We start from the raw sequence: 47,850 nt of genomic DNA on the forward strand, positions 1-47,850 counted from the left end.
TGAACCGTCGTCAACAATGCTTACCTATGCCAGCCCCAATGAAATTTAAGATTTACGTGCGGCGATCAGAAACTCTTTATTTCCTTCCGGGCCAGTAATCGGACTGGGTTCTATTCCCATTACTGTCCAGCCGGGCAGATTGCTCCACCATTCCTGAATGGTGGCACAGACGCTTTCATGCACAGCAGGGTCGCGCACGACACCTTTTGCACCAATCTGGTCTCGCCCCGCTTCAAACTGCGGTTTGATCAACGCAACGGCCCATGCACCCTCTGCAGCAAGAGATAGTGCGGCGGGAAGCACCGTGCGGAGGCCGATAAAACTGGCATCGCACACAACAACAGATGGCGCGATGGGAATAATGGTGCTGTCCAGATACCGTGCGTTACATTTTTCGAGCACAGTTACGCGCGGATCTGAGCGGAGTTTCCAGGCAATCTGCCCATGTCCCACATCCACAGCGTAAACAGATTTTGCACCGTGCGTCAGCAGAACGTCCGTAAACCCGCCGGTTGACGCGCCAACATCAAGGCAGACGCAATCTTGCGGAGAAAGCCTGAAATGGTCCAAAGCATGCGCCAGCTTGCAGCCCCCGCGTGAGACCCAGGGGTGTTGTTGCCCGCGGACTTCAAGAGGTGCTTCTTCCTGTAGCTGGTCTCCGGCTTTGGCGACCCGCTTCTCACCAGTGAACACAAGCCCGGCCATAATAAGGGCCTGAGCTTTTGTTCTGCTTTCAACCAGCCCTCGGTCAACAAGCATCTGGTCAACGCGACGGCGTGCCATCTGATTAGGCCGTTTGCTCCGTCAGAGAGACGCCCAATGCGCTGAGAGCGGTTTTTGTGATGTGTGGTGCTGTGAGGCCAGCCTGCTCGTATTGAGCATCCTGCGAATTATGATCGATGAAGATATCGGGCAGGGTGAGGGGACGGAAGCGGACGTTATCAAGCAGACCGGTGCGGGCCAGATGATGGCCGACCTGCGTGCCGAATCCGCCAATCGAGCCTTCTTCCAGCGTGATCAGCACGGCATGGTTGCGGGCCAGATTTTCCACCAGTTCCACATCAATCGGCTTGGCAAAGCGCGCATCGGCCACCGTGGGCGGCAGGCCATGGGCGGCCAGCATGTCCGCAGCCTTCAGGGCTTCAGCCAGACGCGGGCCCAGCGAGAGAATGGCAATGCCGCCTTTCTCGCCGCCGGCCTGACGGCCCATCTCCCGGATGATCCGGCCCTTGCCGATCTCCAGAACCTGCCCTTCGGCGGGTAGATCAAGGCCCAGCCCGCCGCCACGCGGGTAGCGCAGACCAATCGGGCCTTCATCGAATTCGGTGGCGGTGGCCGTCATGTGCAGCAGTTCCACCTCATCCGATGGAGCCATCAGCGTCATGCCCGGCAGGCAGCCCAGATAGGCGAGGTCAAACGCGCCAGCATGGGTGGCGCCATCCGCGCCCACCAGACCGGCACGGTCAATGGCGAAGCGCACAGGCAGCTTCTGCAGCACCACGTCATGCATCACCTGATCATAGGCGCGCTGCAGGAAGGTGGAGTAGATGGCGCAGAATGGCCGCAGCCCTTCCGTGGCCATTCCGGCGGCAAAGGTCACGGCATGCTGTTCGGCAATGCCTACGTCAAAAAAGCGGTCAGGGTAGGATTTGGCGAACGCATCCAGCCCCGTGCCGGAGGGCATGGCGGCGGTGACAGCGGTGATCCGGTCATCCGTGGCGGCGCGGCGCACCAGTTCACGGGCGAAGACGGAGGTGTAGGAGGGCGGGCCGGAGGGGCCTTTCTTCTGCTCGCCGGTGACCACGTTGAACTTGGCCACGGCGTGATACTTGTCTCCCGCTTTTTCAGCCGGGCGGTAGCCGTGGCCTTTTTCGGTGATGACATGCAGCAGGATGGGGCCGTTATCCGTATCGCGCAGGTTGCGCAGGATGGCCACCAGCTGCGGCAGGTCATGCCCGTCCACGGGGCCGACGTAATAGAAGCCCAGTTCCTCGAACAGGGTGCCGCCGGTGATCATGCCGCGGGCATATTCATCGGCTTTGCGGGCCGTGCGTTCCACCGGGGCGGGCAGCTTCTTCACCACTTTCCCGGCCAGTTCGCGCAGGCCCATGAACTTGCGCGAGGACATCAGGCGGGAGAGGTAGTTGGACATCGCGCCCACAGGTGGGGCGATGGACATCTCGTTATCGTTGAGGATGACGATCAGCCGTTCCGCACCGGGGCCCGCTACGGCGGCGTTGTTCATGGCCTCGTAGGCCATGCCGGCGGAGATGGAACCATCGCCGATCACGGCGATCACGCTGCGTTCACGGTAGGACGGGTCTTCCTCGGCGCGCAGGTGATGGGCCACGGCCATACCCAGCCCGGCGGAGATGGACGTGGAGGAGTGGGCCGCGCCAAACGGGTCGTAGGTGCTTTCAGACCGGCGGGTGAAGCCGGAGAGGCCACCGGGCTGGCGCAGGGTGCGGATGCGGTCACGCCGGCCGGTGAGGATCTTGTGCGGGTAGGCCTGATGGCCCACATCCCAGATCACCTTGTCCTCAGGCGTGTCGAACACGGCATGCAGGGCCACGGTCAGTTCCACAACTCCCAGAGACGCCCCCAGATGCCCACCGGTGGTGGAGACGGCATCAATCGTCTCGGCCCGCAGTTCATCAGCAACCTGCTTGAGCTGCTCAACCGAGAAGTTCCGCATGTCAGACGGATACGTCACACGGTCCAGCGCAGGAAAACGGCCCAGCGTCGGAATGGTCGCACCGCCAGTGGCAGTGGTGGGGGGTGTCTGATCTGCCATCGGCTTAGTTCCTGCGTTCAATCACGTAATAGGCCAGCGCCTTCAGGCGGTCGGCTTTTGCTCCAAACGGAGCAAGATCTTCAATGGCCAGCTTGGTCAGCCGTTCGGCTTCCGCGCGGGCACCATCAATGCCCAGAAGGGCAACAAATGTGGATTTGCCTGAGGCTTCATCTTTCCCGGCGGTCTTGCCCAGTTCTTCAGCCGTTGCTGTAGCGTCCAGAACATCATCCGCAATCTGGAAGGCAGCACCAATGTTGGTGCCGTAGGACCGCAGGCGACGCTGAAGATCAGCATCAGCCTGACCCAGAATGGCTCCAGATTCAGCGGAATAGCGGATAAGGCAGCCGGTTTTCAGGGCGTGCAGATGGCGTACTTCGTCCAGCGGCAGGGCGCGTCCTTCGCCTTCCATGTCAATCATCTGGCCGCCGACCATGCCAGCTGCGCCTGATGCGGCAGCGAAAGCAGCAATCAGGGCGATGCGGACGTTGGCACTTTCATGCGTTTGTGCATCGGCCAGAATTTCGAAGGCTTTGGTTTGAAGGGCGTCTCCTGCCAGAATGGCGGTGGCTTCATCAAACTTGCGATGGGTGGAGGGCTGGCCGCGGCGCAGGTCATCATCGTCCATAGCGGGTAGGTCATCATGCACCAGAGAATAGGCATGCAGCATTTCGACTGATGCGCCTACGCGGGCAGACTGCGCTTCGGGCATGCCAAACAGGCTGGCGGTTTCAACAGCCAGATAGCCCCGCAGGCGCTTGCCACCGCCAAGGGTTGCATACCGCATGGCTTCAATCAGACGGGCATCGCCCCCGGTGGTGGGGGGCAGAAGCGCATCAATGGCGCTTTCCACCAGCTTGGCGCGGGCAGACATGTCCTTGCGCAGCAGATCGGCATTGGCAGAAGGCTGCGTCTGGGAAGGGGAGATGGTTGTCGGGTCAGTCATCGACATCTCAATCCAAAGGTTTCATGTCCAGGGCCCCGTTGGCTTTCTGGACGATCGCCTGAACGCGGGCCTCGGCCTCGCTCAGCTTGGTTTCACAATGCTGGCGTAAAGCTGCCCCGCGCTCATAGGACGCAATGGCCTCTTCCAGCTTCATTTGTCCGCCTTCAAGGCCGCGCACGATCTTCTCCAGTTCGGAGAGCGCTTCCTCAAAGGACAAAGCCTCGATGTTATCCGCCATGGCGCAGGTCTTCCTATCCGTCATGAGGCGCAGGCATTACTCCGATAAGTAGGGGTCTGCCAAGTCTTGCTTGGGCAGATCGCCCCAGAAAACATATCGCCCTTACGCCTGCGGTATGTCTGTCCGACGTCTGATTGTGAAGGAAAGGGTGCCATTTTCATCCGTGAAGGCGACCAAAGCGTGGCCTGTTTCACGGCAAAAGACCTGAAAATCCACAATGGAGGCACGGTCCGTGGTCAAAACGCGCAATTTTTCGCCACTTTCCATGGAACGGAGACGTTTGTTGGCTTTTAGAACCGGAATAGGGCAACTCAGGCCCCGCGCATCGAGAAGAGCCTCATTCATGACACATAGCCTTGTATAGAGAGACAGAGATGTGTGATTGCATATTTTCCTGAATTATCACATGCCGCATGGTGTTTGAGTACTGCCGGAATAAAGACGTTAGGTTCTGTATGTCAGATTATCGCCTTGGAATCGATCTTGGAGGAACCAAGATCGAGATTGCTGCCCTCGACCCCGATGGGAAAATTCTTCTCCGTCGCAGGGAGGCGAACCCCGGTTCTTATGAACAGCTTCTGGCAAAAATTCGGCAGATGGTGGAAGCCGCCAAGGCGGAGACCAGTCCGGCTGCTACGGTGGGGATTGGTATTCCGGGCGCGATTGACGCCAGAACCCGGTGTGTCAAGAACGCCAATGCGACATGGCTGAATGGTCGTCCTTTTGGGGATGATCTGGAACTGGCGCTTGGCTGCCCTGTGCGTGTGGAGAATGATGCCAACTGCTTTGCCCTCTCTGAAGCCATTGATGGGGCAGCCGCAGGGCGCAAGGTGGTGTTCGGCGTTATTCTGGGGTCAGGCGTAGGCGGTGGTATCATTGTTAACGGTCACCCGCTGACAGGGCTGCACCATATTGCGGGCGAATGGGGGCATATTCCGCTACCGTGGGTGAAGGAAGACGAATTTCCGATGCCGCGCTGTTTCTGCGGTAATAGCGGGTGTCTGGAACGTTTTCTCTGTGGTTCCGCGCTGGCTGAATCGTGGAAAGGTAAGGGGGAACGCAGCACTCAGGGGATTGAAGAGGCTGCCGCTGCTGGCGATGAGGCTGCCATCCGGGCGCTGGACCTATATGTGGACCGTCTGGGGCGTGCCTGTGCGCTGGTGATCAACCTGATTGATCCAGATGCGATTGTGCTGGGAGGGGGCGTTTCAAACCTTCAGACAATTTACGACCGCGTGCCTGACGTGATGAAGCAGTATGCCATTACACCGACCTGTGACACACAGTTGCTGAAAAATCAGCATGGCGACAGCTCCGGCGTGCGCGGTGCCGCGTGGCTATGGGGAGAATAGTTTTTTGATGAGGCTGTGACCATTCTCAGGGGGGATAGTCGTTTAAGCAGACTACCTAAATATAGGCGTCTTATCGAAGCCTGATACCGGAACAGGAAAAAGCGCCCTTAAGGTAAAGGGCGCTTTTTTTGTATCAGAACGGAGCGTCAATATCGACGACGTCGATCAGTTTGTGGTTAACAAATTCCTTGATGCCCAGACCAATCAGTTCGCGGCCATAACCGGAGCGGGCAACCCCACCGAACGGCAGATCCGCTTTCACCATGGTTGGGTGGTTCACATACACCATGCCGGTGTAGATCTGTTCTGCCACCTTCACACCGCGTTTTGTGTCCTTTGTGAAGACGGAGCCACCAAGGCCGAACGGAGAATCGTTGGCAATGCGGATGGCGTCAGCTTCGTCCTTGGCACGATAAAGCTGGGTGACGGGACCAAAGAATTCCCAATGGCGGGCTTCATTGTTCTCGTGCAGGTTGGTCATCAGCAGCGGCTGGAAGAAGGCTCCTTTTTCCGGAACTGGCGCGCCAATCACTTCAACAATGGCACCGTGCTTCTTGGCTTCTTCAACCTGAGCTTTCAGATCGTCAGCAGCTTTTTGTGAAGACAGGGGTGCAAGTGTGGTGGACGGATCCATCGGATCACCCGCCTTCAGTTTTGCCACTTCCGCTTTGTAGATTTCCAGGAACTGATCATACACGGCATCGGCCACAATCAGGCGCTTTGAAGAGACGCAGACCTGTCCAGCATTCCAATGGCGACCAAAAGCGGCCCATTTCGCTGCTTTTTCAATGTCAGCATCTTCCAGAACAATGAAGGCGTCCGCACCACCGAGTTCCATGGTGGCTTTCTTCAGAGCCTTGCCTGCAATGCTGGCAACAATGGCCCCAGCACCCTCAGAGCCGGTAAGGGCGACCCCACAAACGCGCGGGTCTTTCAGAATGACTTCGGTGTGGTGACGTCCTGCGTAGAGATTGCGGAAGGCACCTTTTGGCAGGCCTGCTTCAATCATCAGAGCATCAAAGATGGCAGCGCACTGCGGCACGTTGGAGGCGTGCTTCAGCAGCACCGTGTTCCCGGCGGAAAGCTGCGGCGCGATGATGCGTGCGATCTGGTAGTAGGGGAAGTTCCATGGCTCAATGGCGAAGACGATCCCCTGAGGCTGATGCACCAGAACGGCTTCCCCCTCCTTGGGGTCAGCAACCGGGAGCTTTTCAGGCTTCAGCAGGTTTTCTGCATTTTTAGCATAATATTCGAAAATTTCAGCCGAAAGAATGGTTTCCAGCTTCGCCTCTTCATAAAGTTTACCCATTTCGAGAGTGAGAAGCTTGGCGTATTTATCGATATCACGACGCAGAATGGTTGCGGCTGCTGTCATAACCTTGGCACGGTCGGCAAAGGACACGTTGCGCCAGGACTTGAAGGCCTCATAAGCATCATTCAGAGCGGTCTGAATTTCCTGATCCGTTGCATCCGGAAAAGTCTTGAGTGTTTCACCAGTATAAGGGTTGGTCGTCGCGTAAGCCATAATTCCGTAAATTCCGGGTTAAGGGTTTAACGATAAAGAAGAGGGGGAGGGATGGTATAGTGTCAAGTCCCTTCAGGTCTAGGGCGTGACACACAAAGAGACAAATTGGGGAAGATGTGAAAAACAGCGCCGCTATTGTCCTGCCAGCTATTCAATTGCGCTATAATTTCACACCTTTTTCGTCTGCATTGGGCCTCGGTGTCATTCTAAACATACAACCATGATAATGGTTGCTGGAGAGCAAGACCAATAGTGTAACCCATTGTTGCTGGGTCACAAAATGGAGCCTGATGCGTCAGTCTGAAATGCTTGCTCCATGAGAAGGTCAATATGGGGCGTGGGGCGGTTGGCATGTCGCCAATACGGAATGAAAGATCATTTTGGTCACGTGGAGGTTCTCTCAACGCAACGAGAGTGTGTCAAGAGTGGTTTGTTCGGTAATAAAATTTCGCCCGGCAGTGTGGAGGTTGGGTTAATAAAAATACAGGAACTCTTTTGTGTAGCCTTATACGAAGTCCCATTTTATTTCTGCATACATGCACACAGGAGAAATATTCATCTTGTTGAAGATAGGTGTGAATTTCAACTAATAAATAAACGCCTACAGGCTAAAAATATTCATATGATAATTCTGAATTTATAAATAAAATGGAATATTTACTATGTATCCTCTAAAAAATTTTTATTTATATTTGGATTATAAATAGGATCTATCGGAAATGTAATAAAGTGAACGGATGCGTGCCTTGCACTCTAAAATTGAGAACGCGAAAGTGCAATTTTTTTTTTTGCCGTTTTTCACGTGTTCGAGAGAATACAAGTCTATTGCAAAATCGAACCGAATAAGTCGGATTGGGATTGGAGGCAAACCAGCTCACGGGTTGGGGTGTGCAAGTTAGCAACGGTTATCACGAAAAGTTGTTAATTGTTACCGAGACGCTTTCCTTTCTGCGGCTTTTCCCTCAAGCAGCCACCAAAACGGTTTCTTACCAAGGGCAGCACACTATGGCTTCTATGAAAACACACCACGGTCGGTTCGTCGCTGCCATTCTGAGCAGTACTTTTATGCTCTGTGAGTATGGCTATGCGGCTCCCGCTCTTCATTCGGCGCCAAAGGGGCATACAACGGCTGCGCACCCTAAGGCAGGGCAGGCGCGGGCTGCACATTCTCCCCGCCGGGCATCGGGTCCGATAAAGAGTCAGGTTGGCGAAGAGGTCGATGTGGCTGTCAACCGTGCTGGTGGCGGTGGCATGATGCGGCGTGAAACGGCCCCACGTGCGGTCCAGACCGTGACCAAGCGCTTCATTGCCATGCAAAGCCCGACCAACACGGCGCTGGACCTTGTGAAGAACCTGCCGAGTGTGAGTGTCTCCACAAATGATTCATCCGGCATCTTGGGTGGTGCCATTAATATCCGCAGTCTGACCGATTCAGACATGGGCATTCTTCTGAATGGTGTGCCTGTGGCAACGGCGTATTATCTGAACCAGAATGTGGATTCAGAAAATCTGGACCATGTCAGCATTACTCCCGGATCTGCTGAAATCAATCTGCCCGTGACCTCTGCCGCTGCGGGTGTCATGGACGCCGGAACCATTACGCCGGACCACAAATTTGGCGGCATGATGGATTTCTCCTATGGCACCAATAATATGTCCCGCGAGTTTTTGCGCGTGAACAGTGGTGACATTGGAAAGAGTGGCGTGCGAGGCTATTTCTCTTTCTCGCATGAACATGCGCGGAACTGGATTGGGCCAGGTACGAACCAGAGACGCCATCTGGATTTTGGTGCCCGCAAAGATTTCGATAACGGGTCCTTTATTGATCTGTTCGCCAGCTGGAATCACCAGTTCACATCCATGCCGCTGTATCCGACATCACAGCAGTTCTTTGACAAGAAGAACGGACGCGGGACGTTTTCCTACTCTTCCGAATACAATCCGGCTAATCCGTCCCGCTATGTTGGGTTGGTGGGGAATATGTGGGATCAGTTCTTTATCACGGCTCCCGTGCATGTTGTCTTGCCCAAGAAGTTTACGTTCGATTTCAAGCCCTATTATGTCTATAATGGTGGTTATTCTTACAACGGCTCTCTCTTCAATGCGGAAAGAACGTCTGTAACGGCTGGGCCCGATGGTGCGGCGCTCAGCGGAAGTGTGCCGACAACATCAAACTACAGTGTTTATCGTCCCCATGCCGGTGCCGTGGCCGAGTTGAGCTACAAGATTGACCGACACAACACGTTCTCTCTGGGCTACTGGTTTGATTATCAGGATAATCAGGTCAATAACCTGTATTCCATTGCCACAGAAAACGGGAACAAGAATTTCCCTTATGCTGCAGGTACGGGCCTGTATCAGAACGGCTCTCGTTATATGCCGTATCAGGGCAATTCAGGGTGGTATAACCATTCTCTCTTTGTGCGTGATGTGGCCCGTTATCTGGATAACCGGCTGGAAGTGAACGCCGGGTTCAAGGTTTCCATGATCAACCGGTGGAGCCAGAACCACGCCAGTGCAGCCCCGCGCACAGCAGAAAATACAGTTGTGCCGCTGCCGCAGTTGGGGATTGGCTACAAAATTGATGATCACAACCAGATCTATATCAATGCGGAAGGGGATTACCGCATGCCAGATCCGGGCTCTCTGTCCTCCGTGTTTGATGCGCAGACAGGCAGTTATGTAGGCAACCCCTACAACGCGAAGCCGCAGTATCTGATCAAGGAAGAACTCGGCTGGCGGTTTAACAATAAATACCTGATGGCTGATCTGAGCTTCTTCAACTACTCCATTACAAACCGTCTGGTTGCAACCAGCGTGTATGTGAACAATCAGGCCATCAGCACAACCATCAATGCGGGCAACCAGACGGCGCGCGGGTTTGACGCCATGATTGCGGCGCATCCCATTCATCACTTCAGTCCATATGCTTCTATTGAGTATCTGAATGCATCAATGGATTCCAACCTGCCCAGTACGGGGCTGTTGAATGGAAGCACTGTTGCAGACTATCTTCCCACAAAAGGGAAAAGAGCGGTTATGGCCCCGCATGTTCTGGCCAATATTGGCCTGACGTATGATGATGGAAAGTTCTTTGGTAACTTTGCGGTCCATTATACGTCCGCCCAGTATACCACCTTCATGAATGATGAGAAAATTCCGGGATATTTCACGGATTCCATTACTGTTGGATATCATTTTCCAAGCTTTGGGTTTGTTAAATCTCCAACGTTCCGGCTGAACTTCAACAATATTACGGGAAGCTTTGTGCGCACCGGTGCATATGGCTTGACCAACAATGCTCATGCGGCAACAGGGATTTACGGTAGCGCAATATCTGCAAGCGGTTCTCCGACATATTACCTGTATCCCCGGTTCAATATGACCGGCACTGTCTCCATGGCCTTCTGATAATCATAAGTACGGTGGTGTTTCCTGAGCGTGTGAAACACCACCGTACTATGAAGGGCAGGATTTATGAAAACCTCTTTCAAAAAAAGAGAAATATGTGGTTTTTCCAGATGTTTTTCTAATCTTATTGTTCCACCTATAAAATGAGTTATTGTTGGAAGCCTGAAAATGCGTGTCGATAGATTTTTAAGAACCCTTGCGGTGTGTAGTGCTCTGACCGGCACAACCATGCTGGCAGCACACTCTGCTTCTGCTGCCAAGCTTGAGCCAAAAGTGATTGTGGTGGCCGGTTGGGAAAATGGTGCGGATACCGGTGATATGCCGGGGGAGTACCAGTTCTGGGTGGAGCGGTTGCATCTGGACAAACGTGTGCCAGTGGCTGGTATCCCAACCCAGATCCTGCGTAGTAACACGGATGGCGTGTATGGGATTGTGCTGAAGGATGGCGTAACAGATCTGGCCGCTTTGGCGCTTGATCCGCATTTTGACCTTCATCACACGTACTGGATTTTTACCGGGATTTCCGGCGTTAATCCAAACGTGGCTTCTGCTGGTAGCGTGGCTTGGGCGCGTTGGGTGGTGGATGGCGATGCTTTGCGTGAAATAGATGATCGCGCAATTCCTAAAGGGTGGCCATATGGCCTTTATGCTATTGGGGCGGATAAACCCAATACGCTCCCCAATGACCCCAACCATTATGGCTCGGTTACGGATGTGGCGGAGTTGACGAAAGCGTATCCGCTCAACCGTGGGCTGGAGCATTGGGCCTACACCCTCAGCCGGAACGTGCCGTTGCGGGATGATCCTGTGCTGGCTGAGCGTCGGGCTCAGTGGAAAGGCTTTCCCAATGCCCAAAAGCCGCCGACCATTCTGGAGGGGGAGACATTGGGAGCGTTGCGTTACTGGCACGGTGAGCAACGGAACAAATGGGCGGAAGATTGGGTTCAGTTGTGGACCAGAAATCAGGGCCAGTTTGTCATGACCAATGAGGAAAGCCAGACCAATCAGGTAGAAATGCGGCTGCTGGCACGGTTTGGTTACATCGACCCTGATCGTATCATGGTGTTGCGTTCCGGCAGCAATTTCAGCATGCCGCCGCCTCATACATCCATTACTCAGTCCATGGGGGATGAGGGCCCAGGTCAGACCACTGCTTTTGACAATAATGAACGCGCAGGAGCCCCTGTTATCGCTGAGTTGATAGCGCATTGGGATCAATATCGCGCGCATATTCCTTCTGTTTCGGAGAGCACACCATGAGACATTTACTTCGTTCTTCCGTTGCCCTTCTTGGGTTAGGTCTGCTTGCAGGGTGCGCAAACGTTTCCGGGCCCCAACAGGCATCGGGCAAACCGTGGGACATTCGGGCCGTTGTTCTGACCACATACGAAATTGGTCAGGATAGCGGAGATCGCGCAGGGGAGTTCCAGCCTTGGGTGGAAGGGGAAAAACTGACAGAGAAAGTGGCGTTCCCGGCCGGTGTGCATGATATTTACACAGATCCTGCGCACCACATTCTGTATGTGGTAACGGGTACAACCCTTTCTCCGGCGGCGTCTTCCGTCACGGCTTTGGGTATGGATCCGCGTTTTGATCTCACGAAAGCCTATTGGATTGTCTCTGCCATCTCCGGCTTTGATCAGCAGGCTGCCTCGGTTGGGTCGGTTTCCTGGGCTGATTACGTTGTCAGTGACATCAGTAAATATATCGACCCGCGGGAGGCTCCGAAAAACTGGCCTTATGGGTACTACATGATCACGGCTGAAAAGCCGAACCAGTATGTCACGTCAGGAGGGGATGGCCCGGATGGCAGTATCGATCATGCCATGAGTTACAAGCTCAATCCGGCTTTGGTGAAATGGGCTTATGATCTCACAAAAGATCTGCCGCTTGAAGATTCCTCGGCGTTGGCCGCAGAGCGGAAGCGGCGCACGACAGCGGCCGCCAAGCAGTTGCCCAGTGTGGTTATTGGCGGTGATTTTGCATCAGATGCGTTCTGGCACGGCAGGATCATGACACAGTTTGCGCGGGACTGGGTGAAAATGGTGTCTCAGAACCAGAGCCAGTTTGTGGAAAGCAATATGGAAGATGCAGGGGTCATGGAGGCCATGAAGCGCCTGACACGCGCAGGCCGAGCAGACATCAACCGGGTTCTGATTTCGCGGAGTGCGTCCAATTATACGGAGCAGGCTCCTGGTCAGACGGCTGTTCAGTCAGCGAATGATTCATTCTCTGGCGAAGCACAGGCGCTGGAAAATGGGTATCGCGTTGCGGCGAAAGCCCTGCATGAGATTGTTGATAACTGGCCCCGTTTTGAAAACGGCGTTCACTAAATAGCAGCCCAAGCTGTTGCGCCTCCAGAGTCGTTAATGTCTGGAGGCAGAAAAGGAATGCCTCAGCATTTGTCTTGATTAAGGGGAAGGACAATACGCGCCTGTAGGCCCGTGGGCTGGATATTGCTTAATGATAAATGTCCATGATGGCGTGCGATAATGGCCTCTGCAATGGAGAGGCCAAGACCCAGTCCACCATCTGACGCACGGGCAGGGTCCAGCCTGTAAAAGGGCAGGAGGGCGGAGGGTTGCAACGTGTCGGGAATGCCTGGGCCGTTGTCTCGCACATCAATGAAGGCATGATTTTTTTCTTTATGCAGCAGTACGTCAACCTGCGTGCCGTATTTCAAGCCGTTTTCAATAAGATTACTTACAGCGCGTTCCAGCGCCGTTGTCTGGCAGAGGCAGCTCAGATGAGATGGGCCAGTGTAAGTCACATGATGACCGACTGCACTGAATTCCAGGCAGAGGCTTTCCACCAGAGAGCTTAGATCTGCATTTTCCGCACGTTCAGATTCCGTCTGTTCTTTCAGAAAATATAATGCTCCATTCAGCATTTTTTTCATGAGTGTCAGGTCATGGTGCATGGCCTCCGCGGAGGCTTCTTCCCCTCCCAGTTCCAGGCGCATGAAAAGACGAGTGAGCGGAGTGCGCAGATCATGCCCTATGGCCATGAGCATGCGGGTCCGTTCTTCTACAGAATCAGCAATACGCGCTTGCATCCGGTTAAAGGCATGCGTCAGGCGGCGGACTTCGGTTGGGCCTTGAACCGGGATGGGAGCGGGGGCGATATCGTATCCAAACGCGTTTGCGCTGGCGGCAATATTCCGCAGGGGGCGGCTAATATGCCAGATGCTCCAGAAGGTAAGGGGCAGAATGATAGCGAGCAGCAGGAGTAAGGAAATGGCAAGCGGCATGGTCAGCCGCATGATGTGATGAAAATGAAGGGGCGGATGATCATAAGCCCGAATGCTGATGTTGTCTTGAGGAAGGAAAATATAAGTAAAAGGGCTCTGCTTATTACCGGGAGCGCAGCTTTTGGTCTCAACATCACTTTTATACAGATTGAGGCGCAGGATGAGGATCCGTTCCAGCGCATCTGTCATCGGGTTGGGATGAAAATCTTGGCAGGAGAAGGGTTGGCCAATAACGAACGTGACATCCGTGTTCGATATACTTTCCGCTATCTTGGCTCTGGCCTCAGGCGGGGCAGCTTTTAAGGCTTGAATCCCCGTTTCTATGGCCAGAGCGTTTGCCCATGGATTGTGCGGGAGGGGCGGGAGTTTTGGCCGGAACTGGAAGAGCAGAAACGAGGTTATGCTCAGCGTGACAACCATGCTGAGGGACACCAGCATGACCATCTGGCCATAAATTGTACGCGGATAAAGCGTCAGCCGTCCTTTCATGATCTGAGGGTGTCGGGATCAAAAATATATCCATCGCCGCGGATTGTGCGAATGAGTTCAAGTTGGCGCCCTTGAGGGGACAATTTGCGGCGAAGTCGGCTTATCAGAAGGTCTATGGCGCGGGAGTCCACGTTTTTTTCCTCTCCATGCATGCGAGCGAGGAGTTCTTCCCGAGGGAAGACGCGCTGTGCGTTCTGGCAGAAGATAAGCAGAAGATCGGTTTCTGAGCCGGTCAGGGCAATGCGAATTCCTGTTTGGCCGTAGAGGGCCCGTTTAGCGGGCTCAAACAGCCAGTTATCAAAGCGATACTGGAGTGTCTGATCTGCCGGAGGAAGCGGCAGGGGGGATGTCGTGCGCCGCAGAACTGCGCGTATGCGCGCCGCAAGTTCTTCCAGATCAAAGGGTTTGGAAATGTAATCATCAGCACCCAGATCAAGGCCGGAAATACGGTCTCGTAAATCATTGAGGGCACTGAGCATGATGATGCGGGTATCTGAGAACTGCCGGAGGTGCCGGCAGATGGTCTGTCCATCTTCCTGAGGCAACATGAGATCCAGAAGCGTGAGATCCACGGGTGTTGTCTGTTGGGCAGCCATAACTTCCAGTAACGTGACGGCTGTAGAAACCTGATAGCCCAACCGCTTGAGGTAACGCTGCAGGAGGCCGCAGATTTCTGGATCATCCTCCACGATAAGGATGTGCGCAATATGTGATTCGTGCGAAGAGGGAGGCTCAACAGGCGGGCCTGACGGTTGTGGTGGAGATGTGTGTAAAGACAAGGTGCTCTCCCTATCATCTGGCGCTGATGACTGGGGCTCAGGAATGGTCTGATGAAAACGCGCAGAAGACATCATTCCAAGGGGTTTCCGTGGGCTGACTGCCTCATTATGGTGCGTGAGGCGTTCAAGACACCAGATGTATTACAAGAGCCTGTCTGATAGCCGCAACTATGAGAGAGAAATGTCCCAGTGAGAAGGGGAAGGGGACTTTTGTGTCAGAGCTGAAAAAAACAGAAATACCAAAGAGAGGCAATGATGGAGGCTACGCCCTGAGTCGTAACGATGTTATTCTGCAACGTTAAGACTGTTTTGATATGTCAGAGGCCATAGTTGTAGCTATAACATAATATTTATTGTTTTATGGAGCGATTGGCTGGGAGACCTGGATTCGAACCAGGGCTGACCGGGTCAGAGCCGGTAGTTCTACCGCTAAACTATCTCCCAGCAAGGAGATTTCTGGAAACCGTTAGCGTCGGCTTCCGCGTCGGTGAGGCTCTCCTACCACTCGCAAATGGGCAGTGCAAGGGGGGATGCAAAAAGAATTCTGATTTTGATGCATATTTGTCTTGCTCCTTGGGCGTTGCTCCCCAAAAATAGAATTTAACAGAGTAACAACCTTTTAACTGATAGGACCGGACAGATGGATCACATCCCCCCCTGGGCCGGCCGCCCGGGCAGACCTGTCTTTGCTTCTTCTTATCCTCGGCATCATGAGGATGAACTTTTTGCGGCTCTTGATCTGGGAACCAACAATTGTCGCCTGATGGTGGCAGCCCAGACATCGGGTGGTTTCCGTGTGGTGGACAGCTACAGCCGTATGGTGAAGCTGGGTGAAGGATTGCATCACACAGGGCGGCTGGCCGACACTGCCATGGAACGAACGCTGGACGCGCTGCGCACGTGCGCGGACCGTGTCGGGCGGCGGCAACTCAAGGATATTCGGGCGGTTGCAACCGAAGCCTGCCGTCGGGCGGAGAACGGCTCGACTTTTCTGGATCGGGTGAAGGCTGAAACGGGGTTTGACATCCGCATCATTTCCGGGCGGGAAGAAGCCTGCCTTGCGGTGGAGAGCTGTGCCAATCTTATCCACAATCCGCGATTTGGCCCTCCCCGTAATCGTGCGCTCCTGTTTGATATTGGCGGCGGTTCAACTGAAATTGCATGGGTGAGGGTTGACCCTTTCCGGCAGGCGCAGGAACTGATTGGTTACCTGAGTCTGCCCATAGGCGTTATTACCCTCTCTGAGCAGTTTGGACCGGGTAGCAGCCATGATCCCGGCTGTTACAAGGAGATGGTGGCCTATATTCGGCAGTCCTTGCAGCATTTTGAGAGTGTGCACCGTATTGGGCCGGAAATCCGGCGGCGGCAGACGCGCTTTATCGGCACAAGCGGGACAGTAACCACACTGGCCAGCCTTGTGCTCAATCTGCCACGTTATGCGCGTGCTGCGGTTGATGGCTCTCTTCTGCCGTCTGCCAGTGCTCGTCGGGCTGTGCGTATGCTGCAAAGAATGGGCGTGCACGGCATTGAAAAACATCCGTGTATCGGGCCTGATCGGGCATCCTTCGTGCTGCCGGGATGTGCCATTTTTGAGGCTATTCACGATACATGGCCCATTGAAGATATCATTGTGGCCGATCGTGGGTTAAGGGATGGCATGGTTCTGCGTATGATCCGGAAAGCCGGTTTGCCTCCACGGCGTTACCAGCGTTCTCCCATGCTTGGCCCCATACCTTTTCAGCACTCTATCCAAGCGACAGGATCATGAGCGAGCATAAAACCGGTGCTGGCCGGAAGAACCAGCCTTTGCGCGTGCCTGGCCGTGCGCGCAAAAGCAGCACTACGCCAGGCGTTGGCATAAGTCAGGACGATTCAGATGCACCGCGTACCCTGCGCACAAAGGCTGTTTCTCTTCGTACAGCCCGTGGGCGGACAACAGCGCAACAGCGTTGGCTGGCGCGGCAATTGAATGATCCTTATGTGCAGGCGGCACATAAGCAGGGATGGCGTTCACGCGCAGCGTTTAAACTGATTGAACTGGATGACCGCTTCCATCTGATCAAACCCGGCATGAGGGTTGTTGATCTGGGCGCGGCACCCGGTGGATGGACACAGGTGATTGTCAAACGCGGAGCGGAGCGGGTGGTTGGGGTGGATCTTCTGCCAGTTGATCCTGTGGCTGGGGCTGAGATCATTGAAGGGGATTTTACAGACCCTGCCATGGCAGACCGCCTGACAACTCTTCTGGATGGTAAGGCCGATCTGGTGTTGTCTGATATGGCTCCCAACACCACGGGCCACGGGCCGACTGATCATATGCGGATTATCGGGCTTGCGCAGGAAGCCTTGTATTTCGCTTTTGAAATTCTGGCAGAAGGCGGCGGTTTTGTTGCCAAGGTTTTTCAGGGCGGTTCAGAGAAAGACATGCTTGATATACTCAAGCAGGCTTTTACTCAGGTGCGCCATGCTAAGCCGCCTGCCAGCCGTAAAGATTCAAGCGAACTGTATGTCGTTGCAACGGGCTTTAGACCGGAGCGTCTGAAGGCTGCGCTGGAAAGATAGTTTATCAAAGTCAAAAGCTGATCTGCTTGGTCTTCGTTTTATGTGAGGATAAGCAGATCAACAGTATTAAGATTTATGCTAGAGAATTTTTGAATACATTTTAATATAAAGAACCGTATTGAAAAGACGTTCGAATATAATTTTCCGTTGAAATTAATTTCTCTTTTCCGTTGCTAATAAATTCGCAGGGTATTCTGCGTTTGAATGCTGGGAAAGACATTTTATGGTGAACTGCTATGACCAAAACTTGAGCGTGCTCAAAAAATAAATATATCTAACCAGATAGTGCAATTTGCGTTTGTTTGAGATGTCAGGTTTGTCTAACCCTGTTCGCCGCATCTAAAATACGTGTGCCATTTTGCGTTTTCTGATGTGAGCATCATTGAAGTTTTAAGCAGAGGGTGAGGAGCCCGGAACGTCTTCAAAAAACAATAACTTCTGCAAAGGAAGAAAGAATTATGAAGCCTCATGAGAAACGTGCCTTTGGTCGCAGTGGTCTGGATGTGACGGCCTTTGCTTTTGGGACGGCTCCTCTTGGCAATTTTGCCAGGGAAATGGAGGAGGAAAATGCCCAGGCAATGATAGAGCGGGCATGGGATGCAGGAATAAGGTTTTATGATACGTCCCCCATGTTTGGGCACGGGCTTGCGGAACTAAGGCTGGGGCAGGCGTTACGTTGGAAAAAACGGGATGATTTTGTGCTCTCTTCCAAAGTTGGGCGGCGTCTTTCAGCGGCAAAACGCTCGGAAATAGATTTTGCCCCTTGGAAGAACGCCGCCCCCAACAAGATGACGTTTGATTATAGCTACGATGGCGCCATGCGTTCTATTGAGGACTCTTTGCAGCGCCTGGCGCTGGAACGAATTGAGGTTGTTTTTATTCACGATATTGATCGTTTTACTCAGGGGGAGGCCCAGCCGGGAGTTTTTAAAACCGCAATGGAGGGAAGCTGGAAGGCTCTGGAGCGCTTACGCTCGGAAGGAGTGATCAAGGCAATTGGGGTTGGGGTGAATGAATGGGAAGTCTGTAACGAGGCCCTGAAACAAAGGGACTTTGACTGTTTTCTTCTGGCGGGACGCTACACATTGCTGGAGCAGGAGGCGCTGGAGGAATTTCTCCCCCGGTGTGAAGAACGGGGGGTTGCAGTGCTGGTAGGAGGAGGCTTCAATTCCGTATTTTGGCAAAAGGTGCTGTAGCAGGCGCTAAATATAATTATGCGCCTGCTCCTAAACATATTCTGGAGCAGGTTATGAAAATTCAGGCTGTTTGCCAGAATCATGATGTTCCGCTTCCGGCGGCTGCTCTGCAATTTGTTGTCGCGCACCCGGCTATTCCGGCGTTCTGTGCCGGCACTAGCACCTTGGAGCAACTGGAACAAAATCTTGAATGGTTCAGCGTTCCTATTCCACCCGCTTTCTGGGCGGATTTGAAACAACAAGGGCTTCTGCGTGAAGATGCGCCCGTTCCTGTATAAGATATGCCGTCAGACAGCCATAAATCTGTTCTGCCATGTCATGCAGTTTCTCCCGTAGCTTTATGATATGGCAAGACGGTTGGTATCCTGAGGTACCAAACAGAACACGTTAAGGGGCAGACTGTGGACGCACTTTTCTGGCAGAAAAAATGGGAGCAGAACCAGATAGGGTTTCATGAGCCACAACCTCATTCTTTTTTGGTTCGGCATTTCGCGTCTTTCGGGTTGACGGAGGGGGCATGCGTTTTTGTCCCTTTATGTGGGAAAAGCCTGGATATTCATTGGTTGCTTGAGCAGGGCTTTGCCGTGGTGGGCGTTGAGTTGAGCTGCATTGCTGTGGAAAGCCTGTTTCAGGACTTAGGCTATGTTCCCTGTATAACAGAACGGAACGAAGCCCTGTTGTTTGAGGCGGGCAACCTCAAAGTATATGTTGGAAATATTTTTGACCTCACAGAAAAGACGCTAGGGAACATCAGTGCTGTGTATGATCGGGCTGCGTTGATCGCTTTGCCTGATGCAATGCGGCATGCTTATGCAGACCATGTTATTTCTATCACGCAAAATGCACCGCAACTGCTGATTACTCTGGAGTATGAGCAGGCATTGCGGAAAGGGCCTCCTTTCTCCGTGGATGCGGAGGAAGTGAGGCAGCTTTACGGTGCTTTTTACACGTTTGAGGTTCTGGAACGAGACGTGCTTGAAGGGGGCCTGAAGGGTGTTTGCCCTGCTGAGGAGCTTGTCTGGCATCTCACACCCCTTTCAAAATAACCTAGAAAGGGGCGAAGGAAAGTGGCGGATGAAGCCATTCCGCTTTCTCAAGAGGGACGTGGTTTCAAGAAAGGCGGGAGAGACTTTCCAGTATCAAGGTCCATAAGCCGTTATCATCCACCGAGCGGAGGAAGGTCGCGTTAGGAGGGCGGCCAGTAACCTGCCACCAGTCCACAACGGTTGCGCCAAGGGTAAGTGGGCTTGAGACTTCCACCTCAACATTGATTGTTTTGCCTGCAAAAAGGTGGGGGCAGAGGACATACCCGATGGTGCAGGGGTCATGCAGCGGGGCACCGGGCCAGCCATATTTGTTCAGATCAAACCGGGCGGAGAAAGTCAGCATGGCATGAGCCGCTTTGGCACAGTGGCCAGGGAGTTTCGCTAACGCTTCCAGCCGATCTGGGGTGATCAGAAAACGATGGGTGATGTCTAGCGGCACAAGGGTGACGGGCAGGCCGCTATTTAGAGCAATGGCCATGGCATCCGGGTCTGCAAAGGCATTGAACTCAGCCGCCGGCGTGATGTTTCCGGTCTCTGACCATGCGCCGCCCATGGCTACAACCTGCTTTAGGCGCGCCACTGTTTCAGGTGCCTGCACAAGGGCTGCGGCCAGATTGGTCATGGGGCCAATGGTAACCAGTGTAATGGTGTGGGCCGGATGCGCGGCGAGTGTTTCCAGAAGGAATGTCACCCCGTGCTGTTGTTCGGGTGTATGGAGTGGAGTGGGAAGGTCGGGGCCATCCATGCCGGTCTGGCCGTGCACGTGTTGGGCGGTAATCGGGGGGCGACGGATAGGACGCGGGCACCCTTTGTAAACCTTGATATCCTGCCGTTTTGCAAGTTCCAGAATTTTGCAGGCGTTCTCGGCTGTCTGCTCTACAGACACGTTTCCAGCGGCTGCAATAATGCCTAGCAGGTCAATGTGAGGGGATGCCAGCGCCAGCATGATGGCAATGGCGTCATCCTGTCCGGGGTCTGTATCAATAATAAGTTTCTGCCGGTCCAAAACTGTCTCCGTATCTGGTGCTGATATGTAGGGTTTTAAAGGAGAATAACGCCCGCAATAGCGGCGCTCATGAAATTGGACAACATGCCAGCCAGTACGGCGCGGGCACTGATACGCGCCAGTTCCGCACGCCTTTCCGGACACTGGCTGCCAAAAGCAGCCACAAGAATGCCTATGGAACTGAGATTGGCAAAGCCGCAAAGGGCAAAGGCCGCAATTGCCCCGCTACGTGCGGAAAGAGCGCCATTCTGGAGAGACGGGCCGAGGTGCAGATAGGCCACGAATTCATTGATCACCAGCTTGAGGCCGAGCACGGAGCCGACAATGCTGCACTCGCCTGCCGGAACACCCAGCAGCCAGGCAATGGGAGAAAACAGCAGTCCGAACAGATATTCCAGAGAAAGAAAAGGCATGTGAACAAGCTGCCCTAATGCCTGAAAACCACTGTTGATCAGGGCAATCAGCCCGATGAAGGCAACCAATGTAGCCGCTACGGCCACGGCTGTTTTGGTCCCTTTTAGCGCTCCTTCAGTAATGGTTTCAAAGATGGCCTGATTGTAGGAGGAGCGCCCGGCGGCAAGAGTATCAACAGGGCTGCCAGCAGGGCGGGGGGCCAGAATTTTTGCAAACATCATGCCGCCGGGAATGGCCATGAAGGAGGCGGCAACCAGATAATGTGCGGGCACGCCGAGCCCTACATACCCCACCAACGTAGCCCCGGAAACGGAGGCGGCTCCGCTGCACAGTACACTGAAGAGTTCGGTTGGGGCCATGGTACGCAGATAAGGACCCAGAGCTACAGGCAGTTCACTTTGGCCAATAAAGATTGTGATAACAGCTCCGAAAGATTCCACGGGCGAGGTGCCAAGGGCCTTTTGCAGGATTTTCCCTGTTGCACGTGCAAAGAACTGCATGGTCCCCACATGAAACAGGATGGCAATAAGGGCGCTGACATACACAAGCGAGGGCAGAACCCTGAAGGCGAACACAAAGCCATCATTCGGGAACACTGTACCCATTTTGTCGCTGGCGAGGGCGCCAAAGAGAAAACGTGCCCCTTCATCCCCACAGGAAAGGATGCTGGTGACAACGCGGGAGAGAGACCACAAGATCTGCTGCCCCACAGGCACCCGTAAGACCAGCAGGCCAATGGCCACCTGTGCTACAAGGCAGCTCAGAACCGTGCGGAGACTGATATTTTTACGGTCTGTTGAAAAAAAAACGGCAATGCCAAGAAGCAGAAGAATACCAAGACATCCACGACTATGCATTGAATGGTCCTTATATCAACAAATGTGGTCACACACATCCTGACCAGATGGCTACAGACAGAGTAGACTGTTTTGAGTGAAGGCTATCGCTGGTTACAGAGTGGCTCTGTCAGCGGTTCCATTGAGGGACGAGGAAAGAGGCTGGGCAGTTGTCCTGCACTTGGGGGCTGCTCATGAACGCATCTGCTTTAGGGAAGCGGGAAAGAGCGTCGGGTTTAAGTGTGAACCAGATCTGGGCTAGAACGGATTGCCCTTGCGGGGTTTTGTTGCATTGAAACTGCACGCCCCGATCCGGCAGTGGGCCTGTGTCAGCTTCAATTTCTCTGGTCAGATCAGCTTTTGCAATAACTGTTCCGGGTTCGGATGTCAGATTCTGAGCGGAGGGAAGGGCCGCAAATCGATCCCGGAGTTGGATGGCCACCGAGAAAAACTGTTCTTCCTGCATACCGAAGCAATGTACATGTTTGGCATATTCGTGTGCAACAAGATCAGAGTGTGTATGGGCAACCACGTCTGACAAGCGATGAGAGAGCGTTGGAGAGAAGCGTGGTACTGGTGGCGATGCATCGCCTTCATACAGGCTGCATCCTTTTCGCCACCATGTGGTTACTGGAACCTGTGCCTTTATCAGGTCAGAAGGGCGAGAGGCCCAAAGCCCATGAAGGCCGATAAGGGGGGTCTTGGGTTGATCTGCCTGACAGGAGTTTCCTTCTGGTCCGGTGCAGAAGCCGGGTTGCCATGTAAGGGCAAGGGTATAGTGCCCAAAATCCCCATGGAGAGGTGCCGTAAGGGAGATGCTGGCCGGTACAGGGGGAGCAGAAGCATGATGGGCGCAACCAGACAACAGGACCGAGGCGGCCATCATGCCTGAAAAAAGAAACTGAACTGCCCGCATGCCCTGTTTGTTCCTCGCTCTGACGGCTTAAAGAAAATGTTCCACCCTACTGCAGGGCAAGATATCGTTCTTGCTTACATCTTGTGTGGTGTCTATGGGGTTCTATAACGAATTCGTATTGTTCATAACAGAGTTCACCACACGATACGGCGTCCGGAATGAGTAGACTACGCCGTATGAAACATGGAAGACCTTATGACCGAGAGTGCGGCTTACCCCAAGGTTTACCTTGGTGGAGACCTTGTTTTCAGAAAAGACGCCCAGCAGCTTTTCCGGGCCTTTAAGGAAGCCTGTCTGGCAGTACGCCTGCACGGGATATCGCCTTTTGATGGGCAGGATGAGGTAGAAGCTCTGCCGCCGGGAAAGGAAACGAGCCTGCTGATTGCGCGGCTGGATCGTGGCCTGATGGATGAATGTGCCGCAGCATTGTTCTGCATTGATCCTTTTCGGCGGGCTGCGGATATGGACCCCGGTACGGCAGTGGAAATTGGCTATATGGCCGCCCAGAACAAGCCGATGGCAGGCTACACGGTGGATGGTCGTACTTACCATGAGAAGGTGCAGAGTTATTTTGAACAGGCATGGCACACGCCGCTGACGGAAGAGAAACCCCCAAATGGTAGCAGGGTCCGTTGGCTGGATGCAGACGCCATGATCGTGCATTCAGAAGGATTGTTGCAGAATGCCATGGTGGAGGGGTTTATCCGGCAGGCTGGCGGAGATATTGCCGTTGCGGATGATATCCTGAGTGCGTTTCGTGCTGCGGCCAAGGATCTGGCTGGCCTGATTTATGGGAAAACTGCTGTGGAAGGTTCCTCCCATGGATGAAAGCATGACGGCTACATTGACGCAGCGCGCCCTTGCTGCACGTAGCAATGCCTATGCGCCATACTCTCGTTTTCATGTAGGCACCGCTTTGATTACGGAAGATGGACAGGTGTTTTCCGGCTGCAATGTGGAGAATGCCGCGTATCCGGAAGGAGTGTGTGCGGAAGCTGGTGCTATTTCTGCTATGGTCGCTGCGGGCGGGGATCGCAAGATTGCAACCATCATGGTGGCAGGCAAAGGACCAGCGCCTTGCCTGCCCTGTGGAGGGTGCCGCCAGAAAATTCGGGAGTTTGCAACACCCCGGACATGTGTTCTGGTAGTGGATGAAGACGGCGCGCTATTATTCAAAGATAATCTGCACGCGCTTTTGCCATCGTCTTTTGGCCCGGAAAATCTTGAAACTGCCCCAGAAGGAAAGCAGGCGTGATAAAAAAGAGTGGTTTTGCCCGTTTTGCGCGGCGCTGCGTTCTGGCCGTAGGGCTATTGGGCGCATCTGTTCCGGTAGTGGCGCATGCCGAAGCAGACCGGATGGTCATTTTTGACGATGACGGATTTGCACTGGCCCAGTGGATGGTGCTGAAGGCCCCGCATGTAAAAGTTCTGGGTTTTGGTACTGTCAGCGGAGATTTCTGGCAGAAAGAGGCGACAGCTTACGCATTGCGGGGGCTGGAAATTGCGGGCCGTACAGATGTGCCGGTTGTGCAGGGTGCCACCTATCCGCTCATGAATTCTGAAAAGCTGACTGACCGGTGGGAAGCCCTGTACGGCAAGCTGGTGTGGAAAGGCGCGTGGATGAAGAAATGGGTGGAGAAAACCACTCAGGCCCTTCCGCCATACCATCCGGCCGATGTGGTGCCGGATCTGCCGTGGGGGAACCCCAAGATCAAGCCTTCGGCTGAAAATGCGGCCATGTTCATGATCCGCATGGTGCATCAATATCCAGGCCAGATCAGTATTATTGAATGTGGCCCCATGACCAACCTGGCTCTGGCACAGAAGCTGGACCCGGAATTTGCCAGCCTTGCCAAGGAACTGGTGTACATGGGGGGGAGCCTGAACCCGCGCCAGAAGTTGACGAGTGCAGCCTCTGCCCAGTTTGCACGGGAATTCGGCAATTCTCCTCGTCGGGAATTCAATATCCGGTTTGATCCTGAAGCTGCGTCCATTACGATGCACGCCCCATGGAAGCGGATTGTCATGGTGCCGGTGGACCCTTCTACCGAGACAGAAATGTCCGCGGAATTTGTGAAGGATATTGCCTCGGCGGACACGCCCATTGCCCGGATTGTAAAGCGTGGCGCCAACAACTTTCCCTTGTGGGATGAAATTGCTGCGGCGGTCTGGCTGGACCCCACTCTCATCCGTTCCAGCACAGACCTGTATGTGGACGTGAACACCATATTCAGCGCGCAATACGGAGACATTCTGTCCTGGACAGAGGGATATCAGCCGGATGTTGGCGAACAGAAGGAAAAAGTGGTGCTCACTGTGGATGTGCCCCGCATGAAGGCTCGGATCAAGGATCTGATTTCTAAACCCTGAAGAGAGTGCTTTCACGGTAAGGGGAAGGCCTTGGGCTTGGGGGGCGGGCGGGCCTTACTCTCAAGTAAGGAGATTTTTTCCTGATGGAGTGCTATTCTTTCTGGCGTGATGAACCGTTTCTTCCTTTCCTGTCAGGCGTGTCTTGTTGTCTGTCTATTGATATGGCCTCCTTCTTCCACACAGGCTGAAGAAGGAGCAAGTCGTAGCGAAGTCTATAAAAACGTCGCCCGATTGGCCGCCGTCGGGGACAAACTGTTTCACGATCCGCGCCTGTCAGCTTCCGGTGTGTTATCCTGCGCAAGTTGCCATAGCGAGAAAGCCGCTTTTGCGCCGGATAATGCGCTTTCTGTGCAGTATGGCGGGGTGGATATGGCACAGCGAGGGCACCGGGCCGTGCCCTCGCTGAAATATTTGCAAAATGTTCCGCAATTTACAGAGCATTTTTTCGATTCTGAAGATGAAGCGGACGAAAGCATTGATAACGGTCCAACTGGTGGCCTGACATGGGATGGTCGCGCCAATACGCAGGCTGAACAGGCGGTTATTCCGTTACTGGCTTCTTTTGAAATGGGGCAGCAGGCACCGCAGGATGTTGTCCGCCGAGCTCTCAGCGCGGGCTATGGTGAGGCATTGAAAGCGCTCGGGCCTTATCTGCAAACAACAGATCTGTTTCAAGTCATTACCAAAGCGCTTGAAGCCTATCAGCAGGATTGGCGGCGGTTTTACCCTTATTCCAGTAAATATGATGCCTATCTGGCGGGCAAAACCGTGCTGACGCCACGGGAGCACAAAGGGCTGGAATTGTTTGAAGACCCTGAAAAGGGAAACTGCGCTTCCTGCCATAAAAGCCAGCCGGGCAACGATGGGACACCGCCGCAATTTACGGATTACGGTATGATTGCCGTTGGTGTGCCACGGAACAGGGCGTTACCATTCAACCAGAACCCAAAAGTGTTTGATCTTGGTCTTTGCGGGCCTGACCGCACGGACCTGAAGCAGTATGCTGAATATTGTGGACTGTTCCGCACGCCCTCTTTACGGAATGTGGCAACACGGCAGACGTTTTTCCATAACGGATTTTATCATTCCCTACGGGATGCCGTAGCTTTTTATGTGTTGAGAGACACTCACCCCGAACGCATTTATCCGGTCGGGAAAGATGGAAGAATCCTGAAATATGATGATCTTCCAAAGCAGTATCAGGAGAACATCAATATGGACCCTCCATTTGGGCCGCAACCAGGTAACCGGCCTGTCCTGTCAGATGATGAGATTGACGCCATTGTCGCGTTTCTCAAAACGCTGACTGACGGATATTCTGATACCCAGAAAAGGTCTGATGCCACGCCGTAGACATGGCACCAGGGAGAGAAAGAAGTCTAATGGGTCTGATTGGGCAGCAATAGAGCTCCTGTCAGATCACCCAGCGGTTTACCTGTGCTGGCCTGAATGGACTTGTCTCGATTGAGAAGGCCATCCAGCGGGCGGAGATTATAACGCTCGGTCAGAAACTTAATGATGGACGTGGTGTCCTGAACAGTTTTGTCCACGTAATGCTGGCGGGAAAACGGGGAGATGATAATAGCGGGAATGCGGGAGCCTGGGCCCCAGCGATCCCCTTTGGGAGGGGCGACGTGATCCCAGAGACCACCGTTTTCATCATACGTCACAATTACCAGCATATGGGGCCACTGGGGGCTTTTTTCCAAATGGCTGACAAGATCTGCGATATGGCTGTCGCCGGATTCAATGTCCGCATAGCCTGAATGCTCGTTCAGATTGCCCTGCGGTTTATAGAATGAGACCTGCGGCAGTTTGCCGCTATCAATAATTTCTTTGAAACGGACGCCGTTCAGGCCGCCATCCTGAATATGCTGAGCACGGGCAGCGGTGCCCGGGGCATAGTTTGCGTAATAGTTGTAGGGCTGATGATGGTATTGGAAATCAGGCATCGGGTAGGCGTTACCGTGATCCTGTACATGCTGCCATGCTCCGGAAAACCATGCCCAGCTAATGTTTTTTTCACTTAGCCTGTCACCAATGGTCGGTGTGGTCTGGGGGGGGAGTGTGGTGGGGCGTGCGGGGTCGGCAAAGCGTGGGTCTTGGCCTTCTGCGGGCTTGTTGCCACTTGGTTGATAGGGCGGCTGCATGGTGTTGACCGCATGGAAGTCCGGCGTGAGGTTTCCATCACGCACAAATTTTGGAACACCATCCAAAGCGGAATGGGGGGAGTTGGGGGCGATAAGCAGTGCTGTGCCCGTTTTGTCTGCCACTACAATGGAGGGGTGAGCAGGGCTTGTATCTGCTGCAGGGTAATAAGGGGCGCAGGCACAGGCCAGCCATTGATGATTGAGGAAGGAACTGCCAAAGGCTCCCATAAAAAAATGGTCTGCCATTGTGTATTTTTCGGCAATTTTCCACATTTTCATGTGACTGCCGTTCCAGTAGCCCATTGGCATGGCTCCTGTATCCGCCCACGCTACAAACATGTCGTTCTTGCCGTGATTGATCTGCATCTGGTTCTGATAAAACCGATGCCATAGGTCATGCGTAAGTGTATTGAGGGGCACGTTGAAGCCCTTTGGGTCATCTACAGCAAACGGTTTGTTGGGAAGATGTTCCGTCATGGCTTGCGTGATCGGATTGGGAATACCCCGTCCTGTCAGTCCGCCCCAGACAGGGGGAAGTTCTTTCAGAACGCTTCCGTCCCGGTCTTTTTGCTGAAAAGTTTCAGGAGAAAGATTGGCGGATGTATCCGCGCCTGGAAAGCCTCTGTAAAGATTATCAAAAGACCGGTTTTCCGCAAAAATCACCACAACGGTCTGAATGGCGGAGAGATCCGGTTTTTGGGGCGCTGTTTGTGCCTGCACGGGCAGAGCGACACACGCTGAAAAGCTGATCCCAGCCATCAAGAGAAAAGAGGCCGTTTTACGGGGGCGATAGGTACAAAAGCGGGATGGAAAGGAAAAACGCATGCCTATCTCTTGCTGTAGGGAGTGACGGATATACATTCTTTCATATCTGTCGGAAGAGTTCAATTTCCAACCAAAACGATCCTGTTCCGGCAGGTGAGAGCCAAAGCACGGATATTTACGCCAGAAGCGCCTGCACTTCATTCCGTGTGGGAGCCGCATCTGCCGCACCTTTACGGGTGGTTGCCAGCGCTCCGCATGCGGAAGCAAAACGGACAGCCTCCGGAAGAGGCTTACCCTCACTGAGTGCGACAGCGAGACCTGCATTGAAGCAGTCTCCCGCAGCAACAGTATCAATGGGAACCACTTTAAAGGGGCTGATGAACCCGCCTTCAATGCCATCATGCCAATACGTTCCGCGTCCTCCCATTTTGATCACCACGGCCTGGGTTCCTTTATGCAGGAGGATTTGCGCAGCCTGTGCTGCCTGTTCAGCGGTTTCTGGCTGGATGCCGGTCAGGAGAAAGGTTTCTGTTTCGTTAGGGGTCAGAACATCAATGTTCTGCCACAAAAGCGCGGGAAGTGCCTCAGTCGGTACCGGTGCGGGATCAAGAATGACTAGCCCTCCTGCTTCTCTGGTGCGTGCGGCTGCGGCAGCAACGCTTGCAAGGGGACATTCAAGTTGAAGAAGCAGGACGCGAGCCCGGTCTAGCCAGAGGGAATTTTGTTCAAGATCAGCCGTCCCCACGGCCATATTTGCGGCGCCGACAACTGTAATGCAATTTTCACCATCTTGATCGACAGAAATCAGCGCTATGCCGGTGGGGTGTTCCGGATCACTATAAAGAGGTGCTGTTTCAACCCCAAAAGACAGTAGAGCGTCCCGTGCGAACGCGCCAAAATGATCTGTTCCTATCCGTCCGGCCAGCGCAACCTGAGCGGGCGTTTGGTGGGACAGGCGAGCCGCCGCCGCTGCCTGATTGGCTCCTTTGCCTCCCAGACCAATCGTATAATTGGACGCATGCAGTGTTTCTCCGGCCTTGGGCAAAGTTTTCACACGCACCGTCAGATCAATATTAACACTGCCAAAGGATAAAATGAGAGGGGTGGTGTCAGACATACAAAGTAGGTTCCGTAAAAATGAAAGCAGAATAGCAGATTCTGCTGAAAGAAAGAGAGAAAGAAATCCTTATAGATCAGGGTCGATTCATATAGAAGGCTGATGAGTTTTAGGGCCGAGATACTGCGCATTATCAAAGTGAAATTAAAATTTAAGAATGATACCCTCCTTTTGAGGACGTAAGTGAAGACATATTAATAAAAATTTTACGATACAATAACTCACGCAGGCAAATGATTGCTCTAAAGTTTTCAACGCTATATTCGTATAGACCAATAAAGATCGCCAAAATAGAAAGAAAATTCTTTAATAAAATTATTATCTAAGAAAAGGCCATGTAGTTTATGCAGAAAAAGTAAATTTAATTTTTTTAACTTAAATCCACCTTCTGTATATGACCGGGAAATTAACAATAGTTAGGTCTTTTTTAACAGCGCCTAAATTACAATTTCAAAAGTTTCATTGCTTGGCCTTGTCAAAATTAATTTTGTAATACATTTGATTGCACACTTTCTGTTGGTGGGAGAGGGGCATCTTTGGTTTTGTTTTCTGGGGGTGTTTTCTCCCTGAATCGGCGGTGCGCATCTTCTTATGGCAAAAAGCAAACATATTACATTGTAACACGCGCGCCCTTGGTCGTTCATTGTGTTATGGAAAGGATAAATGGCTTTTCTTCCTACACGCCCAGAAGAAGGTGATTGTTTGAAAGGCGCATTCAAGCAGGAACCCAATACAAATCCTGAAGGTAGCGGGCAGGGCGGTGATCGCCTGTCTGTGCCTGAAGCAAGTCTCCTGGAAGGGACATGCCTCCATACGCCCGTAGGCAAAACCAAGGTAGAAACTCTTAGCCCGGGCCATGCCGTGCTGGGCTATACAGATGGCCAGGAATTACCTCATCTGGTCTCACATATCCGCGTCGCCTATGGTATGACATTGCCCGGTCTGCCGGATGATGAAGCAGGTTATCCTATTCGCATTCTAAAGGATGCCATTGCGGATGGCGTGCCGGCCCATGACGTTGTTCTCACCCCTGATCACTGCCTGTTTTTTGAAGACAAGTTTGTGCCTCTGTGTTTGCTGGTGAACAGACTTTCAATTTTTTATGATCGGACTTTTACAGCCTATAAAGCCTATCCGGTGCAGACCGACCCTCATGCTGTGCTGATTGCGGAAAACCTGCTTATTGCCAGCGCGTTGCCGCCTTGCCCTGAAGACAGCCATTGGCATACCCGCACCCATATGCCTGTTGTAACGGATAGAACCGTTGTGGAAGGCTTATATCATCGCCTTAAATCCCGCGCTGAAGTTGGCGGATTGGAAAGTCCGTTCTATCTACCAGAAGTAACGGACGATCATGATTTGCAACTGGTGACAGAAAGCGGTCAGTTTATCCGAAAAGCGATGGAAAAAGAGAACGTTGCCGTTTTCATGCTGCCGCCTGATGTTCATGAGGTGCATCTTTCGTCCCGCGCCAGTCGGCCTGTCGATGTGATTGGTCCGTATGTGCAGGACAAGCGGTATCTTGGGGTCCATGTAGGCGATATCACCCTCGTTGATTCCCGGAAACGGAAAAAGGTGACAACGCATATCAAAGGCGATCTTCTCGGCTGGCATCCTCCTGAAGAGGATGGGGGGCGTTGGACCAATGGGCATGCACACCTGCCAATACGGCGTGATGCAAAGCGAGGGCCAGGGATGCTGGGTGTGCAGATACTGACAACTATTCCTTATCTGGTGACTGATTATCACGGGCCGCGCCGGCATAGGCATAGATAAACGATTTTCTGAGTGTTTCACGCATAGTAAATGGCGTAGGGCGCGGCAGATATTCAATTTTGCTGAACAAATACGGTTTATGATCTCCTTATGCCTTTGCATGGTGTGCTCAGGATATAGTTTTTAGAGGCCTTTTCAGAGATCAGGTGTTGTCTCTGACATGAGATTTCTGAAATGGTCTTTAAAAAGAAGATTGAGAACCACCAAAGCGGGGGGCTTTTATGTATAAGCTGTTTGTCTATGATCACTGTCCATTCTGCATTAAAGCCAGAATGATATTTGGGCTGCGCCACATTCCATTTGATCTGATTATTCTTCAAAACAACGATGAAGCAACGCCCAAACAGATGATCGGCCAGAAGATGGTGCCAATTCTTGAAGAGAATGGCCATTTCATGGGCGAAAGCATGGATATTGTGGCACATATTGACGCGCAGGGAACGCCTCTTTTAACGGGTCCAACCAATCCGGCGCTAGCAGAGTGGATCAGACGATCCAATGGACCATTATATAAGCAGTTTCTGCCTCGTGCAGCATGTGCTCCGTTCCCGGAGTTTTCTACAACAGCCGGACGCGCCTATTTTGTGCGTACCAAGGAGCGTTCCACGGGAGCCTTCACGGATATTCTGAGTGAAGGGGCCGCCGCATTGGAGCCTTTGGCTGCACTACTGGAAGATCTTGCGCCAATGGTGCAATCTCCGGAGGCAGTGAATGGTGCTCTTTCCACAGATGATATTCACCTTTTTGCCCAGTTACACAGCTTTTCCTTAATCGGTGGTCTGACTTACCCTGCCGCAGTAGAAACCTATCGGCAGACTATGTCAAAACAGTGCGGTATCAGGCTTTTGGATGACTTTGCGATCTGATTGTTTTTGACTCCCGCAGATGTGGCGCTTGGCTTTGGCGCAGAAAGGATTAGAATTTGATCTGGAGCATTGAGAGTACGGCCTGAAACGTCTCTGTGGCATGTTCTTCCCGAACGGTACCGTTCTCATATTGAAGGCTGACCCGCAAAATATCGACCGGCCACCAGTTCAGATTGGCAGACCATGTCTGTTGGTGGCCGCCATCTACGGAAGCAGACCTCAGATTGGCATCCGAAAAGCGGAACGCCGCTTCCAGCACGCCGCTTCCGTTGCACAGGGTGGTCTGGTTTTTCTGGCAGGTGGGGGCCGCAAAGGCGGCCGTGCGTGATTTCCAACTACGGGGCTTACCCATCAGGGTATAGCTTGCCTGAGCGTACCAGCCTGAAAAATGCAGATGTTGTGTGCCAACATTTTCTCGGCGGTTGGCCGCAATTTCGTAAGCCTCTCCTGATACAAGCAAACGTTTCCACGCGGCTGCAGCTTCAAGCCCGAATGCGCCTGCGCTGCGCAACGGAATGCGGCCTGTATTCAGAAATTTTCCTGTCAAACCAACATTCAGTTCCGGGAAATCCGAAAAATTGGCGGCTGGTGGCTGGCCGGGACTTTGAGCGGCTTTGAACACCCATTCTCCAGAAAAGCCAACGTGAAAGAGAATATCCCGTGTGCGGATGGGCAGGCCTACCAAACGGAACACAATGGCCCTTTGATTGCCATCGTGATCAGGCCCTGCTGTGCCGGCTGTGCCGGCTACTGCAACATGATAGCGCTTGCCGTGAGCTTCAATTTGGACAGCCTGCCGTGCAATGCCTGCGGCAAGATTACGGGTGATTGTCGCAATGCTGGCGCGTTCTATAAAAACGGTATCTCCTTGGGCTTGCATGGACTCAAGCCCGAAACTGGGTTTGAAAATACCCGCCGTAAAGACAAAATGCTTCAGGCCCAGATAGCTGAGTTGTCCTTCAAACAGGCGCATCGGACCATGAGGAACGGGGCCGAAATCCCATATCGCCCCAATTTCAAACTGTTTGTGAATGGTTATACGCGCGCCGTTTCTCAGCCTGCCAGCGCGAACGCCCACGCCGGATGCAGGGACGCTTGTTTGCGGGAGGCCGCCAATATCAAGCTGGTCCGTGGCATAGGGTTTGATGACAACATCCCCCAAGGTGATGGACGGCACGGTACCTGCATGGGCAATGGTCACGAAAGCCGGTGAACTGATGCTGAGAACCAGGCAAACAGGCAGCAGGGAAAATGGCGTGCTGGCGTTCCTGAGCATTTTAAAGCTGTGATCCTTCCCATTCTGCTTACTGCGCAATCTTGACGCGCACCGTCACGATGGGAAGGTGTAGGGAGAAGTGCTGGAGATGAAAAGCCTAAGCTGAAGGATTTCAGTCAGGCCCGCATGGGGCCGGTTTCTTCTTCCCCCGTCTGAACAGCGGATGGATGTGAACTGGGGGAGGATGCGGAGCATATGCAAACGGGGATAGTGTCCGAGGCCAAATAAATGACATCAGACGGATGGTGGCGTGTTTTGCAGAAAGTGACGACGCATAGGGCGCAGCACAGCAAGAGCCAGAAACGCAGTGAGAATATCTCCCCCAATGGCACAGGCAAAAACAGGATACCAGCTAGTGCTGGCTTGGTGCAGCCACGCTGCCAGTGGGCCACCAAAAATGGCTCCTACACCTTGGGCCATATAGAGCATGCCATAATTACGGGATGCATCGCGCACACCAAAAGTATCGGTTAATGTGGCGGGAAAGAGAGAGAAAATTTCTCCCCATCCGAGAAACACAAGGCCAGAAAGCAGGACGAAGGCGACAGGATGATGAGCCATCCCCAGCCAGCATAGAAGGGCGATCGCTTCCAGCGCGAAGGCGAACGCCATGGTCTGCTCGCGTCCATATCTGTCAGAAATCCAGCCGAAGAGCGGACGGGTTAGTCCATTGGCGATACGATCAAGTGTCATGGCCAGAGGGAGGGCGCTCAGACCCAGTATGGTTAGGTGTGAGACGCCAAAATCATGGGCAATCTGAGCGAGTTGGGATGTAACCATCAGCCCCGACGTGGCCATTGTGGCCATCATGAAGAACATCAACCAGAACAGGGGTGCTCTGAGCACGAAAGGGGTTAGATAACCTGGTTGATTACAGCTTGTTTGTTCTTGATGGCGGGCAGGCGTTTTTAAAAAGCACGCTGCGCCAAGCCCCACTGCGGCCATAAGAATACCAAACATGGACAGGGTTGGACGCCATCCCCACAGAGCCAGAAAGTGGGAGATTGGGAAGGTGGTCACGATGGCTCCCATGCCATAGCCTGCGGCAGCCGCTCCTGCTGCCATCCCCCTGTTTTGAGGGAACCACTGCATCAATAAGGCGACAACCCCAACATACACAATGCCGGTGCCAATGCCCCCAAGGCCACCATAAAACAGATAGAGTTGCGTGAGAGAAGAAGCTGATGCCGCACTCACCCAACTCAGCCCCGTCAAGCCAATTCCGATCATGATGAGAGTGCGCGGATGAATATGGTGCGCAATCCATCCCTGGATAGGGGAAAAGACCGTTTGCAGGACAATCAGAAGAGAAAACGTGACCTGTAAGGCGGCTGCGCTGACACCGAATTCGCCTTTCAAGGTGGGCGTGAACAGGGTCCAGACATATTGAGGGGAAGAAATGGCAGCCATACAGATCAGGCCCGCCACAAGCTGCCGCCATTTTGCGTCCTGCATCAGACCCTGTCTCCCATATCCCTAACGCTATAGGGTACAATTTTTTGTTGCGCTTTCTGAAGAGGGGCAATGAGGAAGAAAAAAGTGCGTGAAGATCTGATTTTGAGAAGCATGATGTCAGTCTGGCAGGTGTGATGGGCCGAGAAATTCAGAACCGACAGACTTCCAGCTTTATTCAAAACAGGGAAGTAATATTCCACATGAGATATGATATTTTAAAGGTCAGGGTCAGGGTTTTTCTGCCCGTCTTTTCTGTAGGCGTTTATGGAATTGAGGTGCTTCTTGTGGCTGCTGGGTGGCCATGGCTGTTACTCTGGCCCCTGCTTGCGCAAGCATTTGCGGGATAAGGCGGGTTTCAGGCAGGTTTTTCCAGTATTTGCGGGGCATTTCCGACCGCATAGCTTTGGTTTTGATTCGCGCCGGATTGAAAATGGAGGCATAATAGGTCTGCCACAATTGCTCCAATGTGTCTGAAAGATCCGGTTTAGGGCAGGGGGCGCGGGTGATGAGACACTCTGTTCCATTCCAGGTGATGGAGCCTTTTGGAGTCAGAATTGCCCAGTCCATATCTGTAAAACGGCGAGTAAAAAACGGCGCAACAGTGGGCAGAATGTAATGGTCTGGCTCAAACCACGAGAGAAACAGCCGTCGCCCGTTTTCGCTCTCCCCTATTTCCCGAAAGCGGAGAAAAGCTTCCATCTTGTGGGCGTCCCGCCGGATCTGGTGAGACATACGGAGGGCGCGGGCAATATCCGGATCAAGTGGAATGGCCGCGAGGGACGGTTCAGTCTGTGCCCGCCACAAAATACGGTAAGCCAGATCAAAGCGTGTTTGATCGGCATGGCGCAGAATGGATTTGAGCAATGCAAGGCAATTGCTGCGTAATATCGGATTTTGGGCGTCTGGCCGGGGTGTGGGGAGAGACAGAGGCGTATCAAACAGGGAAGCCTCTGCTGTAGAGCATCGCCATTCCATAGCCTCGGGCGGCACTCCGGCTAGAAAGCAACGCCGCGCCAAAGGCCGCCATTCTGAAAAAGACGTATCTCTTTCAAGGGTAACTCCGTAGGTCATGGCTCAGAACAGGGTCAGTTGTTGGGGGCGGGGCAGGAAAGCCTGCCTGAGATTAGCTTGATCAACCAAGCGGGCAGGAGACCAGCCGGTGGTATGCACAAACGGTTTGACCTTGCGAAGCGATACATTGAGACGGGCAAGGTCTTCCAGCCGCAGATGTTTGTGCCGTCTGGTGGCGATAAGAGCGTTGACGGAACGCACACCCAGCCCAGGCACCCGGAGGAGCATTTCCCGGCTGGCTCGATTAAGATCGACCGGAAAAAGTGCCCGGTTTGCGAGAGCCCATGCCAGTTTGGGATCAAGTGTCAGATCCAGCATGCCATCCGGGCGGCCTGCTGTAATCTCGGAAAACTGGAACCCGTAGAAACGATACAGCCAGTCTGCCTGATAAAGACGATGTTCACGTAGCAACGGTGGTGGCCGGACAGGCAGAATGGCCGAGGCATCGGGAATGGGACTAAAAGCGGAATAATAGACCCGCCGCAGCCTGTAGCCGGAATAAAGAGAAGAACTGCTGGCAAGGATATCATGATCAGTGGCGGTGTCGGCCCCGATAATCATTTGCGTGCTTTGGCCACCGGGCGCAAAGCGTGGCGGCCGACGACCAGACAGAGTTCGTTCCTTTCCGGCCTCAATTCGCGTTTGCATTTCTCCCATGGAGTGACGGATGATCCCGGCTTTTTTTTCGGGCGCGTAGGCGGCCAATCCCTGCTCTGTGGGCATTTCCACGTTAATTGAGAGGCGATCGGCATAGAGGCCAGCCTCAGCAAGCTGCTCGGTGGACGCATTGGGGATGGTTTTCAGGTGGATGTATCCCCGAAAGTTATGGGTCTGGCGGAGTTCACGCGCCACATGCACCATCTGAGCCATGGTGTCTTCAGGGGAGCGGATAATGCCAGAAGACAGGAATAATCCTTCAATATAATTGCGGCGATAGAATTCCAGGGTCAGCCAGACCACCTCATCCGGGGTAAAACGGGTGCGCTGAACGTTTGAGGAGGAACGGTTGATGCAATAGGCGCAATCATAGATGCAGAAATTGGTCAGTAGAATTTTGAGCAGGGAAATGCACCGCCCGTCTGGCGTGTAGGCATGGCAGATGCCGTTGCCGGTGGAACCCAGCCCTTTGGTGCCAGCAGAATCACGTTTGCCAGCCCCGCTGGAGGAACAGGACGCATCATACTTGGCCGCATCGGAAAGGATGGCCAAACGTTCGGAGAGGCTCTGCTTCATAATTTGTTCATGTTATGTTCTTATTTTGGGGAGGGCAAGCCTCAAATCATAGGTTGCCCACTTACGTCTTGGCGCGTGTATCAGGAGTGGGTGATGGGGCCTTTTCCTGATCGAAAAGGAGGACTGTTTTTTTTGGGGTAAAGCGCGCAAACGGCTGTATAAAGCCCCTCCCCAATTCAGGGGAGGGGAGGAACGGTCAGCCCTTGAACACCGGGCCGATAGGAAGAAGTTTACCGGGGTTGAGGATATTGCGCGGATCAAGCGTGGCTTTCAGCGCCCGCATGACACTGAGGGCGCCTTCTCCGTGCTCGGCGGCCAGGAATTCCAATTTGCCGAGGCCCACGCCGTGCTCTCCGCTGCTGGAGCCTCCCAGGGAAAGGGCACGGGCAACAATTTTACGGTCAAGCGCCAAGGCCTGCTGGCGTCCGGCTTCTGTTTCTTCCGTGACAATAAGAGTGTGAAAGTTGCCGTCTCCCACATGCCCGAGAATGGCGGCATATAGACCAGAGGCCAGAATATCCTCCTTCACTCCTGAAATCAGGGTCGTCAGTTGTGAAATAGGCACAATACAGTCCGTGCTGATCAAGCGTTGGCCGGGGTGCTGCGCTTTTACGGCCCAGTATGCGTTGTGCCTTGCTTTCCATAATCTGGCCCGTTCATCTGCCGTATCCGCCCATGTAAAGGCAAGCCCGTTATTGTCACGTGCCAGGCTTTCCGTGACACTGATCTGTTCCTTGACGGCTTCAGGAGAGCCCGCAAATTCAAAGAAGAGAGTGGTGAGCGGACGATACTCTTCCAAGTTAGAGTAACGGATGCAGGCCTGCATCTGCACATCATCCAGCAGTTCAACGCGGGCGATGGGAATACCCATCTGAATGATTTCCACCGCTGTATTCACGGCATCGTCCAGAGTTTCAAACTGGCAAACTGCAGCGGAAAGCTGTTCGGGCTGGCCATGCAGCCGAAGCTGTATTTCCGTAATGATACCCAACGTGCCCTCGGACCCGATAAATAGAGAGGTGAGATCATACCCCGTGGAGGACTTCCTTACTCGACCGCCTGTCTGGATGATTTCACCATTTGCCATGACGACTGTCAGCCGGAGCACATTCTCCTTGATGGTGCCGTATCGCACCGCCGCCGTGCCGGAAGCGCGTGTGGCGCACATGCCGCCAAGAGTTGCCTCGCCACCCGGATCAACAGGGAAAAACAGGCCGGTATCGCGCAGAAATGCATTGAGCGCCTGACGTGTGACCCCGGCCTGAACGCGGCAGTCAAGATCAGACGCGTTAACTTCCAGAACCTCCGTCATGCGGGAAAGATCAAGACTGATTGCACCATCAGGTGGGGTGACATGCCCTTCAACAGAGGTACCCGCTCCAAATGCCACTACTGGCACCCGGTGAGAATGACACAGAGCCAGCGTGGTAGAGACATCCTGCGTGCTTTCCGCAAAAACAACCCCTACAGGCATATTGGCAATTTCCAGAGCCTCTCCATGGCTGTGGGCTTCACAGACGGAGGGATTGGTAGAAATCTTGTTTCCAATTTCCGCAGCCAGCAGGGACAACACATGCTGGGCGCGTGCTGCGGGATGAAGCGGGAGAGAGGCTTGGTCCGTCATGAATGCTTTCAAGTCCTGTGAGCCAATTAAGGCGTACAGCATAGTGCCCGGATCTATTAACCGTCGAGAGGAACAGGAGGATTAACCAAATAGAGGGATTTAGGAAAAAATGGCCTTATTTTTTCTCTGGGTGGCGGCACGGATTGACCAAGTGCTGCTGCTTGAGAAAAAGCGTGCAAGGCTGCATTGCGTACAGCATGATTAAAGCGACGCAAGGATAAAGGTGATTCCAGACTTTAAAAATCTGGAACTCTGAGAGATAGTACAAGCCTACGTAAGTGGATGGTAAAGCCTATCGCTCTGTTTTTTGAAAGCCTTCTGACGAAGTTTTGACAAAAAATGGCGGCAATAAGCGCGTGACAAAAATAAGGAAGATAAAAATCATGCAAGACCGCTGTGACGCAAAGGTTTTCGGGGGCGTTAAGAGCCAGAACCCGTGCAAGGTGCTGGAGAAAACCGGGGTGGTGTCTTTTCATGCCGTTTATGCCAATCTTTCGGCCTCTGAACTGGTAGCGGCAGCGCTGGAAAGACTGGAAGGCGTTCTATCTGAAGATGGCGCGCTGGCTGTTGACACCGGAGAGCACACAGGACGGTCTGCCAAAGACAAATTCATTGTCGATGAACCTGCTATCCGGGCGGATGTATGGTGGAACGCCACCAACCAGAAAATGAGCCCCGAACATTTTACGCGTTTGACAGATACAGTGCGCGGGTATCTGGCGGGGCAGGAGCTTTTCATTCAGGATCTCTACGCAGGAGCTGATCCTGAGCACCGAATTCGGGTGCGCGTAGTCACGACCAATGCGTGGCATGCCCAGTTTGCGCGCAACATGTTTATTCGTCCTCCTGTTGAGGACCTTGGGAACTTTACTCCGGATTACGTTATTCTACACGCGCCGGATCTGGCGCTGGATGCGGAAACCTATGCGCTCCGGTCCTCAACCGCTGTGGCTCTTTCCTTTGAGCAGAAACTGATTGTTATTGCGGGCACGCAGTATGCGGGTGAGATCAAGAAATCCATTTTCACCGTCATGAACTGGTTGCTGCCGCCCAAAGGCGTTCTGCCCATGCATTGTTCAGCCAATATTGATAGCACCGGCGATAGCGCACTGTTCTTTGGGCTTTCTGGAACCGGTAAGACCACACTGTCTTCTGACCGCAATCGTCCGCTTATTGGTGATGATGAGCACGGTTGGTCTGATGAGGGTGTGTTCAATTTTGAAGGTGGTTGCTACGCCAAGGTCATTCGGCTGAGCAAGGACGCTGAGCCCGATATCTGGAACGCGTCTCACCGGTTTGGTGTGGTGCTGGAAAATGTGACCGTAGGGGATGGCGGCAAGCTGGATCTGGATGATGCATCCCGCACGGAAAATACACGGTCCTGCTACCCGACAAACTTTATTCCCAATGCTGTCGCCAGTGGACGTGGCGGTAAGCCGCAACATGTTCTCATGCTGACAGCAGATGCCTTCGGTGTTCTGCCGCCCGTGGCAAAATTGACGCCTGATCAGGCGATGTACCATTTCCTGTCTGGTTATACCGCGCGGATTGCCGGGACGGAAAAAGGGCTTGGAGACGAGCCGGAAGCTACTTTCTCCGCCTGCTTCGGTGCGCCGTTTCTACCGCGTCCTCCCGCTGTGTATGGGGAGTTGCTGCGGAAGCGGCTGGCGGCAGGGCAGGTTTCATGCTGGCTGATCAATACGGGTTGGACAGGCGGCGCCTACGGTACAGGCAAAAGAATGTCTCTGGCTTATACGCGTGCCATTCTGGCGGCCGTGCTGGGAGACACGCTGAAGAATGCGACTTTTGAAGTTGAGCCTTATTTCGGGCTGAGCATTCCCAAGCATGTTGAAGGCGTGCCAGATCAGGTTCTCAATCCGGCACAGGCATGGGCGGACAAGGCGGCCTATGACGCTCAGGCCAAGAAGCTTGTCTCTTTGTTTGAGAAAAATGCGGAGGGATTTGCAGCGGAGGTCAGTCCAGAAGTTCTGCAGTCCGTTACAGGAGCGGTTGCCTGAAAAGCTGACGGAACCAGGACAAAAATAAAAGGGGGCTTCTATGCCCCCTTTCTCTTTTTACGCGCAGCGGCGTGGAATGTAGGAAAGAGTTCGGTCCAGCAGGTGCTCCATATCCGGGCGGTGGCAGGGGTCAACATTATTGGCCACATGCTGCCGGGCCTGCTGCTTGATGCTGTTGGCGGTGCGGAGCGTACCGTCCACTTTGTCATGTTCTTCAATGAGATCAGCAATAGTCAGGGAGCGGTCAAATGCCGCTTTTACAATATCATAGGCCAGACTGTTGAGGATGGTTTCAAACGCGGCTCGCCCAAACGGGGACTGGCAGATGGAAAGCTGCGTTTGTGCTTCGGTATGATTTTTGATGACGCTGCGGGCATCCTGATGATGGAAGTAGCGCTGATGCCACGTACGGGCGCAGGCATATTCACGTTCGGCGGCCAGATGCTCGCGCAGGTTCTTGCACACGTTGGTTCCAGAGCAATGCGTGGACCATGCGGCCAGCCACGCGCTGGCAAAATCCGGGTAGCTGTAACGGTGCCACTCGGGGTCTGCTTTCTGTATCTTGTTGGCAAACCGGAACCCCTTGCAGCCATCAACGCCATATAGAATGGTGCGGGCGGAAGAACTGAACTGATCCTTGCCTAAAATAAGAATGTGCCCGGCATCTCCGCTGTGCATCTGCCGTTGCATTGTGAAAAGATCAAAGAAGCATTCATCATCAATCACGCGCGCAATATGGGCTTTGACATAGGTAAGAAACAGCGGGTTGCGCACACCCGTTAACCCGCGCGGGCAGAAATCGAACCCCCACCACCGAGACATTTTAACCAGATGGAAAGCCAGTTCATTGCGAAGGCGGATAAGGTTTTCTTCACCATCTCCTTCATCGCAAAGGGTTTGAACAGCTTTGAAGCGACTGAACAGGATATTGACCTGAGGAATAAAGCCGCGCGTGGGGTTGAAATAATCAAGCAGAACAGAAGGCTGCGAATGTGCCAGATGCCAGTGAGCGCTATAGGTGGTGGAGTGAGTCATGTGGTTTTCTCTGCCCATCCCAGGAGAACAAGAAGCTGACTGTTACAGTGCAGCAGTCGGGTCAGCTTGTGGGTGGAGCACGCTGCCAGGATTAGGGAAGACGGACGGGATACCGCCGACAGGTGCTCCGCCTTCCTTCTTATTGAGAACAAGTATCAATTGCAATAAATATTTTGAAAAATATGGAAGATGGAAAATGGCAGGGGGAGCGAGGTAAAGAGATGGCGGCTCAAATGGACCTGCACACGACGCAGAATGCGGCATGGCCGTTGCCAGTGAGACTGCGGGCGGATGAGAAAAAAGTAATGTGTTTCAAGGAGGTGAAGGGAAACAAAGGCTTTCCCCTTACATCTATATCTTTGTGGCTATACTCACGGAATTTTGTGGGTGATCTGTATCAATTTCAGATTGTGTAAGAGAACTTAAATAGGGGTTATGCAGTTTGTTGAGATAAAAAGGCATGACCTCATGACTCTGGGAAGACGGCAATTTCTACAAGCCTGCGGTACATGCGCAGCAGGAGCCAGTGCAGTGGCGCTGGGATTTGCGCCACCCAAAGCGTATGCGGGAGATTCACGCCAGTACAAACTGCTTCGGGCCAAGGAAACCCGGAATAACTGCACCTATTGTTCCGTAGGGTGCGGCATTCTGATGTACAGCCTTGGCGATGGTGCTAAAAATGCCAAGCCCAGCATTTTTCACATTGAAGGGGACCCGGATCATCCCGTCAGTCGAGGTTCCCTGTGCCCCAAAGGGGCGGGGTTGGTCGATTTTATCCATAGTGAAGGCCGTCTGAAATATCCTGAATATCGGGCTCCTGGCTCAAAGGAATGGAAGAGGATCAGTTGGGAAGAAGCGACAGATCGCATTGCCCGGCTGCTCAAGGATGATCGTGACAAGAATTTCATTGAACGGAATGAAAAAGGCGAACTGGTCAATCGCTGGTTGAGTTCCGGCATGCTTGCCTCTTCCGCCGCCAGTAATGAGACAGGGGTGCTCGATTTCAAGTTTGCCCGTGCTTTGGGCATGCTGGGGCTGGATTGTCAGGCGCGTGTCTGCCACGCGCCGACGGTTGCCGCCCTTGCGCCCACGTTTGGGCGTGGGGCCATGACCAACAACTGGGTCGATATTAAAAACGCCAACGTGGTTCTGATTATGGGCGGCAACCCGGCGGAGGCCCACCCCGTGGGGTTCAAATGGGTGATGGAAGCCAAGATCCGCAATGGCGCCAAGGTGATGGTTGTTGACCCGCGCTTTAACCGTAGCGCGGCTGTTGCTGATTTCTATACCCCTATTCGCGCAGGATCAGATGCAGCGTTCATGCTGGGGGTTGTGAACTACCTGCTGACACATGACAAAATTCAGCATGAGTATGTTAAGGCCTATACAAATGCCGCGCTGATCGTCCGTGAAGACTATGATTTTGAAGAGGGTCTTTTCAGCGGGTATGATGCCGAAAAGAAGACCTACGATAAAAGCTCCTGGACATATGAACGGGACGAAAACGGGTTTGCCCGTCAGGACCCAACTCTGCAGCACCCCCGCTGCGTTCTGAACCTGCTGCGCAAGCACGTGGAGCGGTACACGCCGGAGATGGTGACCAAACTATGCGGCACACCTCTCAAGGATTTCCAGCATGTGTGCGCGGAACTGGCGCGGACCAGTGCGCCGGATCTGACCGCCACCTTCCTGTTTGCACTCGGCTGGACCCATCACACCAGCGGTTCTCAGGTTATTCGTGCAGCCGCCATGGTCCAGTTGTTGCTGGGCAACATTGGTATGCCGGGCGGTGGCATGAACGCGCTGCGTGGGCATTCCAACATTCAGGGCTATACGGATCTGGGCCTGCTTTCTCTCCGGCTGCCGGGTTACCTGAACCTGCCTTCAGATAAACAGCAGGATATCGGCACCTATCTGAAGGAAAGCACACCCGCTACAGATGTGCCGGGTCAGGTGAATTACTGGCATCACACGCCCAAATTTTTTATCAGTTTGCAGAAAACCCTATGGGGTGAGCATGCAACTGTCGCCAACAATTGGGGGTATGACTGGTTGCCAAAATGGGACCGCAGCTATGACATGCTGGCCTATTTTGACATGATGTACCAAGGCAAGGTGAACGGTTATATTTCTCAGGGCTTCAACCCCTTGGCAGCTTTACCGGATAAGAATAAGACCGCGCAGGCGCTGGCAAAACTGAAGTTCTTGGTGGTGATAGATCCCCTTGCCACGGAGACAGCTTCCTTCTGGCAGAATGAAGGTGTCTTTAATGATGTAAAAACCGAAGACATTCAGACGGAAGTTTTCCGTCTGCCGTCTTCCTGTTTTGCTGAGGAAAATGGCTCCATTGTCAATTCCGGCCGCTGGCTGCAATGGCACTTTGCCGGTGCGGCGCCGCCCGGAGAAGCATGGCAGGACGGGCGCATCATTGGCACGATCTTTGAGAAGATCCGTAACCTGTACCGCAAGGATGGGGGAGCCTGTCCGGAGCCAGTGCTGAACATGCAGTGGAACTACAAGGACCCGGAAGATCCCACGCCCGAAGAAGTGGCGCAGGAAGCCAATGGGTATGCTCTGGCCGATATCATGGATGATCAGGGCAAGGTTGTTGTGCGCAAGGGGCAGTTGTTGCCCGATTTCTCAGTGATGAGAGATGATGGCACAACCTCAAGTTTTGCCTGGATTTTCGCAGGATCGTGGACAGAGGCTGGCAACCAGATGTCCCGCCGGGACAATACGGATACGGGGCTGGGCTGCACGCCGGGCTGGGCATGGGCATGGCCTGCCAACAGGCGCATTCTGTATAATCGGGCCTCGCTTGATCCGGCAGGCCGCCCGTGGGACCCCAAACGACAGATTCTGGAATGGACAGGAGAGCGTTGGAAAGGGGCTGATGTACCAGACTATCCTGTTACGTCTCCTCCGGGAAGCGGCGTAAGCCCCTTTATCATGCAGCCGGACGGAGTAGGGCGTCTGTTTGCCTGCGGTGGCATGTCTGACGGGCCGTTCCCGGAACAGTACGAGCCGACGGAATCTCCTTTGGAAAATAATCCGTTACATCCGGCTGTGTCCTACAACCCTACAGCCCGTGTGCTGAAGGATGATCGGGCGCGTATGGGCTCGCCTAAGGATTTTCCTTATGTGGCGACCACGTATTCCATTACGGAGCTCTTCCGGCACTGGACCAAACATTCTCGTCTGAATGCTATTATTCAGCCGGAACAGTTTGTGGAAATTGGTGAAAAACTGGCGCAACGGTTGCAGATATCAGCAGGAGACAAAGTGAAAGTTTCTTCTGCCCGTGGATATATTGAAGCCAAGGCAGTGGTAACAAAGCGTATCAAAACGCTTAACGTCATGGGCCGGGATCTGGAGCAGATTGGTATCCCGTGTCACTGGGGGTTCAGAGGCGCAACGCGCAAAGGGTATCTGGCCAATACGCTCAGCCCTGCCGTGGGGGATGCCAACACCCAGACGCCTGAGTTCAAGGCTTTCCTTGTCAACGTAGAAAAGGTCTGAGGTGGGCGATGAGTATGCAGTCACAGGATATTATCCGGCGCTCCGCCACAAATGGAATGACACCCGCGCCTCAGGCCCGTAGCCATCAGGAGTAAGTTGCCAAACTGATTGACGTCTCCCTTTGCACTGGGTGCAAAGGCTGTCAGGTGGCTTGCTCCGAATGGAATGATCTGCGGGACGAGGTAGGGCATAACGTTGGGGTTTATGATAACCCGGCAGACCTGACGCCTGAAACATGGACTGTTATCCGCTTTGATGAAGTGGAAGATGAAAGCGGCAAACTGGAATGGTTGTTGCGCAAGGAAGGCTGCATGCACTGCGAGGAGCCGGGGTGCCTGAAGGCTTGCCCCAGCCCTGGCGCCATTGTGCAGTTTGCCAACGGTATTGTGGATTTTCAGTCTGACCAGTGCATAGGCTGCGGCTACTGCGTGGCGGGGTGTCCCTTTGATGTGCCGCGTATCAGCAAAAAAGATAACAAGGCTTACAAATGCACCCTGTGCGCAGACCGTGTGGCGGTGGGGCAGGAGCCTGCTTGCGTTAAAACCTGCCCCACGGGGGCTATTGCTTTTGGCTCCAAAGCGGACATGAAGCAGCTTGCCGCTAACCGAATTGATGAACTGAAAAGCCGCGGGCATGAAGGCGCAGGCCTGTATGACCCCGCGGGTGTTGGGGGCACCCACGTCATGTATGTGCTGACACATGCGGACACACCGGAGATTTATCATCGGTTGCCAAAGGACCCGTATATCAGCCCGGTTGTGCGTGGCTGGAAAGAATGGCTCAAACCAGTGGGGGCGCTTGGATTTATTGTTACTCTGGCCGCCTCCTTTGCTCATTACGTGGGTGTTGGTCCCAACACGACAGAGGAAGACGAACATCCTGCGGCTGAGGGGAAAGAGTTGGCCGATGCCACACCTGTTGCGCAACAGGGCTCTGATGACGAGCGCCCGGAAGGGAGGAAATAATCATGGACACCAAAAATTCCGTTCTGCGCACCAAGTTTTTTGATCGGATGTGCCACTGGACCATGGTGGCCTGCTTTTTTCTGGTGGCCATGTCTGGTCTGTCCTGGTTTTTCCCCAGTCTGAACTGGTTAGGGAATGTTCTGGGCACACCACAGACAGCCCGCATCCTGCATCCTTTTCTGGGTACGGTGGTGTTTCTGTTGCTGGTGGTCATGTTCTTCCGGTTTGTGCACCACAATCTGCTGGTCAAAACAGATACCATCTGGTTCCGGCATGTTGTTGATGTGTTGATGAACAGGCATGAGAAAAAACTGCGAGTGGGCAAATATAATGCCGGTCAGAAACTGCTGTTCTGGGGAATTATGTCCCTTATTTCAGTGTTGTTCTTTACCGGCATTGTTATCTGGCGCGCCTATTTTGCGGTATTTTTTCCTATTCCGGTTATTCGATTTGCGCTGCTGGCGCACGCCATGGCGGGGCTTGGTCTCATTTTGCTGGTTGTTGGCCATATTTACATGGGGCTATGGGTCCGTGGGTCTATTACCGGTATGCTGACAGGATACGTCTCTCGCGCTTGGGCCAGACAGCATCATGACCGTTGGTATGATGAAGACGTGAATCCAGCCCCCGATACTCCGGTAAAACATCACTGATGACTTCATTTTTTTCCGATATTCCACCGTTGGATAAAACCGTCCCCGGTGTGCAGGCTATTGAGCCTATTATTCTGCCTCGTCTGGCTGTGCTGTATCGGCGGCGGGCTGAACGGCTCCGGCAGCTTGAACAGCAGGCGCAAACCGCTACGGGGGAAGGGGAACCTATATCTGGCCGTGAGGGGTATCTCGGGTTCGCTGCCCGTGTGGTTGATGAGCAGGCGCGCCTGCTGGCAGATGCTCCCCTCAGTGCGGAAGGGGCCATTCCTGTCAGTGCATTGCTGGGAGATGGTCTTTCTGGGGCCGAACGGCCTTCTGTTGCCATGCTGGCAGGATGTGCCTACTGGCAGGAGGCCTTCCGCGGAATAGTTGAAAACCTTTCTCCCTTTATGCCCGAGCTTGCGGCGGCAGGGCTGGTTGACCTGATGTATGCGGATCGGTCTGAACTGGCGGCAAAAGCCGCAGCCCTTATGGCTGGTGACTATGCGTGTGTGGATGCTGGCCGATCTGTATTCCTGTGGGCTGCGCTTTCTGTGTTCTGGGCCCAAGCTGTAGCATTGGCGACCCCACATGCCGCCAAAGGGGAGGTTCTGGAAACAGCAGGAGCCCGGTGCCCTTGTTGCGGTGCCCCACCGTCCGGTGGCTTGGTGTTGACGGGGGACCGTGAAGGACTGCGCTACCTTCAGTGCAGCCTGTGTGAGACACGGTGGCACAAGGTTCGTGCTACATGCAGTGTGTGTGGTGGAACGGACCATGTGGATTACTGGTCTTTCGAGACAACAGATGCAGCAATCCAAGGGGAAACCTGTGGAGACTGCCATGGCTACATCAAAATCTTCCGGCAGGATCGGGAGCCGGCTTTGGAAGTGGTCGCGGATGATCTGGCCTCCCTCGGGTTAGATACGGCTCTTGAACAGCAGGATTTTGTACGGGCGACGCTCAATCCGTTTGCCTTCCCGGTGTGATACGGAGCCGTTTGGAACAGTTATCCATCTCAGACGCTGGAACGGTGAAAGCAAGGAAGTTCGGCCATGTCCACGGCTGAATTCCGCTCCTTGGTGGTAGAGGCTGACGAAACAAAAATTATCCGTCAGGCTTTTCCCGTGAGAGACAAAGATGCAGGTGGCGATGCCGAATAGTTTTACAGGTATGGTCGATTATCCGTAAGCATCCGGAGAGAGCCGCGGGCGTAATCAGGCT

At 53.5% G+C, this 47,850-nt stretch carries 38 protein-coding genes, 1 tRNA gene and 1 pseudogene; 20 read left to right on the forward strand and 20 right to left on the reverse strand.

All coding sequences use genetic code 11. The features are described 5' to 3' along the window. Nucleotides 1–45: 45 nt before the first annotated feature. The 5 genes from AD944_RS07610 to AD944_RS07630 form a co-directional block, all read right to left on the reverse strand. Nucleotides 46–783 (reverse strand): TlyA family RNA methyltransferase, encoded by a 738-nt coding sequence (locus tag AD944_RS07610; protein WP_045541411.1) that lies wholly within the window; start codon nucleotides 781–783, stop codon nucleotides 46–48. 4 nt (nucleotides 784–787) lie between these two features. Next, complete coding sequence (gene dxs / locus AD944_RS07615) at nucleotides 788–2,794, reverse strand: 1-deoxy-D-xylulose-5-phosphate synthase (protein ID WP_058988752.1); 2,007 nt, start codon at nucleotides 2,792–2,794, stop codon at nucleotides 788–790. Between the two features lie 4 nt (nucleotides 2,795–2,798). Continuing rightward, nucleotides 2,799–3,743: a polyprenyl synthetase family protein gene (locus tag AD944_RS07620; protein WP_179946456.1), complete on the reverse strand. Its 945-nt coding sequence runs from the start codon at nucleotides 3,741–3,743 to the stop codon at nucleotides 2,799–2,801. 1 nt (nucleotide 3,744) lies between these two features. Continuing rightward, nucleotides 3,745–3,999 carry an exodeoxyribonuclease VII small subunit gene (locus AD944_RS07625; RefSeq protein ID WP_006558654.1) on the reverse strand — a complete coding sequence of 85 codons (255 nt, stop codon included), beginning with the start codon at nucleotides 3,997–3,999 and terminating at the stop codon, nucleotides 3,745–3,747. 78 nt (nucleotides 4,000–4,077) lie between these two features. Next, nucleotides 4,078–4,320, reverse strand: coding sequence for a sulfurtransferase TusA family protein (locus AD944_RS07630; protein WP_006558655.1), 243 nt, complete (start codon nucleotides 4,318–4,320; stop codon nucleotides 4,078–4,080). Between the two features lie 110 nt (nucleotides 4,321–4,430). Here AD944_RS07630 and AD944_RS07635 point away from each other — a divergent pair, with 110 nt between their 5' ends. Then, a complete protein-coding gene (locus AD944_RS07635; RefSeq protein ID WP_045541415.1) occupies nucleotides 4,431–5,327 on the forward strand; it encodes an ROK family protein in 897 nt (298 codons plus the stop codon). 133 nt (nucleotides 5,328–5,460) lie between these two features. Here AD944_RS07635 and AD944_RS07640 read toward each other — a convergent pair whose 3' ends face one another. Beyond that, nucleotides 5,461–6,852, reverse strand: coding sequence for an NAD-dependent succinate-semialdehyde dehydrogenase (locus tag AD944_RS07640; protein WP_045541416.1), 1,392 nt, complete (start codon nucleotides 6,850–6,852; stop codon nucleotides 5,461–5,463). A gap of 1,005 nt (nucleotides 6,853–7,857) precedes the next feature. On the opposite strand from AD944_RS07640, the gene AD944_RS07645 reads away from it, so the two are divergent. The 3 genes from AD944_RS07645 (at nucleotide 7,858) to AD944_RS07655 (ending at nucleotide 12,596) form a co-directional block, all read left to right on the forward strand. Then, nucleotides 7,858–10,263 (forward strand): TonB-dependent receptor, encoded by a 2,406-nt coding sequence (locus tag AD944_RS07645; protein WP_231873731.1) that lies wholly within the window; start codon nucleotides 7,858–7,860, stop codon nucleotides 10,261–10,263. Between the two features lie 168 nt (nucleotides 10,264–10,431). Beyond that, nucleotides 10,432–11,523: a purine-nucleoside phosphorylase gene (locus tag AD944_RS07650; RefSeq protein ID WP_082741136.1), complete on the forward strand. Its 1,092-nt coding sequence runs from the start codon at nucleotides 10,432–10,434 to the stop codon at nucleotides 11,521–11,523. After that, a complete protein-coding gene (locus tag AD944_RS07655) occupies nucleotides 11,520–12,596 on the forward strand; it encodes a purine-nucleoside phosphorylase (protein WP_045541418.1) in 1,077 nt (358 codons plus the stop codon). Before AD944_RS07650 ends, AD944_RS07655 begins: the two co-directional genes overlap by 4 nt. Nucleotides 12,597–12,658: 62 nt before the next feature. Here AD944_RS07655 and AD944_RS07660 read toward each other — a convergent pair whose 3' ends face one another. The 3 genes from AD944_RS07660 to AD944_RS07670 form a co-directional block, all read right to left on the reverse strand. Further along, complete coding sequence (locus AD944_RS07660) at nucleotides 12,659–14,002, reverse strand: ATP-binding protein (protein ID WP_045541419.1); 1,344 nt, start codon at nucleotides 14,000–14,002, stop codon at nucleotides 12,659–12,661. After that, nucleotides 13,999–14,781, reverse strand: coding sequence for a response regulator transcription factor (locus AD944_RS07665; protein ID WP_045541440.1), 783 nt, complete (start codon nucleotides 14,779–14,781; stop codon nucleotides 13,999–14,001). The genes AD944_RS07660 and AD944_RS07665 overlap by 4 nt, the downstream gene beginning before the upstream one ends. 370 nt (nucleotides 14,782–15,151) lie before the next feature. After that, a tRNA-Gln gene (locus AD944_RS07670) sits at nucleotides 15,152–15,225 on the reverse strand. A 196-nt stretch (nucleotides 15,226–15,421) separates the two neighbouring features. Between AD944_RS07670 and AD944_RS07675 the strand changes: the two genes are divergently transcribed. The 5 genes from AD944_RS07675 (at nucleotide 15,422) to tmpT (ending at nucleotide 19,585) form a co-directional block, all read left to right on the forward strand. Next, complete coding sequence (locus tag AD944_RS07675) at nucleotides 15,422–16,549, forward strand: Ppx/GppA phosphatase family protein (RefSeq protein WP_045541420.1); 1,128 nt, start codon at nucleotides 15,422–15,424, stop codon at nucleotides 16,547–16,549. Further along, a complete protein-coding gene (locus tag AD944_RS07680) occupies nucleotides 16,546–17,343 on the forward strand; it encodes an RlmE family RNA methyltransferase (protein WP_045541421.1) in 798 nt (265 codons plus the stop codon). Before AD944_RS07675 ends, AD944_RS07680 begins: the two co-directional genes overlap by 4 nt. Before the next feature lie 458 nt (nucleotides 17,344–17,801). Further along, nucleotides 17,802–18,539: an aldo/keto reductase gene (locus tag AD944_RS17560; protein WP_261763934.1), complete on the forward strand. Its 738-nt coding sequence runs from the start codon at nucleotides 17,802–17,804 to the stop codon at nucleotides 18,537–18,539. Then, nucleotides 18,521–18,817 carry an aldo/keto reductase gene (locus tag AD944_RS17565; RefSeq protein WP_261763933.1) on the forward strand — a complete coding sequence of 99 codons (297 nt, stop codon included), beginning with the start codon at nucleotides 18,521–18,523 and terminating at the stop codon, nucleotides 18,815–18,817. Before AD944_RS17560 ends, AD944_RS17565 begins: the two co-directional genes overlap by 19 nt. A 123-nt stretch (nucleotides 18,818–18,940) precedes the next feature. After that, on the forward strand, nucleotides 18,941–19,585 hold the full coding sequence (gene tmpT / locus AD944_RS07690; RefSeq protein ID WP_045541422.1) for a thiopurine S-methyltransferase: 645 nt from the start codon (nucleotides 18,941–18,943) through the stop codon (nucleotides 19,583–19,585). Between the two features lie 64 nt (nucleotides 19,586–19,649). Here tmpT and AD944_RS07695 read toward each other — a convergent pair whose 3' ends face one another. From AD944_RS07695 to AD944_RS07705, 3 genes are all read right to left on the reverse strand, one after another. After that, nucleotides 19,650–20,591: a nucleoside hydrolase gene (locus AD944_RS07695; RefSeq protein ID WP_045541423.1), complete on the reverse strand. Its 942-nt coding sequence runs from the start codon at nucleotides 20,589–20,591 to the stop codon at nucleotides 19,650–19,652. 35 nt (nucleotides 20,592–20,626) lie between these two features. Then, nucleotides 20,627–21,862 (reverse strand): NupC/NupG family nucleoside CNT transporter, encoded by a 1,236-nt coding sequence (locus AD944_RS07700; protein ID WP_045541424.1) that lies wholly within the window; start codon nucleotides 21,860–21,862, stop codon nucleotides 20,627–20,629. A gap of 109 nt (nucleotides 21,863–21,971) precedes the next feature. After that, complete coding sequence (locus AD944_RS07705; RefSeq protein WP_045541425.1) at nucleotides 21,972–22,757, reverse strand: ribonuclease T2 family protein; 786 nt, start codon at nucleotides 22,755–22,757, stop codon at nucleotides 21,972–21,974. Nucleotides 22,758–22,952: 195 nt separating this feature from the next. Here AD944_RS07705 and AD944_RS07710 point away from each other — a divergent pair, with 195 nt between their 5' ends. From AD944_RS07710 to AD944_RS07725, 4 genes are all read left to right on the forward strand, one after another. Beyond that, a complete protein-coding gene (locus tag AD944_RS07710) occupies nucleotides 22,953–23,585 on the forward strand; it encodes a nucleoside 2-deoxyribosyltransferase (protein WP_045541441.1) in 633 nt (210 codons plus the stop codon). 4 nt (nucleotides 23,586–23,589) lie between these two features. Continuing rightward, nucleotides 23,590–24,012: a cytidine deaminase gene (cdd, locus tag AD944_RS07715; protein ID WP_045541442.1), complete on the forward strand. Its 423-nt coding sequence runs from the start codon at nucleotides 23,590–23,592 to the stop codon at nucleotides 24,010–24,012. Then, complete coding sequence (locus tag AD944_RS07720; RefSeq protein ID WP_045541426.1) at nucleotides 24,009–25,127, forward strand: nucleoside hydrolase; 1,119 nt, start codon at nucleotides 24,009–24,011, stop codon at nucleotides 25,125–25,127. The genes cdd and AD944_RS07720 overlap by 4 nt, the downstream gene beginning before the upstream one ends. Nucleotides 25,128–25,235: 108 nt before the next feature. Continuing rightward, nucleotides 25,236–26,480 (forward strand): cytochrome-c peroxidase, encoded by a 1,245-nt coding sequence (locus tag AD944_RS07725; RefSeq protein WP_045541443.1) that lies wholly within the window; start codon nucleotides 25,236–25,238, stop codon nucleotides 26,478–26,480. Between the two features lie 26 nt (nucleotides 26,481–26,506). Here AD944_RS07725 and acpA read toward each other — a convergent pair whose 3' ends face one another. Together acpA and rbsK are read right to left on the reverse strand one after the other, a co-directional pair. Further along, nucleotides 26,507–28,036: an acid phosphatase gene (gene acpA / locus AD944_RS07730; protein ID WP_086641626.1), complete on the reverse strand. Its 1,530-nt coding sequence runs from the start codon at nucleotides 28,034–28,036 to the stop codon at nucleotides 26,507–26,509. Nucleotides 28,037–28,217: 181 nt separating this feature from the next. Then, entirely contained in the window at nucleotides 28,218–29,159 is a 942-nt protein-coding gene (gene rbsK, locus AD944_RS07735; protein WP_045541428.1) for a ribokinase, read from the reverse strand. A 663-nt stretch (nucleotides 29,160–29,822) separates the two neighbouring features. On the opposite strand from rbsK, the gene AD944_RS07740 reads away from it, so the two are divergent. Then, on the forward strand, nucleotides 29,823–30,935 hold the full coding sequence (locus AD944_RS07740) for a Hint domain-containing protein (protein ID WP_045541429.1): 1,113 nt from the start codon (nucleotides 29,823–29,825) through the stop codon (nucleotides 30,933–30,935). Between the two features lie 221 nt (nucleotides 30,936–31,156). Next, nucleotides 31,157–31,801, forward strand: coding sequence for a glutaredoxin 2 (gene grxB, locus AD944_RS07745; RefSeq protein WP_045541430.1), 645 nt, complete (start codon nucleotides 31,157–31,159; stop codon nucleotides 31,799–31,801). Nucleotides 31,802–31,850: 49 nt separating this feature from the next. On the opposite strand, the gene AD944_RS07750 is transcribed toward grxB, so the two are convergent. The 5 genes from AD944_RS07750 to AD944_RS07770 all read right to left on the reverse strand — a co-directional run bounded on the left by AD944_RS07750 (nucleotide 31,851) and on the right by AD944_RS07770 (nucleotide 38,460). Next, a complete protein-coding gene (locus tag AD944_RS07750; RefSeq protein ID WP_082741138.1) occupies nucleotides 31,851–33,077 on the reverse strand; it encodes an OprO/OprP family phosphate-selective porin in 1,227 nt (408 codons plus the stop codon). A 234-nt stretch (nucleotides 33,078–33,311) separates the two neighbouring features. Further along, on the reverse strand, nucleotides 33,312–34,532 hold the full coding sequence (oxlT, locus tag AD944_RS07755; RefSeq protein ID WP_045541431.1) for an oxalate/formate MFS antiporter: 1,221 nt from the start codon (nucleotides 34,530–34,532) through the stop codon (nucleotides 33,312–33,314). Between the two features lie 228 nt (nucleotides 34,533–34,760). After that, nucleotides 34,761–35,603, reverse strand: a complete 843-nt coding sequence (locus tag AD944_RS07760) for a TIGR03915 family putative DNA repair protein (protein ID WP_035377212.1) — start codon at nucleotides 35,601–35,603, stop codon at nucleotides 34,761–34,763. A 3-nt stretch (nucleotides 35,604–35,606) separates the two neighbouring features. Then, nucleotides 35,607–36,836, reverse strand: coding sequence for a putative DNA modification/repair radical SAM protein (locus AD944_RS07765; RefSeq protein WP_045541432.1), 1,230 nt, complete (start codon nucleotides 36,834–36,836; stop codon nucleotides 35,607–35,609). A 196-nt stretch (nucleotides 36,837–37,032) separates the two neighbouring features. Further along, complete coding sequence (locus AD944_RS07770) at nucleotides 37,033–38,460, reverse strand: FAD-binding oxidoreductase (protein ID WP_045541433.1); 1,428 nt, start codon at nucleotides 38,458–38,460, stop codon at nucleotides 37,033–37,035. Between the two features lie 383 nt (nucleotides 38,461–38,843). Between AD944_RS07770 and pckA the strand changes: the two genes are divergently transcribed. Then, nucleotides 38,844–40,478: a phosphoenolpyruvate carboxykinase (ATP) gene (gene pckA, locus AD944_RS07775; protein ID WP_045541434.1), complete on the forward strand. Its 1,635-nt coding sequence runs from the start codon at nucleotides 38,844–38,846 to the stop codon at nucleotides 40,476–40,478. Nucleotides 40,479–40,535: 57 nt separating this feature from the next. On the opposite strand, the gene AD944_RS07780 is transcribed toward pckA, so the two are convergent. After that, nucleotides 40,536–41,513, reverse strand: a complete 978-nt coding sequence (locus AD944_RS07780) for a hypothetical protein (protein WP_035377206.1) — start codon at nucleotides 41,511–41,513, stop codon at nucleotides 40,536–40,538. A gap of 468 nt (nucleotides 41,514–41,981) precedes the next feature. On the opposite strand from AD944_RS07780, the gene fdnG reads away from it, so the two are divergent. From fdnG to fdhE, 4 genes and pseudogenes are all read left to right on the forward strand, one after another. Further along, nucleotides 41,982–45,032: a formate dehydrogenase-N subunit alpha gene (gene fdnG / locus AD944_RS07790; RefSeq protein ID WP_082741140.1), complete on the forward strand. Its 3,051-nt coding sequence runs from the start codon at nucleotides 41,982–41,984 to the stop codon at nucleotides 45,030–45,032. A gap of 8 nt (nucleotides 45,033–45,040) precedes the next feature. After that, nucleotides 45,041–45,997 (forward strand): annotated as a pseudogene (fdxH, locus tag AD944_RS07795) (formate dehydrogenase subunit beta). A gap of 2 nt (nucleotides 45,998–45,999) precedes the next feature. Then, nucleotides 46,000–46,650, forward strand: a complete 651-nt coding sequence (locus AD944_RS07800; protein ID WP_045541436.1) for a formate dehydrogenase subunit gamma — start codon at nucleotides 46,000–46,002, stop codon at nucleotides 46,648–46,650. Next, nucleotides 46,650–47,615 carry a formate dehydrogenase accessory protein FdhE gene (fdhE, locus tag AD944_RS07805; RefSeq protein ID WP_045541437.1) on the forward strand — a complete coding sequence of 322 codons (966 nt, stop codon included), beginning with the start codon at nucleotides 46,650–46,652 and terminating at the stop codon, nucleotides 47,613–47,615. The genes AD944_RS07800 and fdhE overlap by 1 nt, the downstream gene beginning before the upstream one ends. The last annotated feature ends 235 nt before the right edge of the window (nucleotides 47,616–47,850 follow it).

Source organism: Acetobacter tropicalis, from assembly GCF_001580915.1.
Lineage (GTDB): Bacteria > Pseudomonadota > Alphaproteobacteria > Acetobacterales > Acetobacteraceae > Acetobacter > Acetobacter tropicalis.

What these genes read in the sequence shown, in the direction of transcription:
- AD944_RS07660 (WP_045541419.1), bottom strand. Translation starts at nt 14,002, where the DNA reads ATGAAAGGACGGCTGACGCTTTATCCGCGTACAATTTATGGCCAGATG.
- AD944_RS07700 (WP_045541424.1), bottom strand. Translation starts at nt 21,862, where the DNA reads ATGCATAGTCGTGGATGTCTTGGTATTCTTCTGCTTCTTGGCATTGCC.
- AD944_RS07680 (WP_045541421.1), top strand. Translation starts at nt 16,546, where the DNA reads ATGAGCGAGCATAAAACCGGTGCTGGCCGGAAGAACCAGCCTTTGCGC.
- AD944_RS07800 (WP_045541436.1), top strand. Translation starts at nt 46,000, where the DNA reads ATGGACACCAAAAATTCCGTTCTGCGCACCAAGTTTTTTGATCGGATG.
- AD944_RS07655 (WP_045541418.1), top strand. Translation starts at nt 11,520, where the DNA reads ATGAGACATTTACTTCGTTCTTCCGTTGCCCTTCTTGGGTTAGGTCTG.
- pckA (WP_045541434.1), top strand. Translation starts at nt 38,844, where the DNA reads ATGCAAGACCGCTGTGACGCAAAGGTTTTCGGGGGCGTTAAGAGCCAG.
- AD944_RS07760 (WP_035377212.1), bottom strand. Translation starts at nt 35,603, where the DNA reads ATGACCTACGGAGTTACCCTTGAAAGAGATACGTCTTTTTCAGAATGG.
- AD944_RS07640 (WP_045541416.1), bottom strand. Translation starts at nt 6,852, where the DNA reads ATGGCTTACGCGACGACCAACCCTTATACTGGTGAAACACTCAAGACT.
- AD944_RS07750 (WP_082741138.1), bottom strand. Translation starts at nt 33,077, where the DNA reads ATGCTCAGGAACGCCAGCACGCCATTTTCCCTGCTGCCTGTTTGCCTG.
- AD944_RS07645 (WP_231873731.1), top strand. Translation starts at nt 7,858, where the DNA reads ATGGCTTCTATGAAAACACACCACGGTCGGTTCGTCGCTGCCATTCTG.
- AD944_RS07620 (WP_179946456.1), bottom strand. Translation starts at nt 3,743, where the DNA reads ATGTCGATGACTGACCCGACAACCATCTCCCCTTCCCAGACGCAGCCT.
- AD944_RS07650 (WP_082741136.1), top strand. Translation starts at nt 10,432, where the DNA reads ATGCGTGTCGATAGATTTTTAAGAACCCTTGCGGTGTGTAGTGCTCTG.
- AD944_RS17560 (WP_261763934.1), top strand. Translation starts at nt 17,802, where the DNA reads ATGAAGCCTCATGAGAAACGTGCCTTTGGTCGCAGTGGTCTGGATGTG.
- AD944_RS07725 (WP_045541443.1), top strand. Translation starts at nt 25,236, where the DNA reads ATGAACCGTTTCTTCCTTTCCTGTCAGGCGTGTCTTGTTGTCTGTCTA.
- dxs (WP_058988752.1), bottom strand. Translation starts at nt 2,794, where the DNA reads ATGGCAGATCAGACACCCCCCACCACTGCCACTGGCGGTGCGACCATT.
- fdnG (WP_082741140.1), top strand. Translation starts at nt 41,982, where the DNA reads ATGACTCTGGGAAGACGGCAATTTCTACAAGCCTGCGGTACATGCGCA.
- AD944_RS07705 (WP_045541425.1), bottom strand. Translation starts at nt 22,757, where the DNA reads ATGCGGGCAGTTCAGTTTCTTTTTTCAGGCATGATGGCCGCCTCGGTC.
- acpA (WP_086641626.1), bottom strand. Translation starts at nt 28,036, where the DNA reads ATGGCTGGGATCAGCTTTTCAGCGTGTGTCGCTCTGCCCGTGCAGGCA.
- cdd (WP_045541442.1), top strand. Translation starts at nt 23,590, where the DNA reads ATGACGGCTACATTGACGCAGCGCGCCCTTGCTGCACGTAGCAATGCC.
- AD944_RS07710 (WP_045541441.1), top strand. Translation starts at nt 22,953, where the DNA reads ATGACCGAGAGTGCGGCTTACCCCAAGGTTTACCTTGGTGGAGACCTT.
- AD944_RS07770 (WP_045541433.1), bottom strand. Translation starts at nt 38,460, where the DNA reads ATGACGGACCAAGCCTCTCTCCCGCTTCATCCCGCAGCACGCGCCCAG.
- fdhE (WP_045541437.1), top strand. Translation starts at nt 46,650, where the DNA reads ATGACTTCATTTTTTTCCGATATTCCACCGTTGGATAAAACCGTCCCC.
- AD944_RS07675 (WP_045541420.1), top strand. Translation starts at nt 15,422, where the DNA reads ATGGATCACATCCCCCCCTGGGCCGGCCGCCCGGGCAGACCTGTCTTT.
- AD944_RS07610 (WP_045541411.1), bottom strand. Translation starts at nt 783, where the DNA reads ATGGCACGCCGTCGCGTTGACCAGATGCTTGTTGACCGAGGGCTGGTT.
- AD944_RS07630 (WP_006558655.1), bottom strand. Translation starts at nt 4,320, where the DNA reads ATGAATGAGGCTCTTCTCGATGCGCGGGGCCTGAGTTGCCCTATTCCG.
- oxlT (WP_045541431.1), bottom strand. Translation starts at nt 34,532, where the DNA reads ATGCAGGACGCAAAATGGCGGCAGCTTGTGGCGGGCCTGATCTGTATG.
- AD944_RS07780 (WP_035377206.1), bottom strand. Translation starts at nt 41,513, where the DNA reads ATGACTCACTCCACCACCTATAGCGCTCACTGGCATCTGGCACATTCG.
- AD944_RS07765 (WP_045541432.1), bottom strand. Translation starts at nt 36,836, where the DNA reads ATGAAGCAGAGCCTCTCCGAACGTTTGGCCATCCTTTCCGATGCGGCC.
- grxB (WP_045541430.1), top strand. Translation starts at nt 31,157, where the DNA reads ATGTATAAGCTGTTTGTCTATGATCACTGTCCATTCTGCATTAAAGCC.
- AD944_RS07625 (WP_006558654.1), bottom strand. Translation starts at nt 3,999, where the DNA reads ATGACGGATAGGAAGACCTGCGCCATGGCGGATAACATCGAGGCTTTG.
- AD944_RS07635 (WP_045541415.1), top strand. Translation starts at nt 4,431, where the DNA reads ATGTCAGATTATCGCCTTGGAATCGATCTTGGAGGAACCAAGATCGAG.
- rbsK (WP_045541428.1), bottom strand. Translation starts at nt 29,159, where the DNA reads ATGTCTGACACCACCCCTCTCATTTTATCCTTTGGCAGTGTTAATATT.
- AD944_RS07740 (WP_045541429.1), top strand. Translation starts at nt 29,823, where the DNA reads ATGGCTTTTCTTCCTACACGCCCAGAAGAAGGTGATTGTTTGAAAGGC.